Raw genomic sequence first — 57671 nt, 5'->3', positions numbered from 1 at the left:
GATGGTCAGAAGAAGTTGTAACTGAATACTTAGACATAGATACATGCTTACCAGCTGTAGGGCAAGGGGCTTTATCAATTGAGTGTCGCGAAGATGATCATGAGTTAAGGGAGCTCCTTTCTAAATTTAATGATGCAACTACAGATGTTACAGTTAGTGCAGAAAGAGTCTTCCTACATGAACTAGAAGGAGGCTGCCAAGTACCAATTGCCGGATTTGCAGAACTCGCTTCAGATGGACAAATCTCCTTAACTGGTTTAGTTGGTACTCCGGATGGAAAAACCATTTTTAAAGAAACTGTATCGGGATCTGATTATGAAAAGGTTGGGAAAGAAGTAGCTGCCAGGTTAAAAGAAAAGGGAGCAGCCGATGTGATTAGTCAGGTAAAGAAGGAGCTTGAAAAGTAGTGGCTTCCTTGCCTTTACAAAATAAAAAAGTTTTTATAACTCGCGCTGAAAAACAAAGTGAAGATTTTATATTCCAAGTTTTAAAATATGGAGGGGAGCCAGTTGCTCTCCCTTTAATTGCGTTTAAAGCAGCGACTCTTACGGAAGAGCAGCAACAATTACTTCATAAAGCTTCTACATATGATTGGCTTATTTTTACGAGTGCGAACGGAATTGATTTCTTTTTTGAACAGTTAGAATCAAAAAACATTGAGCCGGATTTCTCATCGAACAAAATTGCTGTAGTTGGAGAGAAAACGCATAAAGCGTTATCGAAATATGGACTAACAGCAACCATAATGCCAAGAGAATTTGTAGCAGAGGGGCTCGTTTACACCTTTAAAGAATACGATATGAAAAATCAAAAAGTTCTTTATGTGAAAGGTAATCTTTCTAGAGGTGTGATTCCTGAGCAAGTAAGATTGCTAGGAGCTAACGTGGATGAGCTAACAGCCTACGAAACATACTGTCCTACTTCATCAGAAAGATTAACAGAATTACTTTCAACATCAATTGATGTATTTACATTCACGAGTCCATCTACTGTTCAAAACTTTGTTCGCTTGTTAGACGGTGAAAATTGGAAGAAGTGGATTGATTCAGCGGTTATATGCTGTATTGGCCCGATTACAAAAGCTGCTGCGGAGAACGTTGGGTTAAACCCAAAAATTGTTCCAACTACATATACAATAGAATCCCTAGTACATGAAATCGTTATGTATTATAACCATAAGGAGGAAGTAAAGTGAATATTGATCGTCATAGACGTCTTCGTCGAACATCTGCCCTGCGTGAGATGGTTAGAGAAACCTTTTTACATAAAGAAGATTTTATTTATCCGATTTTTGTTGTTGAGCAAGAGAATTATAAACATGAAGTTCCTTCTATGCCAGGAGTTTATCATTTATCACTAGACTTGTTATTAGAGGAAATTCAAGAGGTTGTATCACTTGGACTTAAATCTGTTATTTTATTTGGAGTTCCAAACGAGAAGGATGATGTTGGGTCTTGTGCATATGACGAGAATGGCATCGTTCAAAAAGCAACACGACTTGTAAAACAACAATACCCTGAGTTGGTAGTAGTAGCTGATACGTGTCTTTGTCAATACACATCCCACGGTCATTGTGGAGTTGTAGAGGACGGTTATGTGCAAAACGATAAATCATTGAAGCTGTTAGCGAAAACAGCTGTAAGCCAAGCGAAAGCGGGTGCTGATATTATTGCACCATCTAATATGATGGATGGCTTCGTTGCAGCTATTCGTCAAGGATTAGATGAAGCTGGTTTTGTTGATGTACCTATTATGTCTTACGCTGTGAAATATGCTTCAGCATTCTACGGTCCATTTAGAGACGCAGCACATAGCACACCACAATTTGGAGATCGTAAGACCTACCAAATGGATCCGGCAAACCGCTTAGAAGCTTTGCGTGAAGCAGAATCAGATTTAAATGAAGGAGCAGACTTCTTAATCGTGAAACCTGCGTTATCGTATTTAGATATCATGCGCGATGTGAAAAATAACTTTAACGCTCCAATCGTTGCTTACAATGTAAGTGGAGAATATTCCATGATCAAAGCCGCAGCTCAAAATGGTTGGATCTCTGAAAAGGAAATTGTATTAGAAAAGCTTATTAGTATAAAACGTGCAGGAGCCGATTTAATCATTACATATTTTGCAAAAGATGCGGCTAGATGGTTGTCCGAGAACGAATAACAGGAGGCACATACAATGAAGCAATATACGAAATCTAAAGAAGCATTTAAGGAAGCGAAAGAGGTTCTTCCAGGGGGTGTAAACAGCCCAGTTCGTGCATTCAAATCAGTAAAGATGGACCCAATTTTCATGGAACGAGGAAAAGGTTCTAAAATCTATGATATTGATGGAAATGAATATATTGATTATGTATTATCCTGGGGCCCGTTAATTCATGGACATTCGGATGATACAGTTGTAGAGGCAATCAAAAAGGTAACAGAGTCAGGTACAAGCTTCGGTGCGCCAACTTTACTCGAGACAGAAGTTGCGAAAATGGTTATTGAACGCGTACCGTCAATCGAGATGGTACGTATGGTGAGTTCAGGTACAGAGGCAACAATGAGTGCACTACGCTTAGCTCGTGGTTTCACTGGCCGTAATAAGATTATGAAGTTTGAAGGCTGTTATCATGGCCATGGAGACTCTCTATTGATCAAAGCAGGTTCTGGTGTTGCGACACTTGGACTTCCAGACAGCCCAGGTGTACCAGAAGGTATTGCTCAAAACACAATCACAGTTCCTTACAATGATATTGAAAGTGTGAAATATGCGTTTGAACAATTTGGAGATGACATTGCCGGAGTGATTATTGAACCGGTTGCTGGAAACATGGGAGTTGTCCCTCCACAACCAGGTTATCTAGAAGGCTTAAGAGAGATTACGACGCAATATGGCGCTCTATTAATCTTTGATGAAGTTATGACAGGATTCCGTGTTGGTTATCATTGTGCACAAGGAGAGTTTGGAATTACACCAGACCTAACCTGTTTAGGGAAAGTAATTGGTGGTGGACTACCTGTTGGCGCTTACGGTGGCAGAAGAGAAGTTATGGAGCAAATCGCACCAAGTGGACCAATCTATCAAGCCGGTACGTTATCAGGAAATCCATTAGCAATGACTGCAGGATATGAAACGCTTAAAAAGCTGACTCCAGATAGTTACGAAGAATTTGATCGTAAAGCAAACAGGCTAATCTCAGGAATGAAACAAGCTGCAGAGAAGTATAACATTCCACACCAATTTACAAGAGCAGGGTCAATGGTTGGTTTCTTCCTAACTAATGAAGAAGTAACAAATTATGAACAAGCAAAGACATGTGATCTAGATATGTTTGCTGAGTATTACCAATACATGCTCGAAGAAGGAGTTTTCTTACCACCTTCACAATTTGAAGGGATGTTCCTATCGACCGCACATACAGACAAAGATATCCAAAAGACAATCCAGGCAGCTGAAATGGCATTTTCCAAGCTTGCTAAATAATTTTAAGGCACCATCTCATTTTTTATGGGATGGTGCTTTTTTGTATGGATATGGATGTTGTGAGGGGATAACCTGATGAGTTGATTCGGATCAAAATGGAGGAATTCTTTAAAGTACTTCAGAAAACGGGAAAACCCCACAATACGTAATGAAAAAAGTAAATATCCCATGCAAGCTCATAAGAAATAAAAGCTCTCTAATTTAAAATTTCCTTCATAAATGGGCAAGTTTTATCATATGTCTTAAATGACATCTTAATAATTTTGATGGGGGTTTGAAAGGAGGAACGGACTTGACTGTTGATAACCAATCGTCGATACGATTTACAGTAGAAGAATCCATTTGGTTTGAAAAAGGACAGGAAGTATCTGAACTGCTATCTATGTCATTAGATCCAGAGATTAGCATTCAAGAGCATGAACAATATATATCTGTTAGAGGAGGATTAGTTCTAACAGGAGAATATCATGCACGTAATACAGAGGATGAGAATAATCGTGAATTTCCTACAGGTGCTAGAGTTGTTCAGGAAGTGACATGTCGAGAAGATGGAGTTTCTTGCTTAACGCATAAATTCCCAGTTGATATTACAATTCCAAAGAACAGAATTCAAAGCTTAAATGATGTTTATGTGTCAATCGAGTCGTTTGACTATGAACTTCCTCAAAGAGGGAATTTACTGTTAGAAGCAGAATTAGCGATTACTGGTATTTATGGTGATCAAGAGGAAGCAACTTCGCCTGTTGAAAGTGAACCGGTTTCTGCAGTAGCAGTTGAAGAAGAGGTAGTGGAAGAAACGAATGAACTACCTAGAGAAGAAGAACTAGTTCAGCCTTTAATGAGAGGCTTTGATGAAGAGCCTGATAGTGAAGAGGCAGAAGAAGATTCAAGTCCTTTCACACCTTTTGTCGTAGAAGCGAAGAGAGACCCTAGCTTAAGCGAAGAAGCTGTGGAGGTATTTAGTGAAGTAGAAGAACTAGAAGAAGAGCAAGAAGTAGAGCAAGAAGTAGTAGAAGAAGAGTTTTTAAATGCAAATGAAGAAGAAGAGGTTGCAGAAGAAGTAGCCGATGAGGAAGCATATGTGTTCACAAGACAGGCGCCTCAATTTGAATTCAAGAGCAGGATTGAAACAGAAAAAGCAGAAGTAGAAAATGATGATTCTGCGGAGCACGGCAAACGTGATGAGAATACATTGTATTTAACAAAGATCTTTGCAAAAGAGGATGAATCTGAAACGACTAGACTTAAAATGTGTATCGTCCAAAAGGATGAATCACTTCAAGCAATTGCAGAAAGATACGAAGTACAACCACAAACACTCATAAGAGTGAACAATTTAGAGAGAGAGGATTTAGCTGTCGGCCAAATCCTTTACATTCCAGTTCCAGCTGTGAGCGGGAAATAAGAAGAGAAAAACGTGAGAGAGTGATGACTCCTCACGTCTTTCTTTAGATAGTTAAAAAATCTGCACAGACAACATAAAGGAAGTGCACATGAAAGATGACTACTAATGTTAATCATAAGTATCAACTTCTTTTAAATGAATATGGAATAGAAGCGGAGTATATTGAGGATTTAGGAAATATCAAAAAAGTACACTCTAATCATGGAGTAGTAGCACTTAAAAAATCCAAAATCCCTTATCCGCATATTAAAGGTTTCTCTGATAATATGAAGTTTTTACACTATAAAGCATATGGATTTGGTGTTCCAATTTACCGTACAAAAACAGGTTCACATATTGTCTATGATGAAGAACATGATGCTTATTATTTAATGCCATGGCTTGAAGATTATGTAGAAGAAGAGAGAAATGATCATGCATTTACGTTATTTAAGCAATTAGGAGAACTTCATGCTAGAACTGTGAAGGAAGAGGAAATTACATCTGAGAATGTAAGCTATTTTATTGAGCAAATGAAAGAGAAATGGAAGAGAAGAAATGAAGAAATGGCTCGGTATGTGGAAAGCTGTGAGGACAAAACTTACATGTCCCCATTTGAGCTATACTTTTGTACGTTTTACCAAGAGATGATTAGAGCGTGTGAATTTGCAATCCGCAAGCTAGATGAGTGGCAAGAGCTAATGGAAGAAAAAGAGACCTACCGGATTGTGTTTACACATGGAAAGCCCTCATTTAAACATTTTTTATATAATGTCGAAGGTCACGGAATGTTTATTAATTTCGAACGAAGCAGCTATTTACCACCAATATATGATCTACTTTATTTCTTCTATCGCTCCTGCAATACGTATCCAATGTCAACAGACGATCGATTTCAATGGTTCCAAACCTACAGAAATCACTTTCCATTAAGAGAAGAAGAATTAACGCTATTTATCACTCAACTGTCCTATCCAGAAAAGATGTACAATGTCGTCACACAGTATCGAACAAACCAAAAAAGTAAAACAGAAATAAAGCATGTTCAAGCTCTGCAACGAGCGTATTGGCAAATGAAAAATATTGAGTATTTCTTAACAAGCGTTGTGATGTATGAAGAACAGAAAAAACAACAAGAAGAATCTCAGCAGGAGTAAGTAGAAGCTAACCTGTATAGTAAAAAAATGATATGAAATAGCAGACCTAAATGATGAAAAATGGTCTGCTATTTTTATTTTATATGTCAGGTGTTTTATTGAATCTTTCTCAATATAGTTCAGTTAACTTAAAATATCTTAAAATAATGCTTATAGGCATATTATCAATAAATGGTAACAAACCGTATGTCCTCCATTATTAAGATTCCATTGGATCAACAGCTAAATGTGAACTAGAGGTTGTTAAACAGTAAGTTAAGTATATTTTTTGTTAAATAGAAAGACGCTTAGGGGAAATTGACCTATACCCTAAGCGTAAGCTTGTTACTGTTAGTAATTTACACGATCACATGTGTTTTCCTAAAGGTTAGATTGGCAATAAAAGCCTTCCATTAAATCCACTCAAGATGAAAACTAACTGCAAGTAAAATAAAGATTGCTAGTACCAATACATCAAAGGTGGTTGGGAGAAATATTGTTCTGATTGCTTGAAAGATGGTTAGGGGAATGATCACTTGTGCAGCTACACCACGACAATAACGTAACCAAGGAGGAAGGGAATAAGGGTTATACCGTCTTCTTTTCATAAACACCCTCCTAATCATTTAATGTTATACATAGGATATGCTCTATAACCTCCAATTGTGACAGATGTCTAGGCAAAATACACAACTTTGTATACAATACAAAAATATTGGAAATACTTATTGACGATTCAGTTTGAATTTCGTAGACTATGTTATATATTAAATTAACAAATAGATGTGAATTGCATCGATAGGGAAGAGTACAGTTTAGCTCCTTCAGAGAGAGAAACCAACTGTGACAAATTTCTTTTGTCCACTGCTGAGAGGTTTCTTAGGTAAGTAACGCTGGAATGTCGCCCTTAAGCAGCTTTTTTGAAATGAAGTAGGAAAAGCCGGCCTCAGCCGTTATCTGATTGAGAGTGCAAGAAAATGTGTATAGAAGCATTTCCTTGCAAAAAAAGGTGGTACCGCGAAAACTTAACTCCTTTCGTCCTTTTATTGGATGAAGGGAGTTTTTTATTTTTATTCAGGCAAGGTGCCAGGCACCACCCGAATTTTGTCGAATTTTTACTAGGAGGGAAAAGAAATGGAAAATCAAGAGCAAACTCTTTCGACGAAGTATGATCCGAAGGCGATTGAAGCCGGTCGATATGAATTTTGGTTAAACGGTAAGTATTTCGAAGCGAAGCCAGACGAAGGGAAGGAACCGTATACAATCGTTATTCCTCCTCCGAACGTTACAGGGAAGCTTCATTTAGGGCATGCATGGGATACAACACTACAGGATATTTTAACGCGTATTAAGCGTATGCAAGGGTATGATGTTTTGTGGTTGCCGGGTATGGACCATGCGGGTATTGCAACACAAGCAAAGGTAGAAGGTAAGCTACGTGAAGAAGGAAAAACACGTTACGACTTAGGACGTGAGAAGTTCCTTGAAGAAACGTGGAAGTGGAAAGAGGAATATGCTGGACATATTCGTCAGCAATGGTCAAAGCTAGGACTTGGTTTAGACTATTCACGTGAACGCTTTACGATGGATGAAGGATTATCAAAAGCAGTTCGTGAAGTATTCGTATCACTTTATAACAAAGGTCTAATTTATCGCGGTGAGCGTATTATTAACTGGGATCCAGCGACGAAGACCGCTCTTTCTGATATTGAAGTAATATACAAAGATGTTCAAGGTGCGTTTTATCATATGCATTATCCACTAGCTGATGGCTCCGGGTCGATTGATGTTGCAACAACAAGACCAGAAACAATGCTAGGTGATACAGCAGTAGCGGTTCATCCAGAAGACGAACGCTATAAGCACTTAATTGGCAAAACAGTGATCCTTCCAATCATTGGGCGTGAAATTCCAATCGTTGGTGATGACTATGTAGATATGGAATTTGGATCAGGAGCAGTAAAAATTACACCTGCACACGATCCAAATGACTTTGAAATTGGTAACCGTCACTCCCTAGAGCGAATTCTTGTTATGAACGAAGACGGTACAATGAATCAAAATGCAGGAAAGTACCAAGGGATGGATCGTTTTGCTTGCCGTAAGCAAATCGTAAAAGATCTTCAAGAACAAGGAACCCTTTTCAAAATTGAAGAACATACTCACTCCGTTGGACATAGTGAAAGAAGTGACGCTGTAGTTGAACCATACCTATCTACACAATGGTTCGTAGATATGCAGCCACTTGCGAAAAAAGCAGTAGAACTTCAACATACGGAAGACAAAGTAAACTTCGTACCAGATCGCTTTGAAAATACGTACCTACGTTGGATGGAAAATATCCGTGACTGGTGTATTTCTCGTCAGCTATGGTGGGGTCACCGAATTCCAGCGTGGTACCACAAGGAAACTGGTGAGGTTTATGTAGGACATGAAGGACCTGCTGATGCAGAAAACTGGGAACAAGACAAAGACGTTCTAGATACTTGGTTCAGTTCGGCATTATGGCCATTTTCAACAATGGGTTGGCCTGATAAAGAAGCAGCGGATTATAAGCGCTATTACCCTGGGAATGTTCTAGTAACTGGATATGATATCATCTTCTTCTGGGTATCTCGTATGATTTTCCAAGCTTTAGAATTTACAGAAAAACGCCCATTTGATGACGTATTAATTCACGGATTAGTTCGTGCAGCAGATGGACGTAAAATGAGTAAATCGCTTGGAAACGGTGTAGACCCGATGGATGTAATTGATGAATTTGGTGCCGATTCATTGCGTTACTTCTTATCAACAGGAAGCTCACCAGGTCAAGATTTACGTTTCAGCGTTGAAAAGGTAGAGTCGACTTGGAACTTTGCGAATAAGATTTGGAACGCTTCTCGTTTCGCATTAATGAACATGGACGGATTAACTTATGAACAGCTTGATTTATCAGGTGAAAAATCAGTAGCTGACAAATGGATTTTAACTCGCTTAAACGAAACAATCCAAGACGTAACGAAGCTGGTTGATAAATATGAATTCGGAGAAGTAGGAAGAATTCTGTACAACTTCATTTGGGATGACTTCTGTGACTGGTACATTGAAATGGCGAAGATCCCATTATACGGTGAAGATGAACAGGCAAAATTAACAACAAGGTCCATTCTTGCTTACGTATTAGATCAAACAATGAGATTATTGCATCCATTTATGCCATTTATTACAGAAGAAATTTGGCAGGCTTTACCTCATCAAGGTGAATCGATTACAGTTGCCAACTGGCCAGAAGTTCGCCCTGAATTATCAGATGAGCAAGCAGCAAGCGATATGAAACTTTTAGTTGATATTATCCGTTCTGTACGTAATATTCGTGCAGAGGTTAATACGCCAATGAGTAAACAAATCAAGTTAGCTATTAAAGCAAAGGATGCTGTAACACTTGAAAAGCTTGAAAGAAATCGCTCGTACATTGAGAGATTCTGTAATCCAAGCGAGCTGACAATGGGTACTGACATCGAAACAACAGAGCAAGCAATGACAGCAATCGTAACTGGAGCTGAACTTTCACTTCCACTACAAGGTCTAATCAATATCGATGAGGAAATTAAGCGATTAGAAAAAGAATTGGATAAGTTAAATGGTGAAGTAGAGCGCGTTCAGAAGAAGTTGAGCAATGAAGGCTTCGTAAAGAAAGCTCCTGAAAAAGTAATAGAAGAAGAACGACAAAAGCAGCAGGATTACACAGAAAAGCGTGACACAGTTCAAAAGCGTATTGATGAACTAAAAGCATTATAATAAATTGTGGAGGCGAATGATCGTCTCCACTTTTTGGGTATGATGGGGGACTTAATGATGAATATGACATACAATGAAGCAATTGATTGGATTCATTCCCGTTTAAGGTTAGGAATTAAGCCAGGACTTAGTAGAATGGAATGGATGATGGAACGGCTTGGTCATCCTGAACGTAATATCCGTGCGATCCATGTTGCAGGAACGAATGGTAAGGGATCAACTGTAAGTTATATCCGTTCTATTTTACAAGAGGCAGGCTACTTAGTAGGTACATTTACATCACCATATATTGAACAATTTAATGAGAGAATAAGTGTAAATGAAGTTCCAATTTCGAATGAAGAAATTGCGATACTTGCATCTAAAATAAAACCACTATCAGACGAGCTCGAAAATACAGAATTAGGTGGACCAACAGAGTTTGAAATTATTACGGCAATGTCGCTTTACTATTTTGGAAAAATGAACCCAATGGATTTTGTTGTATACGAAGTAGGTTTAGGTGGGAGATTTGATTCAACAAATATCATTTATCCATTAGTTACAGTAATCACAACAGTTGGTCTGGATCATACAGCCATACTTGGTGATACAATTGAACAAATTGCATTTGAAAAGGCAGGAATTATCAAATCTGGAGTTCCAGTAGTCACAGGAGTTCATCAAGAGGAAGCACTTCAAGTTATATCGAAAATCGCTAAAGAACACAATGCAGCCGAATACATTTTTGGAAAAGACTTCTTTGTATACAATCAACAATCAACTGAAAAGGGTGAAACCTTTACGTTTCAATCTGAAAGAAGTAATAGTCGTGATCTTCAGATTACAATGAAAGGCTCTCATCAAGTTCTAAATGCATCTCTTGCAATTAAAGCTGTGGAATATTTACAAACGTATTTTTCTGTCCACATCACAGAAGCAGATATAAGAGATGGTTTAGAGAAAATGTTTTGGGTCGGTCGTTTTGAGAAACTATGCGAAAAACCGCTCATTTACGTAGATGGTGCTCACAATCCTGAGGGAGTTAATGAATTAGTAAAGACAGTGAAATCACATTTAAATGGGAAATCAATAACGACTCTGTTCAGTGCGCTACAAGATAAAAAGCTAGATGACATGATAAAGGGAATTGATGAAATTAGTGATAACGTTGTATTTACTTCCTTTGACTTTCCAAGGGCAGCAAGTGCAGAACAGCTACGAACCATGTTCCCGGAAAAAAAATACGAATCTATTCAAAACTATAAACAAGCAATTGATTCGATCCTATTAAAGTTAGATGAAGATCAAGTATTACTAATTACGGGATCACTCTATTTTATTTCAGAAGTAAGAAAGTATATCCTTAAAAAGGGATAGGTAATTAGTAGGGGTATAAATTTCCTAATTTTATTGTGACAGGTATCTGAAAATTTGATAATATAATAGATAGATTTACAAATTTCGTCAAAATTAAGGGGGATATGTATGAACCAATATACTAAGCGGTTGATTTGGATTACATGGTTAGTTGTTTTTCCTTTCTCTACTTGGTTACTATATCTTGCCTATCCCCCATCTATAGTTGGTTATGAACTAGATTTATTATTATTTTTAATTTTAATGTGTATAATGGCCACACTTCCTATTATCGTTAATGATACACCTATATTCTTTACAGACGGTGTATCGCTTGCTGTGTTTTTAGCATTCGGTTTGTTTATCGAAATGGTCTTGATGCAACTAGCAATTTTTGTCCTCATACTTACACTTCGTATAACAAAAGAGAGTTCATTCCGTATCCCAATGAATTCTTTAATGTTTATGGCAATTTCAGTTATCGGTGCTTTAGTCTATTATCTTTTAGGTGGTACTCACGGCTTTATTAATATCCAATCAATGGATACATTTGTACCAGTATTAGGTTATATTGTCTCCACTTTTTTGGCGAATTCAGTACTCTTTTATTTCACTAGAAAAGTCATTTTAAAAAGTGATATTCGATTTTTCTCAAAAGATTTATTATGGGAAGTCATGACATACCTTCTTGTTATGCCAGTTGGTGTCATATTTTACATTCTTTACAGTGAAATAGGAGTTAGAAGTATATTTTATGTAGGCTTACCGATTGTGGCTTTAGCACTTATTCTAAAGCTGTATAGTAAGAGTCAAAACGTTAATAGTTATCTACAAAAAGTTGGAGAGATTGGACATCAATTATCCGAACGAATACAAGTAAATGAAGTGCTAACACAATTTCTAAATAAAATAACAAGTTTATTTCAAGTAGACTATGCCTACATTATTGATGTTAATCATCGTAAAGAGTTTGAAGTAATTCGTTATAATGAAAATGGCGAAGAGAAAGAAGCTGACGCAAAATCATTTCAAATGGCAGAACCATTTTTACAACATGTATATAACGAGAAAAACTCATTATTGTACAAAAGAAGTAAAGAGTGGTTACCTTTTGGGAAAGAGATATTTCCACATGAAGTCGAAAGTGTCATTGCTGCTCCGATCATTCGTCATCAACAAACGGTAGGTATGGTCGTCTTAGCATCCCAGCAAAAGAGAGCATACGAACGGTTTCAATTAATGATCGTGGACATACTAGTGAATTATTTGGCAGTTGCGATTGAAAATGCAAGACATTATGAACAAACTAGAAAAAATAGTGAACATTGTGCACTAACTGGTCTATACAACTACCGTTATTTCGAAACAAGGTTACAAAGTGAGTTTGATAAAGATGTAAACTTGTCTCTGATTTTATTAGACATTGATCATTTTAAAAAAGTAAATGACACATACGGTCACCAAGCGGGGAATCAGATATTGAGTGAGCTAGCTACTCGTCTACTAGACAATGTTGGTGAATTAGGCACTGTTGCACGCTATGGTGGAGAAGAATATGCGATTCTATTGCCAAATATGGACCGAGACCGTGCGTATCAACTAGCTGAATCAATTCGTATATCGTTATATAAAACACCATTTGTTATACAAAATCACTTATCCGAATCTGAACAAGAATTAAACATTCAAATTACTGCTAGTATTGGAGTTGCAGCTGCTCCACAAGATGCTGACGACCCAATTTCATTAATTCGAAATGCCGATCGAGCACTTTACACAGGTGCAAAGCAAAAAGGTAGAAATAAAGTGGCGATATATATGAAATAAACCCTTCGACTTTCGAGGGGTTTATTTAGCTCAATAGTCTTTTAATCTAATCTTATTTCGTATAGAATTAATGTTAGTCGATTTTTGTCAAATATAAACATTTAGAAAAGAGGGAAGGCATGGCATTAATATTTGGAGCAGCAGCATTCATCATTTTTGCTTTTATTTTATTGCTACTCCCCTCTCGCTTATCAATGAAGGGGAAACTTGTATTAATTGTTTTAATTATCATTTTATCCCTTGTTTCATACATGGCGAATACGTTCCTGCCATTATGGCAAACAATTGGAATGATCTTCTTAATGGCATTTTTATTTACCTTTCTTCTTTCAAAAAGGAGTAGCGACTTATATACGGATACAGAGCATGATGAAGTTAATGAAGTGAATAGAGAGACAAAAAAGCCTAAACTACCGATTCGTATTATTGGGAGTACTGTTTTCATTCCTGAAATTGAAAGTGCTACTGCAGAGTATGTGACGGTAACAGAGAAAGAATCAACAACTCAAGAGTTTTTCCATTCAGAGGATGTCAGTGATTTAGAACCTGAAGTTGAAAGAGTTAATCATATTGAGGAAGTTTCTCTGGAAACACCTAAGTTGAAGGATAGAACACAACAAGATCTTGATATGGATTTAGATGTATTATTAAATCGATATACACTTGATGATGAAATGGAACGAATTCAAAATAAAAATGAAGAAATTGATTCGGGAATAGTAAATCGGGATCTCGAATCTTTATTTGAAGAAATTGAAGTTCAAGAGATTAGTGTTGATGATGTTGAACCAACCTATGTTGAATCATTTAAGCACGAAGACGATAATGTCATCGAAGAAATTAAGCTACTGCCTATAAAGAAATCTAAAGAGAATAAAGAAGAACAACCATTTACACCATTCGAATTAATTGAAGAAATAAAGGAATTTAAGAAAGAAAAGTAAAGGAGTGAAGCTTCATATGAGAAAGAGTGAGACCGTTCATGTATTTTTAATCTTATTTGTAGGTGTCATATTTATTCTTGGTTTCTCTCGTATCGGAGCTATCACCTTTGACAAGTACAGTGAAGATATTTTTGAAGTAGGAACAATCATTGGGAATGTGGATGTATCTGGAATAACTCAAGAGAATGCAACTGAAATATTATTGAAAGAATTTAATAGGTGGAAGAGTGAAAGTACCATATCGATTCTTATCATGGAGGAAGAGAAAATAGTTCCTAACGATACGTTTACTCCTAACTTTACGGAAAGTGTGCACCAAGCAGGAGATGGTGAAACTAGTCCACTTGCCATAGATATCAATGACAAATTGTTCGAAAAAGTTATCCAAGCCTTACCTGAGGATATACCGTTATCGGATTATGAAAGGGGAAAATTAAAGCAGGATATACTAGAAATTCCTTCAACTTTGCAATATGGTCAATTTTCATTTGATATTTATGACTATGTTAGTGCCGAAAGTGCTGTTTCAATTATTGCCGAGGAAACTATTAAGATTAATTCTGTTCAAGCTGCGGAATTAACAGGTGAAGTTGGTGAGAATTTTACATTTCGTATAAATGGAGCCAGTCAAATATCTTTGCTAGACGAACTTTCTTCGGTATCGGAAGAACATTTAAATATGATTGGTACTGTGTTATACAAAGCAATCTTATCTACTAATTTTCAAGTGCTTGAAAGACACATTAGTAAACAGGCACCTGAACAATCGATAGTAGGATACGAAACGAAAATGAAACGTGATGAAATGGATTTTATTTTTTACAATCCTAATAAGTCAGAGTATGTAGCTCATTTTACCATTAAAGATTCAGAAGTAACGGTGCAAATAAAAGGTGTTCCATTACTAAATGAATATAGTATAGAACTTACAAAGAAATCATTTAATCCAAAGTCAATTGTTCAAATGGATCCAAAGTTATCAATTGGAAGTGTTAGGATGATTGAAAAAGGTGAAAAAGGATACTTAATAAAGGTTACTCGAAGCAAGAAAAGTAAAAATGGTGAAGTTATCGATAAAGAGCTTATGGCAGAAGACTTCTATCCACCTGTACATCAAGTGATTTTATCTAGTGTGATACCGAAAGATGTACCAGAAGAAGAGATAGAAGAAACAGATGAGGAATCGAATAACCCAGAACTAGAGCAAGTAATTGAAGACAATGAATAAAAAGCACGTACCACTCTGGTACGTGCTTTTTGTGTCAATATTGAATGCCTTCCGAATCAATTAACACATCACCATTGTTCTGATCATCTTCTCCGTCGTTATTACTTGGGGGAATTGGTTTGTTTAATACATAAATCGTGCCAGTTGGTTGATTGTTACAGGATGTTGCATTTTCATCAATAATCGCCCGATCTTGATTACCTGAGAAAGTAGCAGTTCCGTATATACAGACCTTACCTTTTCGATTATCTACTTTTACAGGGTGTTTAAAATATGCATTTCCACCAACCATAATTTTTCCCTCTACTTGAGTCTCGTGATCAACAAATAGGTGGTGTCCAACTGTTAATTGAGATCCACTTTTCACATCTAACTTGTGACCGATCCATAAGCTCCCACCTACATCTAATGAAGAAGGTGAATCGAGTAAAGTTTCTAGATCAACATATAAGTTGTTCCCAACTTTGAATGTGCTACCTTTTTTTACATCCAGTTTATGTAATAACCTGGCATTGCCCCCAACATTGATGGTGGATGGTGAATCTATTAGAGTTTCTCCATTTACCAGAAGAAACTCCGTAACAGTTAGAGAGGAACCTGATTTTACATCTAGTTTACGATCGAACTCTGCAGCACCACCAACAGTAAGTGTAGATGGTGAATCTAAAAGTAGCTCATTATTAACAAATAGGGATTTTCCAATTTCAACATTAGAACGACTTTTAATGTCTGCCTTCCCATCAAACTGAGCATTTCCACCAATTGTCAAGGTAGAAGGAGATTCTAACTCTAAATGACTTTCAACTAAAAACTCATCACGAACATATTGGCTTGCTCCAGATTTCAATTTTAATTGTTTTGTGAATCTAACACTATTTTCATACTTCTTTTCGCTGGTTTGTACTACATGATCATCAAAATTAAGACTTCCTGGAGGCATAGTAACTGGTCTTACTGTAAGGGCAAATAAATGATCAAATTCGTTTTTGGAATTAAATGGTTCTCCGTCGGGGTTTTGAGGCGGTGGTAACTCGCCGTTACCAACACGTACAAGTTTCCCACTTAGTTTCTTTCTATCTGTTATTACCCTTTCAATCCTCTCAGATTCTTTGATAATACCAATACTTTGGTAAGCAATCACAATTTCTTTTAATTGTGAATCATAATATGGACGGGTATCTTCAAGTTTAAGTAAAAATGAATATCCCTCTTCAATTACTATTTCATTATTAACAATTCTGTTAACCATTTCGGTAACATTTGCAACAGATAAAGGTATTCCTTCTTCTTTCATCCTATTTATTTCAGTTTTGATTGCTTCATGAAAATAACTGACTCCCATCTCTGCTAGATGAGTAGCTTGTATATCTTGTTCTGTTTTATTGATTTGAGCAGCACTATTTAAGGTTGTATTAATAAGTACTGAAGAAAAGATAAGGATGACGACTATTGTTAGAAGCGTGATAATTAGAGTGGATCCTTGTTCATTAATTTTCAACGTCGTCACCTCCGGATACCTTGTTGATAATGGTAGAAATTGTAAAGGTTTGCTCTTCATCGTTTGAAACAGAAACAGTCAATTCCACATCAATAAATTGATCTGTTTTCATCCTTCTTACTGAATTCGAGATTCCTTGTCCATTTATGTTAAGCTCGTAGGAAAAGGCATTGTTACTTATGTTCTCGTCATTTAGAAAAATGGCTTTATTTTCGTCTGTAGAAAGAGTATAGGTATCTAATTTACGATGTGCAGCTGTTAACTCTGCCAAAATAACGTTCGCTTCTTGTCTCAAAAGTGCATGACTTTGTGTTTTTTCATAGGAAGTTAAGCTTTGAAAAAAAACGCCATAAACAAGTCCACTCACGATTACGAGTATGGAGAGTGTAACTAACACCTCAATTAATGTAATTCCTTTTTGATTATTCATGGGCAACACCTTTAACGTAACCGAACGTTTCTGTTATTTTTGCATTTTCATCTTCGAATGGAGTCGTGCTAACTTGGACTGAAATAGGTGTAAGAGAATAAGTAGCCTTATCTAAAATGGGCTCAACTTTAACATAATATTTATTATTCTTTTTATCTTCTATATAATAAGGTAAAGATGGATCGTCGTTCTTTATACCTATTTCAGATTTCGTATCATTGTCTAAACGATCGAGGTCTGATACTTTTGCTTCTTGAACAACGACTAAGATCTTTCTAGCAATATTAATGGCTTGTAAATTTTCTTCATTTTTAGAAGAAAACAGCATGGATTGAGAAAAGAAGCCAAAAAATGTTGTAACAATTAATCCTACTATAACGATAGAAGCTAGAACCTCTAGTAACGTTAAGCCAGCTTGAGTATTTGTTTTCATCACAGATCCCTCTTCTTAGAAAGTTCGACAAAAAAGAACGTACTTTTCAATTATTAACTCTACTTTATTATACAATGCGAGGAATAGTAAACATTTAATCATCATTTTTCCAAATAAAGGGGTGAGGGTCATGCCAGCAATGAGAAAGAGATTAGGGGATTTGCTTATAGAGGCAGGTCTGATAACAGAAGCACAGCTTGAAGATGCTTTACATACGAAAAAAGAAAATCAAAAGCTTGGCGATGCTTTGCTTGAAAGAGGAATTATTTCCGAGCAACAGTTAATAGAAGTACTAGAGGTACAGCTTGGTATCTCTCATATAAGCTTATATCGATATCCGATTGATGCTAGTCTAATGAGCCTTGTACAAAAGGATTTTGCAAGACGTAATCTTTTAATTCCTATAAAAAAAGAGGGTAACACGCTAACTGTTGCAATGAATGATCCTATGGACTATTACGCAATCGATGATTTGCGGTTATCAACAGGGTTTCAGATTTCTCAAGTTATTGCTGCACGTGATGAAATACTTGCTGCGATTGGGAAGTACTATAACATCGAGGAATTTCCAGAAGACTTTCAAGTAACAAACGATGTGGAGCAAGATGGTGAAAACGCACCAGCAATCCGATTAGTAAATCAAATATTAACAGCAGGAATTCAGCAAAAAGCGAGTGATATCCATATTGATCCTCATGAAACTAAGTTGCTCGTAAGATACCGGGTTGATGGGTTACTCAGAACAGAAAGAACTTTACCAAAAGCATTACAAAATGTTTTAACAGCGCGTATAAAAATTATGGCTAATTTAAATATTACTGAAACCCGTCTTCCTCAGGACGGTAGAATTAAACTGAATCTAGATTATACGAGTGTTGATTTACGTATTTCCATTTTGCCTACCGTTTTTGGAGAAAAGGTTGTTATTCGTGTATTAGATTTAAGCAATGCCTTAATGAAACTTTCACAAATGAGCTTTAATAAAGTTAACTTGCAACGGTTTATTAACCTTATCGAGAGACCATCGGGAATGGTTTTAGTAACAGGGCCAACTGGATCAGGGAAAACTTCAACCGTATATTCAGCGGTAAATCACATTAACACGGAAGATGTTAATATCATTACGATTGAGGATCCTGTTGAGTACCAGGTGGAGGGAATTAACCAAGTACAAGTAAATCATCAAGTTGGACTAACCTTTGCAAATGGTCTTCGTTCAATCTTACGACAAGATCCGAATGTAGTGATGGTCGGTGAAATACGTGATGCAGAAACAGCAGAAATTGCCATCAGGGCATCACTGACAGGTCACCTAGTATTAAGCACGATGCATACAAATAGTGCCATTGGAACAATACCACGACTATTTGATATGGGAATTGAACCGTTTTTAGTTGTATCATCACTTTCAGGCATAGTGGCACAGCGCCTTGTTCGAAAAATTTGTAACGAATGTTCAGTTGCTCATCCACCTACTGAAATGGAACAAAACGTGTTTCAAAAGCGTGGTTTAAAGGTTGAACAAGTATTCACAGGCCGAGGTTGTAAAGCATGTAATGACACGGGATATAAAGGAAGACTCGCCATACATGAAGTGCTCGTTATTGATGATCAAATGAGAAGTATGATGATGAATAATAACTCTGTTCATTCCTTAAGAGAATATGCACTACGCAACGGGATGATTTTCCTTATTGATGATGGATTATTAAAAGTAAAGCAAGGTTTGACGACTGTTCAAGAAGTTTTACGAGTAGCGTTAAGTGATTAGGAGGACAAGCTATGCAGGAAAGATTAGATCATATATTACGTGCAGCCTTTGAAATCGGTGCCTCCGATATTCATCTTACTATCGGTGTTCCGCCGATTATGAGAATTCACGGTGATTTAAAGCAATATGGAAAGGATGCTCTTACTCCACAGGATACAGAAGAAATGGCAAAAGGAATTGTAACTGGAGACTCTTGGAGAAAGTTTGAGGAAAAAGGGGAATTAGATTTCTCTTACGGGATACCCGGTGTCTCTCGCTTTCGTGTAAATATTTATCGCCAACGCTCGTGTATCAGCTTAGCCATTCGAGTTGTTCCAACGACAATTCCTAGCTTAGAGGATCTTGGAATGCCGATGGTGTTGAAAGAAATCGCAGCTAAACAGCAAGGGCTTGTTTTAGTAACGGGTCCAACAGGAAGCGGGAAATCTACAACGCTTGCGTCTATGATTGATTATATGAATCAAAATATGAGAAGACATATTATTACACTCGAGGATCCGATTGAATATTTACATAAGCATAAACATTGTATTATTGATCAGCGGGAAGTTGGTTTTGATACACAAAACTTCTCAAATGGCCTCAGGGCATGTTTACGACAAGATCCTGATGTCATCCTTGTTGGTGAGATGCGTGATCTTGAAACGATTTCAACTGCGATTACAGCAGCCGAAACAGGGCATTTAGTTCTAGGTACACTTCATACGACGAATGCTCCTTCGACAATTGATCGAATTATTGACGTTTTTCCCCCGAGTCAGCAGGCTCAAGTTAGAATACAGCTGGCAGCTGTTTTAGCAGCTGTTATTTCACAGCGTCTGCTACCAACTGCTGATCGTTCAGGAAGAGTCACCGCTAATGAAATATTAATTAATAATGCCGCTATTAAAAACTTAATTCGAAATGAAAAGATCCATCAAATTCATAGCGTGATGCAAACAAGCAAATCCGGCGGAATGCATACGTTTGAAATGTCAATCAAGGAGCTACTTGAAGAAAAGGTTATTTCAAGAGAAACAGCAGCACCTTTTTTACAGGAGAGTGGCGTCTAGATGCCAATTTTTAAATACGAGGGTAGAGATAAACGTGGCATCAAGGTTTCAGGAAAGATTCAAGGAGAAACAAAACGAGAGGCAACGACAATCTTACGGGAAAAAGGAATTGCTGTCATTCACATTAATGAATTAACTGGAATTCTTTATCGTGAAATAAAGTTTGGGCAAGAAAAAATTAAGCTCCGAGATTTTGTCGTATATGTCCGCCAATTCTCAACGCTGTTAAAAGCAGGGATTCCATTAGTTGAAGCCACGAATATTTTACATGAGCAAACTAGTAATAAAATTTTAAAAAGAGTATTACATCATGTTGAAGAAGGTTTGAGAGCAGGTATCCCTTATACAGATGCAGCAGAGAAATATCGAAAAGTGTTTCCACCATTATTCATTAATATGATGAGAGCTGGTGAGGCGGGAGGGAACCTGGACGAAATTCTTGACCGACTTGCAGACTATTATGAAAAACAAAACCGTACGAGACAAAAGGTAAAATCAGCAATGACATACCCCTTGGTTGTAGGAAGTATTTCCATAGTCATCGTTATTTTTCTTCTGGCAGTTGTTGTTCCAACCTTTGTGAATATGTTTGCATCATTTGGAGCTGAACTTCCAGCAATAACACGATTTGTCCTATGGTTATCCAGCTTTTTTACACATTTTTGGTGGTTGTTACTGTTAGTAGGGATTGCTATTTACGTTGGACTTACAATAGTTCTGAATAATAAAGAACTTCGTTATTATTTTGATTATTTTCTTCTAAAGCTTCCTATATTCGGCAAACTATTGCAAAAGGCGGCTCTTGCAAGACTAACAAGAACTCTTAGTTCACTATTCGCCAGCGCAGTTCCAATTCTTCAGTCCGTTTCGATAGTCGAGAAAATTGTAGGAAATGAAGTGATTTCAAGAGTTATTAGGCAATCCAGACTTTCACTTGAACAAGGTCGCCCATTAGCAGAACCAATGAAGGGTCATTGGGTATTTCCACCAATGGTAAGTCAGATGATTTCAGTAGGAGAAACGACAGGTTCCCTGGATGTTATGCTGGACAAAGTAGCCGATTATTATGAGGCTGAAGTTGAGGCAACAACAGATCAAATAAAATCGCTAATTGAGCCGATGATGATTGTACTTTTAGCTTTTGTTGTTGGGAGTATTGTCGCATCCATTGCCGTACCGATGTTTACAATCTTTGAAAAAATTGGCTAAATAGTAATAATTTTTTTTCCAAAAAAGAAAAAAACACTAATAGTATTCTAATCGAGTTGATAGTATAATAGCATTATGCGAGCGAACATGACAAAATTCGCATGACTTTATAACTATACAAAGACATCAAGTTAAGCAGAGATATAGATATTGAATTATTTAAGGGGGAAACGAATCATGGTTAAAAACTTTATGAAAAAGATGAAAGAACAAAAAGGTTTAACACTTGTTGAACTACTTGCAGTTATTGTGATTTTAGGGATTATTGCGGGGATTGCTGTGCCGAGTATTAGTAATATTATTGAAAAATCGAAAGAAGATGCATATCAAGCAAATATTGATATGATAGAAGCTGCAGGGAAATTAGCAGCAATCGCTGAAGAGGATGAAGGCACAGATGAAGGATATTCTGTAGAAGAGCTCGTTGCTGCAAAGTATTTAGACGCTGCACCTTTAAGTCCTTTTGATGGTGATGTGGAATTTGACGGTACTTATAATGCCGGTAAATACACAGAAGGTACTGAAAAAACTACCAAACCTGATTATGTAACACCAACAGTACCAGCTAGTTAATTACTATTATTTCGTGCCCCCTCACCAGGGGGTTCTTTTATTATTGAGGTGATAATATGGAACTATTCTATTTAACCTATTTATTTATCATTGGTTTAACACTCGGCTCGTTTTATAACGTAGTCGGACTTCGTATTCCGCAAAATGAATCAATTTCGACACCTAGATCTCATTGTACCTCCTGCAATCGAACACTATCCTCATATGAACTCATTCCAGTTTTCTCTTACATATTTTTACGAGGAAAATGTAAAACATGTGGGGCAAAAGTCTCGCCCATTTATCCTATTATGGAACTAATCACAGGTCTCTTATTTCTATATTCAGGTCTAACCCTAGGCTGGTCATTGGAACTGCTTCTAGCTCTATCATTTATTTCAATGCTTGTTATTATATCGGTTTCAGATATTGCGTATATGATTATTCCCGACAAAGTTCTTTTATTTTTCTTGCCTTTTTTCATTATTCTTCGTGTCCTTTTACCAACGGTCCCATGGTGGGATTCAATCCTCGGAGCGTTCGCGGGATTTGGATTGTTGTTACTCATTGCAATCGTTACGAAAGGTAACGGAATGGGTTTTGGAGATGTGAAGCTTTCTTTTCTAATTGGATTGGTGTTAGGGTTTCAAAGTGTTATACTTTCTTTCTTTTTAGCTGCACTTTTAGGTTCTGTAATAGGGGGTGTTGCCCTATTAACGGGTATTGTATCTCGTAAGCAACCTATTCCCTTTGGGCCTTTTATCGCAGTTAGTGCAATTATTTGTTATTTTTTTGGTGAGAATATTGTAGAATGGTATATAAATTGGATTAAATTGTCGTAGTGGAACGGTAGGTGAATATCGTGATTAGTCAAAAGCAAGTTAGCTTAATGATTGAAGATCATGCAATACGATATGTAGTCTCTTCTAATAGTTCTAAAAGTCTAGTCTATCATGCGTATGGAGAGCGTTCCCTGCCAGCAGGACTTGTCACCGAAGGGAAGATTGTTGAACGAGAAACGCTGTCGATGATTTTAGAAGAGTGTATGAGTGATTGGAAACTCAGAGGGAAGCGTGCACTATTTATTGTACCCGATCCGTTTGTTGTTGTACGAAGAGTAGAAGTAGATGATCATGTACCAGACGATGAAGTGAGGGGTCACTTATATTTGGAGTTAGGTGAAACGTTACATCTTCCTTTTGATGAGCCAATATTTGATACGTCCGTTATTGGTCAAACAGATGGGAAAAAAGATGTATTACTAGTGGGGGCACCTGAAAATATTGTTATCGAGTATAAAGAATTGCTTCAAGAGGTGAAATTAAAACCAATAGCAGCTGATCTGACTGCACTATCCTTTTACCGTTTCCTATACCATGCTGACCTTATTCATCCTGACGACCACTTACTGACTCTCAAACTAACCGTTGATTCAATGAATATCACGATCTTTCATAAGCATGTCCCAATTTTCACTAGACATGTAAGACTAAATCTTGATGGTGGTACATGGGATATCAAACGAGATATAGAACTTGGTGATCAACTATATTGGAATGGAGAAGAAGAAAGTTTACAAACTCAATTAGCTGACGCGTTATCAGAGCTGGAACGAGTGATGAGCTTTTATCGTTTCTCATTAACAAAAGGGAAAGACCAGGTCTCGAAATTATCTATTACAGGAGATCATCCTAATCTCGATCGCTTCATCCAATCTTGTAAAAATACTTTTAACCTGGGAATTCATAATCTTCATAATGTCGAACTTATAGCAAAGAATGGACAAGCTATTCCAACGAGATATCATGAATTAATTGGACTTTCCTTAAAATAGGGGTGTAGCATGTTAGTCGATATAAATCTATTACCCGAAAAACAAAAGAAAAAATATACATTTCCCATTATAGTTGCTGGGTTAATTTTACTTACGGCTATTGTTTCTATTTTTTTATATCTTGAATATGACCGTCTTCAAAACGAAACAACATACGCTCAAAAGAAGTTACAAGATACGAAATTGTTACGTACCAAGCAGGAGCAAAAGTTAAAAGACTATGCTTCTTCATCGGCCATAACAGAATTAACGAGCGCAATAGAGTGGGCTGAAGAACAGTCAGTGCCTACTGTACCGTTAATTCGTCATTTGTCGAGCCTGCTTCCAGAACGAGGCTATGTGTTGAACTTTGACTATACAGCAGAGACACAAGTGAACTTTACTGTTCAATTTGATACAAGTCGAGAGGCAGCTTATTATTATAAAAGTTTGAAGGATTCCCCGATGATAAATGATGTGGCCTTATCGAGCATCATTACAAGCGTCTCAGATGACGAACCTGATGTTAAACAATATACTGCCTTTCTACTGCCAAGATATATTGCTCAATATCAGTTAAAGTTAAATAATCGCGCAATCAAAGACTCCGAAAAGGAGGAGGTTGCAGAATGAGGTTACATTTATCGAAGAAAGAAACCATTATACTTTCTCTTGTCTTGATACTTTCCTTTGCTATGATATCCTTTATCTACTTCATGCTTATCAAGCCAAAACAAGAAACTCTTCATGATGTTGAAAAGAAACTTATAAGTGAAGAAGCTTTACTCGCTGGCGCTGAGGCGCGAATTGAAAATAAGCAGAAGGTAGACAGTGAGGGAACATTACAACTCCAAAAGAAACTGCCAGTTGATCCACTCGTTGAACAGTTTCTACTAGATCTTGAAAAGGCAGAGACCATTTCTGAAAGCTTTATCACATCAATGGATTTTGGTGTAGAAACGGTTGAAACAGCTTCAACGGTTGTGGAGGAATACATTGAAGAAGCTCAAGGGAATGAGAATACTGAAGAAGTGGAGTCTAATGATGAGGCTAGGACTGGCGTTATTCCAGATGGAATTGAAAGTGTCTCTGTTTTACTAACAGTTGAAGCACCAACTTATTTTGAACTTGAAGCCTTTTTAAGTGCAATAGAACAATCGAGTCGAATAACAAAGGTAGATGAATTAAACTTTTCAGGTAATAAAGAAGTTATTACAACAGATGACGTACCAGATAAATTAACGTATACAGTAAGGGTAACAACATTTTATTATCCGAAGTTAGAGGAGTTAAAAGAACAACTTCCATCTCTAGACGTTCCAGATCCAAGTGCGAAAATGAATCCGCTAGTACCTGTTGTACCGAAGACTTCTTTCAATTCAAGCAGGGATACAACCTCAACAGAAGATGCAGTGAATCATATCGAAAGAGTTTCTGATTCTTTTAAGGAACACACTGTACAATCTGGTGAAACACTTTACTCGATTTCGCAGAAATATTATGAAGACCGAAGTGGAGAAGAGCTAATAAAGGAAGCAAATGAACTGATTACTGATACATTATACGCTGGACAAATTTTAAAGATTCCCGATCGCGAAGAGAAATAGCGAATAATGACGAAAACCTTTCTTAACAAGACGACAAATGTCTTGTTATTTTTTTTTTTGTATATGTTACAGTGATGAAAAGTATTCTTGAGAAATTACGACAAAGTAGGAGGTGTGAGGATGGACAAGCCTAAAGTGACCATAAAAATCAATGGAAAAGAGCGGTCGTTTTTTGAAGCGACATCGGAAACAGAAAAGGTAGAAAAGAAGAGTGTTCGAGAGAAGCCAATAGAAACTGATTATGAAGAAGAGCTAACGATTGTCGATATTGATGAAGTACTCGCAAAGGAAGAAATTGCAGCTGCAAACCAAGAAGAAGATGAATTTGACTGGGTCTTACCAAAGCAGCCTGTTCGAGATCACACGTTTAATAGGGAAAGCATTGTGGATATTGATGACTTAAGAAAGAAGAAAACACCCACGATCACGTCCTTTACAGTAGGAAGTTCATTCAAGAAGAAAAAAAATAAAGAAGCTTATCCTCTGAAAACTCTTCTGTTATCGATCGTTTCTGCCCTTGTTGTAGGTACGTGTTTTGGAATGGTTGTGCTTAGAATGTTTACGGGTGAGACAATTCCCGTAGCAACCAATCAGACGGAACAGGTGGAAAAGGCTACACCGGGCAAAGGTTCCGAAAACGATGGTAAAGGGGCAGGAGAGGTCAACAAAGAATCTTTTACTGCACCTAGTTTAGATGTCTTTTTAGTACAAGGAGGCGCGTTTTCGTCTGAAACTCAAGCTACTCCGATTATGGAAGAATTAAAGAATAAGGGTTTTGCTAGCACATCTATGAGCATAGATGGAAATCATTTTTTATTTATTGGAATTGGATTTACTAAGGAGATAGGGACAGCAATTAGTAAACCATATAACGAACAAGGTCAGGATACATATGTGAAGTCCATTTCCACTCCTGAGAAAAATGTGACAGCAGATCCGGAAGTACTAAAGGCAAGACAGCTTTTTGATCAATTGCTTTCCTATACAACGAATAAGTATTCTTCTACTACTCAAGCGATTGAATGGGCAGAAATCACAAAAGCAGCCGAAACATTAAAGAAATCAGATGAACAGTCAAGTTCTGCCTCTTATATTTCCGCAGTAAAAGATGCATATGAAAAAGCTGCCAGCTACGAATCTAGTGGAGATACGAAAGATTTTTGGAGCACACAACAAACATTATTAACGTGTTACCAAATCTATCAAAAATGGATTTTAGAGCAAAAATAATGCTGTCGAATGATGGACAAAAAGTCGTGGGAAGAAGCGAAGTATATATCGCTTCTTCCCATTTCTATTTGTTCTATAAATAACGAAAATGCTTAAAAAATGGAAAATAGGGCTATAATAATTCTGTTTTTTAAAATTTGTAGAATTTGGTAGAGGGTGGTATGATTGTGTTGTATTGTATCTTCCTCAAAAACCAAATGAAGTTAGGTGATGATATGCAACACCTCATTTTAGCCTCTTCGTCTCCTAGACGAAAAGAACTACTCACTAACCTCGGAATTACATTTGACGTTTCGGCTAGCACCATCGAAGAGATTATTAATCCTTCCCATACACCAGAAGAAGTAGTCGTTTCGCTCGCCTCCCAAAAGGCACGTGACGTTGCGAAACAATATCCGAATTCTATCGTGGTGGGAGCAGATACGATTGTCGTAAAAAATACAAACATATTAGGTAAACCAAAGGACGAAGAAGAAGCCTTTAAAATGCTCTCTATGTTATCTGGTACTACTCATCATGTTTTAACAGGTGTAGCACTTGTTAAAGCGGGTAGTGTACATTCCTTTTATGTTGACACAGAAGTTACGTTTTGGCCATTATCCAAGGAAGACATCAAGCAGTATATTCAGAGTAAAGAACCTTTTGATAAGGCTGGTTCCTATGGCATACAAGGATTAGGAGCTGCATTTGTTAAGGAAATAAAAGGTGATTATTTTTCCGTCGTTGGTTTACCAGTTTCAACTTTAATTAGGGAGTTAAAGAAACTTGGTTTTAAGCCATAAGGGGGAAAAGAGTTTTTGGTACAAAGTGCTTCATTAATGATTAGAGACTTTCCACAGGATGAAAGACCGAGAGAACGGTTACTCGTTGACGGACCGAAAAGTTTATCAAACCATGAACTGCTAGCTATCTTACTACGAACCGGATCTAAGGAAGAATCCGTCTTGCAGCTTGCGAACCGGTTATTAAATCATTTTGAAGGATTACGAATGCTAAAGGATGCGACAATTGAAGAGCTTACGATGATGAAGGGGATAGGAAAAACAAAAGCCATTCAAATTATGGCAGCTATTGAGTTAGGAAGAAGAATTGGAAACCTGCGCTATGATGAACGATTTGTCATTCGTTCCCCAGAGGATGGAGCAAGATATGTCATGGAAGATATGCGATTCTTAACACAAGAGCATTTTGTTTGCCTCTATTTAAATACGAAAAACCAAGTTCTTCATAAACAAACGATATTTATCGGGAGTTTAAACGCCTCCATTGTTCACCCACGCGAAGTGTTTAAGGAAGCCTTTAGACGTTCTGCAGCCTCTATAATATGCATTCATAATCATCCGTCTGGAGACCCAGCTCCAAGTAAAGAAGATATTGAAGTGACAAAACGATTATCAGAATGTGGAAAAATTATCGGAATCGATTTATTAGATCATCTCATTATTGGAGATGGGAAATTTGTTAGTCTGAAAGAAAAAGGATATGTGTAGTACTATCCTTTTCGAGTCACATCATTTATAATACTCTTTGTGAGTTTTTTAACTAGTTAAAACTAGTATGATACGAAAACAGCAAACATATTGTTATGAATAGAGCTAGTTCAAAAAGAGAAACTGGCCTTTTTGAACAACATATAGAAGAGCATGTCAAATGCCCTGACATCATAAAAAGGTTAGAAAGGAAGATACATACATGCTTGGTACAAGAGACCTTGGAATAGATTTAGGAACGGCGAATACGTTAGTATATGTAAAAGGTAAAGGGATTGTTGTACGCGAACCGTCGGTGGTAGCGGTACAAACGAACTCCAAGCATATTGTTGCCGTTGGTAATGATGCGAAAAACATGATCGGTCGTACTCCTGGTAATGTCATTGCAACTAGACCAATGAAAGACGGAGTTATTGCTGATTATGAAACGACAACAACGATGATGAAATATTACATAAAACAAGCTTTAAAAAATAAAAGCTTTTTCTCTGGAAAACCATATGTCATGATTTGTGTTCCTTCTGGAATTACAGAGGTTGAGGAACGTGCTGTTATTGAAGCTGCAAAGCAAGCAGGAGCAAGAGAGGCTTTCACTATTGAAGAGCCATTTGCTGCTGCAATTGGAGCAAACCTTCCAGTTTGGGAACCAACAGGTAGTATGGTTGTTGATATCGGTGGAGGAACAACTGAAGTTGCCATCATTTCATTAGGTGGAATTGTAACGAGTGAATCCATTCGTATTGCCGGAGATGAAATGGACGATGCAATCATTCAATATATAAAGAAGAACTATAATTTAATGATCGGCGAACGTACAGCAGAGATGTTGAAAGTAGAAGCCGGGTCTGCTGGTTCACCAGAAGGTATCGAAAACATTGATATTCGTGGGCGTGACCTGCTAACTGGGTTACCAAAAACAATTTCAATTTCTGCAAAAGAAGTAGCAGATGCATTGAAGGATACTGTTACTGCGATTGTAGAAGCAGTTAAAGTAACATTAGAGAAAACTCCACCAGAACTAGCGGCTGATATAATGGACCGTGGTATCGTGTTAACAGGTGGTGGAGCTTTACTTCGAAACTTAGATAAAGTGATTAGCGAAGAAACAAGTATGCCTGTACTTGTCGCAGAAAATCCGCTAGACTGTGTCGCAATCGGCACTGGGAAATCATTAGATAACATCGATCTATTTAAGAATAAAGCAAAGTATTCAAACCGTAGATACTAACCGATGGACCTAAGAAGATTTCTTAGGTCTTTCTTCGGTGAAAGAATCAACATTCCCAAGAGAATACATATTTTAACTAAAATAGAGCCTACTAAATAGAGAACTAACGATATAAAGAGGGTGAGGATCATGCCACAGTTCTTTTTAAACAAGCGGCTTATCATTTTATTAGTCAGTATCATTATTTTAGTGGCATTGATTGGCTTTTCGATAAATGATAGAGAAAAATTGACTTGGCCGGAGCAGTTTATTAAAGATACGATGGGATGGGTTGGAGGAGTATTCCATTATCCAGCGCTAGAAGTGAAAGAGTTTGTTGGTGGTCTGCAAAATCTCAAAAACACATATAAAGAAAATCAAGAATTAAAAGCTAAATTAGAAGAATATGTGGAATTATCGGTTAAGGCGAGATCACTTGAAGATGAAAATGAAAAGTTAAGAGCATTATTAGATAAACCAGAAAGTATCAGGGAGTTTAAAGAAATTCATGCAACTGTTATTGCGAGAAACCCAGACCGTTGGCATGAAATGTTAACGTTAAATAGAGGAAGTAACCATGGCGTTGCAGAAAATATGGCAGTCATTACATCAGAAGGATTCATTGGTAAAGTGAAATTCGTATCACCATTCACATCCACCATTCAACTGTTAAGTGCACCTGACCGTACAAATCGAATTTCAGCAATTATTCAGGGGAAGACGAATACATTCGGTTTAATTGAAGGCTTTGATGAAGCGAGAGAATCTTTAATTTTTAAACGAATCCCATATGATGCGGAAGTGAAAGAAGGAGAGATTGTCATTTCCTCTGGAAAAGGCGGTGTTTTCCCAGAAGGTTTAATTATAGGCACAATCACAGAAGTATTTCCATCAGAAGACGGGCTTACGAAGTCAGCTTATGTGAAGCCTGCTGCTAATCTATATGACATTGATCATGTCATTGTCGTTGATCGTACGATGATGGGGGCAGAAGATATTAATGAAAGTGAAAAAGAGGGGGAAGAGAATTGAGGAAATGGTTTCTTCCTACTCTCGCGTTCTTATGCTTTATATTAGAAAGTGTGTTTGTTTCTGTATTACCTTCTGAACTTTTTGGTATGGAACGAATTCTTGTCCCACGATTTGTATTAATTATCGTTGTTTTTGTCACGATGTTTACAAATGTTCGAACAGGAATGATTTATGGATTCGTATTAGGAATTTTATATGATTTGTTATATACAAACTTGATAGGTGTTTATATGTTTGCATTCACATTTTTAGCATACATTGTTGCTTGGATTATTAAGTTATTCCAGATTAATACCTTTACCGTCACCTTCATTAGTTTGATCATGATTACTTTATTAGATTTTTATGTATATGGCATACAATATTTATTAGCTAATACGTCAATGATTGCCTCTGAATTTCTGTCAATTCGTTTACTTCCAACGCTTATTTTAAATCTAGCGTTCGTGATTGTATTATTTGTACCATTAAAACGACAATTTTTTAAAATTATTGATACAAATAACGATCAGTGATGTACAATTAAACTTGGCTAGCACCTATCAAAGGACTCGGTGCTAGCCAAGTTTTTCTAATTTTTCTATTTTTCATGACAAGTCAATTTGTTACGTAAAACTAGCAAAAAAATGATATAGTTATAGTAGCAGAAAGTCTCTAAAATGCTACGTTTGGAAAAAGATTTTCGAGTAGGAAAAGAAGGAAAATACTAAGCTCCTGTCGAATTTCTACTATATGAGGTGAGCGTAAGTGAAAGGCAGTAAGCAACAATTTGTAACAATAAAAGGAACGAAGGATGGCTTAACGTTACATCTCGATGATCGTTGTTCTTTTCAAGAACTCATTACGGAGATTGAGGAAAAGCTATCAGGAAATCAACATATACAGCAAGAAAGTCCTCTTATCACAGTTCATGTAAAAGTAGGAATGCGGTACATAACAAAGAAAGAAGAGGAGCTTCTAAGAACATTAATTCGTAAGAAGAAAAACTTAGTAGTCGGCTCTATTGAAAGTGAAGTCATTTCAAAGGCTGAAGCACAGGAGCTAAAGAAGCAATCCGAAATTACTTCTGTTTGTAGAATGGTTCGGTCTGGACAAGTGCTAGAAGTGCCTGGGGATTTATTACTTATAGGAGATGTAAATCCTGGTGGAACGGTAATGGCTGGCGGGAATATATTTGTCATGGGTTCGCTTCGCGGACATGCTTATGCTGGTATTCATGGTGACACTGAGGCGGTAATCGTTGCATCTGTAATGAAGCCGACGGGTTTGAAAATCAGTGATATTTTAAATAGAGCACTTGAATTCTCCAATGAAGAGACAAACGACATGGAATGTGCTTATATAAATAAAGAAGACAGAATCATCATTGATCGTTTACAGGTTTTATCTCATCTAAGACCAAATTTAACAAGATTAGAGAGGGGAATTTAGCGTGGGAGAGGCAATTGTTATAACATCTGGAAAAGGCGGCGTAGGGAAAACTACAACTTCTGCAAATATTGGTACTGCGCTTGCTCTTTCAGGAAAGCGTGTTTGTTTAGTTGATACAGATATCGGCTTACGTAATTTAGATGTGGTAATGGGACTTGAAAACCGAATTATTTATGATTTAGTTGACGTTATTAATGGACGCTGTAAAACACACCAAGCGTTGATTAAAGATAAAAGATTTGAGTGTTTATATTTATTACCTGCGGCTCAAACTGTCGATAAAACAGCGGTTCAACCCGAGCAAATGAAGAAGCTCATTAATGAACTTAAACAAGACTATGATTATATTATTATCGATTGTCCAGCAGGTATTGAACAAGGCTTTAAAAACGCAGTGGCTGGTGCAGACAAGGCAATTGTTGTTACAACACCAGAAATTTCTTCTGTTCGTGATGCAGACCGTATTATTGGGTTACTAGAAAAAGAAGCAATTGAACCACCGAAGCTAGTAGTCAACCGTATTCGTAATCACATGATGAAAACAGGTGAAATGCTAGATGTGGATGAAATCATTTCAGTTCTTGCCATTGATCTGTTAGGCATTGTAGCTGATGACGATAGTGTTATTCGTGCATCTAATAGCGGAGAGCCAATTGCACTTGATCCCTCAAGTAAAGCATCACTTGCATACCGAAATATTGCTAGAAGAATTTTAGGAGAATCTGTTCCTCTTCAAGTATTAGATGAAGAAAAGGGAGTCTTTACAAAGGTAAAGAAATTCTTTGGTATTAGATAATATTGTTAAAAAGCTATCCACAGAGTTGGATAGTTTTTTTGATTTGATGCAAATGACTTCCCAAATCCAAAGTTTTCAGTATGACATACAGCATTAATTGCAACAATCATGTTTGGTTACCTCGAGGAGTCGAGAATCTTCCACTCCAGTCCCTATAATTAACACAACCTTATAATAAAAATAAACCATCATTCCGCTAGTTTCTAGCATATATACCCCGGACAAGTCATAAGATGTACAAACTCTACTTTAAGGGATGATGAAAATGAGTAAACGTGCGGAAGATATTCGGAAGCGTATTGCAATGCGGAAAAAGGAACGCGGGCAGCTTTCCTCACATAAGAGGCCAAGACCAGTCTCAACTTATATTGCAAGTGATGAGGAAAAGTACGGAGTGTCTCCTTTCGATTCATATGAAGGAGGAGGCGAAACCACACATCCTTTGTTTAATAAAGAATGGTTTATGTTTAAGGTGTTAGCCTCCGCCTGTGTATTACTAGTTGTCGCAATCATGTATAAAGATGGTTCTGCCCGATTCGAACCAGCACGTGATTTTGTTTCAAAAACGATGGAAAGCGAATTTCAGTTTGCTGCTGTGACATCTTGGTATGAGGATCAATTTGGAAAGCCTCTTTCCTTATTACCAACAAAGTCACAGGATACAAAAAAAGAAGAAGTTCCTGTTGGAAATTATGCAGTTCCGGCATCTGGTAGAATACTAGAGGGATTTGAGAAAAACGGACAAGGAATCATGGTTGAGACGGGGACAAATTCTACTGTGACGGCAATAAATGAGGGAATGATCACGTTTATTGGACAAAAAGATGAAATTGAAGGTATTACGGTTGTGGTTCAGCATAGCGATAAATCAGAATCATGGTATGGAAACCTCGAAACGTCAGATGTGAAATTATATGACTTTGTCGAACAAAAAACAAAAATAGGTACAGCAACAACCAATGATAATGGAGTAAATGGAACGTTCTATTTTGCCATTAAAAAGGGGGATAGCTTTATCGATCCAATCCAGGTGATTGACTTTGAGTAATGCGCTAATGGGATTAATACAAAAGTTTTCTATCCATCCATTATTTTGGGTCATAATCGGAATTAGTATCATAACTGCCCATTTCAAAGAACTACTCATTGTATTTTTTATTGTGTTATGTCATGAATTGGGTCATGCAAGTATGGCCCTTTTTTTTCGGTTTAGGATAAAGAAAATTCAATTGCTTCCTTTTGGGGGAGTAGTGGAGTTAGATGAGCATGGGAATCGGCCGTTAAAAGAAGAGTTACTTGTCATATTAGCTGGTCCTCTGCAACATATTTGGATGCTTGGACTTGGTTTTTTCTTGCATGAAATGAATTTTATATCTACGACGTATTATGAGCTGTTTGTTTATCATAATCTTGTCATTTTACTGTTTAATCTCCTGCCGATCTGGCCTTTAGACGGAGGCAAGCTATTGTTTTTACTTTTTTCTTATTACATGTCGTTTTCAAAAGCTCATCGCTTATCGATCTTCACATCTGCTGTCTTACTTAGCTTATTTGCTGTTGTCACATTTACCATGGAACCCTTACAGCTGAATCTTTGGGTAATATTCATCTTCTTAGTCATTTCCCTATATCACGAGTGGAAGCAAAGTAACTTTGTGTATGTCCGATTTTTATTAGAACGTTATTACGGAAATAATCGAAACATTACAAAGTTGAAGCCGATTTTTGTGAGAGAGGCTGATGAAATTATGGAAGTATTAAGTAAATTTTATCGTGGGTATAAACATCCAATTGTTATTGTTGAAAATAATAAGAAACGGTTTGAGCTTGATGAAAATGAATTATTACACGCGTACTTTGCCGAGAAGCTTACTTCTTCAAGGATGAAGGACTTAATACATGAATATTGACTTAGGCGTCATGAAACCAGTAAAGTGATACTAATGACTGTAGAAATAAGTGGTGATTGACGTTGAATAGAAGAGTAATCATGAATTTACTAACAACCGAAAAAAGAATCGCCGTCTTAGAAGATGCTAAGGCGGCTGAATTTTATTTTAGCCATCCTGCCTCAGAGGATTTAACCGGCAATATTTATATAGGAAGAGTGACGAAAGTACTGCCAGGCATGCAGGCAGCATTTGTTGATATTGGACTTGAGAAGAATGGGTTTCTTCACCGGGACCAACTCATCACGTATCATACAAACACTCTGGAAACAAAAAGAGAGAAAAATATAAGTGAGTTTGTACGTGAAGGTGAGTCACTTCTCGTTCAGGTTGAGAAAAATAGTGTTGGAACAAAGGGACCAAAGCTAACCAACGTAATTGAAGTAGGTGGCCACTCGATCATTTATGTGCCAAACGGTAACTATGTAGCGATTTCTAAGAAAATGAAAAATGAAGAAACAAGGAGCTTTTGGAGAAATCTTTTTAATGATATGTTAAGAAGTCCTGAAGGGGTTGTCGCCAGAACGTCAACTGAAAATTGTTCAGTTGAAGAGATACAGAAAGAATTGGACAAGCTACGAAATGTATACAACGAAATACAGGAAAAACAAAAGCATACAAAAGCACCTGCCCTTTTACATGCTTCTGATCATCTATCTGAAAGATATCTAAAGTCTATAGGCACTGAAACGATCCACGAAGTAATCGTTGACACGAGTCACGATTTTCAACGAATAAAGCATGCGTATCCGAATTTGAGTGTTCAATACTACGATGGCAAGGAGAATATATTTACTCACTATTCATTAGAAACAGAAGTCGACCGGTTATCCAAAAAAATTGTATGGCTTTCTAATGGCTCCTATTTAATTATTGAACATACAGAAGCGATGACTGTTATTGACGTGAATACAGGTAAGTTTACAGGAAAGACCAACTTAAAGGACACTGTTTTCAAAACAAATGAACAGGCTGTAGTTGAAATCGCCAGACAGCTTCGTCTTCGTGACATTGGCGGTATGATTTTAATTGATTTAATTGATATGAAGTCAGCCGAAGATAAAGCAAAGCTAATACGAGTCTTTTCAGAGCACTTAAAGAAAGATCGTACACGTACGGTCGTCTATGGTTTTACACAATTAGGAATACTAGAAATGACAAGAAAACGAGTTCGAGAAAATATAGTGCATCAACAAACAGAGCAATGTATAACATGTGGAAATGGATATGTTCAATCAAAAAACTCACTTATGTACAAGCTCGAACGTGAACTGATGGAACTAAGAGGTAATGATGCAGAAGTAATTTGGATTGAGGCTACATTTCATTTAGTGGAACTTATGAATGAAACACAAATGTTTGACTTACTCGAAAATGCCCTTCGTGTAAAGCTGTATGTTTCTGAAATGAAAGATGTTAAACCTAATTACTATATTCGACATATCGGTTCACTAAAAGAAATAGAAGAACGAATGAATTCTGGTTGACTATCATAATATGATATGTTAACATTTTTATGTTGGACTTGTAGCGCACCATTGCTACAACCGCACAGATCAGGTATTCGTAATTATGCTAGTTAGATGGTTTACCCAAATAACCTACATAAACCTGTGATGGCGAGTCTTAACTTATATGAGGAGGTGCAAAATATGTACGCAATTATCGAAACTGGTGGTAAGCAAATTAAAGTTGAAGCAGGTCAAGCGGTTTACATTGAAAAGGTAAACGCTACTGAAGGCGAAACTGTAACTTTTGACAAAGTTCTTTTCGTAGGTGGAGACAACGTTAAGGTTGGTAGCCCATTAGTTGCAGGAGCTACTGTAACTGGTAAGGTTGAAAAGCAAGGTCGTGGAAAGAAGCTAATTGTCTTCAAATACAAGGCTAAGAAAAACAACCGTAAAAAGCAAGGTCACCGTCAACCTTACACTAAAGTTGTAATCGAAGCTATCAACGCATAAGATTATGATTTACATTGACATCACCCGAACTGATAAAGGCTTGATTGAAAACATTACGATGTCAGGTCATGCTGAATATGATGTACCGGGAAAAGATATTGTTTGTGCAGGTGTATCAGCGGTTGCAATTGGATCTATTAATGCTATTGAAGTATTATGTGGTGTAGAATTGCCTGTTGTTCAGGATAGTGGTTTTCTAGATATTAGTATTCCATCCTCACTGGATGAGTCAATATTGAGTAAAGTCCAATTATTACTGGAAAGTATGCTTGTATCATTTCGAACAATTGAAACAGACTATTCGGAATATGTAGATATTCTTGAAAAAGAAATAGAGTATTAATTCCTACTATATAGGAGGTGGAATGAATGTTAAGATTAGACCTTCAGTTATTCGCATCTAAAAAGGGAGTAGGTTCTACTAAGAACGGACGTGACTCTCGTTCAAAGCGTCTTGGTGCTAAGCGTGCTGACGGACAACATGTATCAGGTGGTTCAATTCTTTACCGTCAACGTGGAACTAAGATTTATCCAGGTGTAAACGTTGGTATTGGTGGAGACGATACACTTTTTGCAAAAGTTGATGGAGTGGTTAAGTTCGAACGTCTTGGCCGTGACCGTAAGCAAGTAAGTGTTTATCCTACTGCACAAGAAGCATAAGGTGAAACGATAAAGCTCTAGCCTGTTTAGGCTAGAGCTTTATTTTATTGTTAGACATAGATACAGACGGTGTGATGGAGTAGGTTGACTCAAAACCAGCATCCACTGTTGTATCGTCCTTTCCGAGATTTGGAAAAAACTGTTTACTCATCAAAGTGACAGTATGGTATAGTAGACTAATGATGTTATAATGATCACATTACATAATCGGAATTTGAAAAATGTGGCAATGCCTAAGTTAGGAGTGTGACCATGAAAGAATGGAATGTAGTTGATGTTTTGCGTCACTCTCGCCATGATTGGTTAAATAAACTTCAATTAATAAAAGCAAACATTGATTTAAATCGAATTGATCGTGTAAAGGATATTATAGAGGAAATTGTCATGGAAACTCAAAATGAAGCAAAATTAACGAACCTACAACTGGACAAGCTTGCAGGTTTTTTAATGACTTACAATTGGGAATGTCATAATTTCTCTCTAGAATTTGAAGTGTTAGGAAACACAGTGAATCTTTCAAGCTATGATGATGAAATGGTTACATGGTGTGATACTTTCTTTACACTATTAAATGAATCGGTATTGAATGCGGGCGAAAATCATTTAAGCTTATCCATTCATACAGAGGACTCAGATGTTCGTTTCTTTTTTGATTTTAGTGGCACAATAACGGATAGTCAGAGATTGCATGACTGGTTACAGTCTCAAGTCTCCAATAATATACCTGTCTCTTCTGAGTTTTCAGTAAGTGAAAAAGAATTATCATTTGAATTATTGATACAAAGCGAGAAATAATAAGCAATAAAATTGTATAAAGTGTGGTGTTTGTATGTTTGTCGATCAGGTCAAGATTTATGTTAAAGGCGGCGACGGTGGCAATGGAATTGTAGCATACCGTCGAGAGAAATATATTCCTATGGGTGGTCCTGCAGGCGGTGACGGAGGTAAAGGTGCTGACGTTATCTTCCAAGTAGAAGAAGGACTTCGTACTCTAATGGATTTTCGCTTTAAAAAGCACTTTAAAGCAAACCGCGGAGAACACGGTATGTCTAAAAATCAGCATGGTAAAAATGCTGAACCTATGGTTGTAAAAGTTCCTCCTGGTACAGTTGTTATTGATGAGGCAACTAATAATGTCATTGCAGACCTAGTACAACATGGTCAACGAGCAGTCATTGCAAAAGGCGGTCGTGGTGGTAGAGGGAATTCCCGTTTTGCTTCACCAACCAACCCTGCTCCTGAAATTGCAGAAAATGGCGAGCCAGGTCAAGAGCGAAATGTAATCTTAGAATTAAAAGTATTAGCTGATGTTGGTCTTGTTGGATTCCCAAGTGTCGGAAAATCAACGCTACTATCAGTAGTATCAGCAGCAAAACCTAAAATTGCGGAATATCATTTCACAACAATTGTTCCAAATCTTGGTGTGGTTGCTGTAGATGAATCACGAAGCTTCGTTATGGCTGATTTACCTGGTCTTATTGAAGGAGCACATCAAGGTGTTGGATTAGGACATCAGTTCCTTCGTCATATTGAGCGTACTCGAGTTATTGTTCATGTCATAGATATGGCCGGTACAGAAGGACGCGATCCTTATGAGGATTATGTAACGATTAACGAAGAGTTAAAAGAATATAATCTGCGACTAACGGAACGTCCGCAAATCATTGCTGCCAATAAAATGGACATGCCAGAAGCAGAAGAAAATTTAAAAGCATTTAAAGAAAAGCTTCCAGAGGATGTTCAAATATTCCCGATTTCCTCTGTAACGAATAAAGGAATTAAAGAACTATTATTTGCTGTAGCAGACCTTCTAGAACATACTGAGGAGTTCCCACTATTATCAGAGGAAACTGAAATCGCAGATAATCGAGTGATGTATAAGCACGAAGCAGATCCTCGTAAATTCTTCATCTCTCGAGATGATGATGGTGCGTATGTACTTTCTGGTGAGGAGATTGAAAAGCTCTTTAAGATGACTGACTTTTCTAGGGATGAATCCATTAAGCGTTTTGCAAGACAATTACGTACAATGGGTGTTGATGATGAGTTACGTGAACGTGGAGCAAAAGATGGAGATACGATCAGGCTATTAGAATTTGAATTTGAATTTGTTGATTAATAAAGGCTCTTTTCGGAAACATCTTGACTTCAATGTTTGTGTACTCTTTATTCACTTTTCATTCACTTTGAAGAAAAGATGACCTGAAACATTACTAAATACGTTTTCTAGATTGTTCGAAAAAACAATCGATGTGAAACCATCTTAATAAAAGAGGCTGTCATGATGACAGCCTTTTGTTGAATTTGATAACTTTATTACTATAAAGTGTTAAAGGTAGGGGAGAAACTTGAATACTGTCGGTTATTTAGGTCCAAAATCTTCTTTTACAGAGCAAGCGGTAAAAAGGGTATTTATACATAATAAAAGAATTGCATTTGAATCGATCTTTGATTGTCTTGATGCAGTCAAAAATGAAGAAGTCGATTTTGGAGTAGTGCCATTAGAAAATACAATTGAGGGCTCAGTAACCATTACACTTGATTATTTAATCCACGAACAATCCCTGCCGATTGTAGCAGAGATCATTGTTCCCATACAGCAGCATTTAATGATTCATCCAAACAATGAAAGCAATGAAATTAAGTCTATATATTCTCACCCACATGCTCTTGCGCAGTGTCGGAAGTTTTTGTATAACCATTATCCTTCAGTAGATCAAATACAATCTCTATCTACAAGTGGCGCAGCTCAATTTGTAGCAAACAATCCCGAGATACCAATTGCAGCCATCGCAAATGAATTGGCAGCAGAGGAATACCATTTAACGGTGGTTGATCAAAACATCCATGATTATGAAATTAATCATACGAGGTTTATCGTAGTCTGTAAAAAGGGAAGAGAGCAAGAGCTAAGTATTTCAAAGGAGGTAAGTACAAAAACAACACTCATTGTAACTTTACCTTCAGATCAAGCAGGTGCCCTCCATCAAGTATTATCTGCCTTTGCTTGGAGAAAAATTAACTTATCTAAAATAGAATCTCGTCCCATGAAAACGGGACTAGGACGATACTTGTTTATTATTGATTTAGAAGGAACGATAGAATCCATCTTAATTACGAGTGCAATTCATGAGCTAGAGGCTCTAGGATGTGGCGTAGTTTGCTTAGGAAGTTATCCGATCATTCAAAAATAATGGCATTTTTCGAAAAGTTGACTCGGAATCATATAAATTAATGTGTTCTAGACTTGTTCAAAAAACAACAATCAATCCGTAAACATCCAAAATAAAAAATCGAGGTGTGTATTTGATAGTACAAGTACACACCTCGATTTTTTTATGCCTTTACGAGTATTCCGATTTGTTCTAACATATGACACGCACCTTCAATTTTATCTAATGAATCTGCCTGTAATGTATGTAAGTGAATACCTTCTGTTAATTGTGATAGAAGTGGGGCATTCGTATCGGCTACTTTATTTAAAAAATACTCTACTTCATTTCTGTTACTAACCATTACTGATGCAGACAGGTCACCGTATATGGGATGTTCAATTTTTACATCCTTAACTGTAACTCCGTGGTCTACAATGGCAAAAAGTTCAAGCTTTGTTTGTTCAGGAGTGTGGCTGCAAACAATGACCTTTTCAAATAGCGTATCATTTTTCGTCGAGTGAAGAAATATATACCCTTCTGACGTAGCAATAACCGGTTCATTTTTTGCTTTTAATAGAGAAATGTCCTGTACTATGACTTGCCTACTTACACCAGCCCTTTCAGCAAGTTCACTTCCCGTCATAGGAGCCGTTGCAGTCTTTAACCATGACACTAAATGATTCCTTCTTTCATCACCAGATATTCTTTTCACCTATATTTTCCTTCCTTCTTACTTTGATGTAATCTCATCTAATACTTCTAATACCTTTGCAATATCTGTTTCTGTTGTATGCCTACCTATTGAAAGGCGAATAAATTGTTTCGCTGTTTGTGGATCCTTCCCGGTAGCAATCATCGTTTTAGAAGGCGCTTGCTTTCCTACAGAACATGCACTTCCAGTTGAAATTGCGATATTTCTTCGATTACACTCTAACATCGTTAATTGACCCTCAATCCCTTTAACAATAGCCCCTATAATATTAGACAATACATTAGTAGGATGACCTTCAATATGTATCGGTAATGCTTTTTCTTCGATTCCATTTAGAAGTGTAGTGCGTAGTTGCGATAATCTTTTATCATTCACATCCATTTCTTGATGAATTAGCTGCGCAGCATATAAGAAGCTGACAATGCCTGGTACATTTACAGTTCCTGGTCGAAATCCCTTTTCATGAGAAGTATAGTCAAAATATGGAGTCCATTTTATTGTAGGATTTATATAGCATGCTCCCACACCTTTAGGTCCATAGATTTTATGACTTGAAATCGAGAGACTATCAATGTGGCTATCGAGTACATGTACTGGAATTTTTCCAAAGGTTTGAACCGTATCGGTGTGAAAAAGTACATTGTGTTCTTTTAAAATTGATCCAACCTCTTCAATAGGTTGAATCGTACCTATTTCAGAATTTGCGTGATGAATTGAAGCTAACACTGTCTCTACAGTAATTGATTCCTTAAGCTCTTGTAAGTCAATTTGTCCGTAAGAATCTACACCTAAATAAGTAACGGTATATCCTTCATCTTCAAGCTGTTTAAATAAATTCAACACTGACGAATGTTCAATTTGTGTGGTAATTAAATGTTTTCCCTGTTTGTTTGTTCCTTTTAATAAAGATCGAATGGCTAATATATTTGATTCAGATCCTCCACTTGTAAAAAAGATCCCTTCCTCTTGTCCACCAATAAGTTTAGCAAGCTCAATTCTACATGTTTCAAGTAACGTAGAAGCTTTTGAACCAATATCATGTAAGCTACTAGGATTTCCATAATAGTTCTTCGAGGCATCTATAAAAGCGTTAAGCGCTTCTTCACGAATTGGAGTGGTCGCTGCATAGTCCATATAAATCATGTTCATTCATTCCCTTTTTCTTTAGACTGTTTTCACATAGATTGTTATTATCCGAACAATCCATTAACACGTAATCAGTATGGTTTCTGGGCATCTTCTCTTCAAAGTAATAACTATCGCAAACGATTGGTTACTAATATGTAATTTTAATTAGGCAAATAGCGAGAACGTTTACGGATAGTGCCTTTCTTTAACTGTATCATAAAAAACTCTTGTCATCAGTTTAAATATATGTAAATATAAGTGTCAAGACAGTAGTAAATACTTTTGCGGAAATGGGAGGCATTATATATGCCCAAGTCAGATGTTGTTATTATCGGAAGTGGTTTAGCAGCGTTAGTAGCAGCAAGTCGATTATGCATGGATAAGAATGTGATTATTTTCACAAAGTCAAATAAACGTCATAGTAATTCAATGCTTGCTCAAGGTGGGGTTGCTTCATCGGTTGATCAAGAAGATAGCTGGTTTTCACATTATCAAGATACGTTGGTAGCAGGGTGTAACCATAATGAAGAAGATGCAGTTAGGCAGTTAGTTCGAAATGGACCTCTCTATATAAACGAAATGATTAAATGCGGAATGAAATTTGATAGAGACAATACAGGCAATCTTTTATTAGGGCATGAAGGGGCACACTCATACAGAAGAATATTGCATGCTGGTGGAGATGCAACTGGAGAAGCACTAATTTCCTTTTTGCTTGGGCGATTAAAAGAGAATTGCAGTATTATTGAACATCACATGGCGATAGATTTAATAATGGATGACGGACTTTGTCGTGGAGTGAATGCATTAGATGAAGATAACAATCTTGTAACATACAACGCAGATTACGTGATCCTTGCGACAGGAGGATGTGGTGCCATTTATGAATATACGTCCAATGATTCTAGTGTCATTGGTGACGGATATGCAATGGCATTCCGTGCTGGGGCTGAGTTACTAGATATGGAGTTTGTTCAATTCCATCCGACCCTGCTTAAATCTAATGGCCTGGCAGTAGGTTTAGTATCTGAAGCGGTTCGAGGGGAAGGAGCCGTTTTACGCTTGGGAAATGGTTTACCCATTATGGAAGGAATACATCCACTTTTGGATTTAGCTCCGAGAGATATAGTGTCGAGAGCAATTTATAATGAGTTAAAGAATGGTAAAGATGTATTTCTCGATATTTCAATGATTCAAAACTTTAAAGAACGTTTTCCAACGATATCAAAACTATGTTCGGAAAATGGTATTTCTATAGAAGAAGGAAAACTTCCAGTTGTTCCGGGTGCCCATTTTATGATGGGTGGAATTAAAGTGAATGAAATGAGCGAAACGAACATTCCAGGCTTGTATGCTGTTGGAGAAGTAGCATGTACAAGAGTTCACGGCGCTAATCGTCTAGCAAGTAATTCTCTACTTGAGGGTATCGTATTTGCAAATCGATTAGCCGATTCCATTTTGGATGGAAATAAACCGAGGATAAATAAAAACCATGACAAATTGAACGTAGAACAAGCTCCTAACTATGTTGAGTTTTTTAGTAAACAGGATATACAAAAGCTGATGATGAAACATGTTGGGATTGTTAGGAATCGAGAGGGTTTAGAAGAATTAATCAGGCAATTTGAGCCACATGTTCATTATAAGATCAATTCAAGTTGGTCAAAGGAATCGATTAGTAGGATGAATATGATTACAACTGGATGGTTAATTGCTAGCTCTGCATTAAGAAGAGAAGAAAGTCGCGGAGGGCATTATCGAGAGGATATTCCAATCCAAAAGAAAGAATGGATTAAAAAAGTAATTGTTCGCAATAGATATGAAGTCGTACTTTCATAGGGGGAAACAATGAATAAAATTAAACTTCGAGAGAATTTACAACAATTTTTATTAGAGGATATAGGAGAAAGAGATGTTACCTCAACAGCCATATTTCCAGAAACAGAAAATGGTGAAGGAAGTATCATTGCAAAGGAAAGCGGTGTACTTGCAGGGGTGGAGGTTATTAAAGAGTGCTTACATCTTTTTGATTCCAACATTGAAGTGACACTACACAAGCGTGATGGTGAAGTTTTACATCCTGGTGATGTAATTGCAACCGTACAAGGTCCTATTGTTTACTTATTAATGGCAGAAAGAATCATCCTAAATCTTCTTCAACGTATGAGTGGAATTGCTACTTTAACGTATAGCGCTGTTATGGCTTTAGATAGTAATCACACAAAGATTTGTGATACGAGGAAAACAACTCCAGGATTAAGAATGTTTGAAAAATATGCGGTTACGTGTGGAGGAGGAAGTAATCATCGCTATGGTCTTTATGACGGTGTAATGATTAAAGATAACCATATTTCATTTAGCGGTGGAATTACAAATGCAGTAAAGGCTGTTAAAGAGAAGGTTGGACATATGGTTAAAATTGAAGTCGAGACAGAAACAAAGGAAGAGGTTCTCGAAGCAATAGAAGTGGGTGCTGATGTCATAATGTTTGATAATCGTACACCTAGTGAAGTAAGTGAGTTTGTTAAACTTGTGCCTAAGCATATTGTAACGGAAGCATCTGGCGGAATTACGATTGAACAGTTACGTGAATATGGGAAAACTGGTGTGGATTTTATTTCACTTGGTATGCTTACACACTCATATAAAGCTTTAGATATTAGCTTTGTTACAGGCTGGAAAAGAACGGAGGAAACAGAATGAATATATTAGAGGCATTGAAGACACCGGCTTTTCAATTACCTGATTCATATAAAAACATGACCGATTCAGAAATGGAACAGAGAGTTCGTGAAATAAAAGAAAAGTTTGGAGATAGATTGTATATTCCTGGCCATCATTATCAAAAGGATGAAGTCATCCAATTTGCTGATACGACAGGTGACTCTCTCCAATTAGCACAGCAGTCCGCTGCTAATACGAAGGCAGAGTTTATCGTATTTTGTGGCGTCCATTTCATGGCGGAAACTGCTGATATTTTAACGCAGGATCATCAAAAAGTTATTTTGCCAGATATGAGAGCGGGATGTTCGATGGCGGATATGGCAGACATTCATCAGACTGAAAGAGCTTGGTCAAAGTTGCAATTGTTGTTTGGTGATACTATTTTGCCATTAACATATGTTAATTCAACTGCAGCAATTAAAGCTTTTTGTGGTAAGAACGGTGGAGCAACTGTTACGTCCTCAAATGCGATGGGTATGGTTGAATGGGCATTTACACAAAAAGAAAGAATATTATTTTTACCAGACCAACACCTTGGTAGAAATACAGCTTTTGATTTAGGAATTTCTTTATCAGATATGGCAGTATGGAATCCTATCACTGATGAGCTTGAGTATGAAGGAGATATTTCCAATATTAAGGTTATTTTGTGGAAAGGACATTGCTCTGTTCATGAAAACTTTACAATTCATAATATTGAACAAGTAAGGGTAGAGTATCCTGACATGAATATTATTGTTCATCCGGAGTGCAGCAGAGAAGTGGTCGCTTTATCTGATTATGCAGGTTCAACAAAATATATTATTGATACAATTAGTAAAGCCGAAACAGGGACGAAGTGGGCAATTGGTACAGAAATGAATCTTGTAAAACGGATCATTGCTCAGCATCCGGATAAAGAAATTATTTCATTAAATCCGCATATGTGTCCGTGTTTAACGATGAATCGTATTGATTTACCACATCTTCTCTATTCATTAGAAACATTGGAAAAAGGGGAAACAATCAACGTCATTTCAGTAGAAAAAGATATTGCAGAAAATGCAATATTAGCTTTAAATCGAATGCTTGAACGTGCAAATTGAGCCAAGGTTATCCTTGGCTTTTTCTAATGGCCAAAATTAGTCTTGGCATCCTTGTCTCATGGAATAAATCTAAGCCAAAGCGCATAAGTTGTGGTGAAGAAGAGTGGCAATTAGCCTAGTGGTTGCATAGACTGTAAAGAATTTTGCCATGGGAGGGATATATTCGTGAAGATCCATATTGTTCAAAAAGGTGATACACTCTGGAAAATCGCCCAAAAATACGGAGTGGATTTTGAAGAACTTAAACAGCTTAATTCACAATTAAGCAATCCAGATATGATTATGCCAGGCATGAAAGTGAAAGTACCTTCAACAGGCGTACAAGTAAAAGCAAAAGAAGCACCTTTCTCACCAAGTCAATTAGTGAAAGAAAAACCAGTTAAAGAAAAGGTATCTCCAGTAAAAGAGGCACCAGTACAGCCAATAAAGGAAGCACCGGTAGCTCCAATTCAGCCAGTAAAAGAAGCTCCGGTAGCTCCAATTCAGCCAGTTAAAGAAGCTCCAGTAGCACCAATTCAAGAAGTAGAAGAACCTTTCGTAGATTTATCTCCAGAACCACTACCAGTTGTAGAGGGAGTCCAGGATGTGCCAAAGGCACCAATAGCTCCAAAATTACCTTATGCTCCAAAATTACCGCAATTACCTCAGTTTGAAATGGATATTAATAATTATTACTTAAATGTTGATGCTAACTTTTTAAAAGGTGCACCTGCAAAGCAACCAACAGCCGTTTCTCCAGCGGTGGACGTTCCAAAAGCACCTAAAGTACCAAAGGTACCACAAGTATCTCCACAATCTACACAAGCACCAGTAGCACCAATATCACCTATTGCAGGTGATGAGTGTATGCCTGTTACAGGTATTAACCCTGGATATGGGTTTAACTTTAATCCATTCGGACCTGCACCAATGCAGCCGCAACCAGGATTCATGCAACCACAACAAGGATTCATGCCGCAACCTGGCTATCCAACAATGGTAAGCCCATTAGGAGACGATGAACTAGATGATATGCCAGAAATGCCACCCTACCCTGGAGCTAGTCCACTACCACAACAACTGCCAATGGGAGGTATGAGTCCACTACCACAACAACTGCCAATGGGAGGTATGAGTCCACTACCACAACAACTGCCAATGGGAGGTATGAGTTCATTACCACAACAAATGCCAATGGGTGGAATGAATCCATTCCAACAACAACTGCCTATGGCTGGTGGAAATGATTGTGGTTGTGGGGGAACTCCAATGCCTTACGGTGCACCTTTTGATCCACAACCAGGCTTTGGGATAGGGCAACCTGGTTATGCACCTGCACCACAATATCCTTTGTATGGTGGAGCACCTGGTTACGGTATGCCAGCTATGCCACAAATGCCAGCAGTTCCAGATTTAGATGATGATCTAGGAATGCCAAACTTTGGTGGACCTGGAATGCCACAGCAATACATGCCTCCAGGATATCCACAAGCAGGGATGCAACCAGGATTTATGCCACAAGGCTACCCTCAGGCTGGAATGCCATATATGGGTGTGCCACAAGGATTCGCACCTGCACAAGGAGTTCAACCATGGGGAGGACCAGGTTTTCAAGGGCAACCTTTACCTAGCCAACAGCCATTACAACCAGGCTTTGCGCCAGGATATCCAGGAGGAGCCACACAACCAGGGCTTGGAATGCAAGGTTATCCGATGCAAGGACCATTAGGTATGCCAGACTTTGATGACGACGACGATTTCAATTTATAATGTAACAAAATGATGAGATACCACAATCTTTAGTATTGTGGTATTTTTCATATTCATGCTATTTATATACGTATTGTTTAGATGACCACAACTTAACTAACACTGCATATATATAACAGTGTAAAAGAGCCCCTTTATTGCCATGATAGTAAAGAGTGTTTATCACTCAAGATCATCATGAAATCAGGGGGGTATTTACATTGAATAAAAAAGTATTGTACACTCTTTCAACTGCCTTTTTACTAAGTGGTTTAACTGCATGTAATAATGGTACAGATGAAGGAGCAATGGGGAACCGTAATAATGACACTGTTCGTCCAATCGGATACTACTCAGATGAAAATGTAAATCGCTCATATGGCAGATCATATGGTAATGACAATGGTAATGCCATACTGCCTGAAAGAGATAATGATGGTCCAATTACAGAAATGTTAGACCGTAACAACGGAAATAACAATGGCACATTTGGTCGTGGTGTAGGAAATAACACAGGAAATCGCGATAACGGTACTAATGGTAACAACGGTAATAACCGAAACAATGGTATATTTGGTCGTGATGTTCGAAATAACATCGGAACTCGTGATGACGGTGTAATTGACAACAGTGCCAATGGAAACAACCGCGGTACTGGTACAAATTATGGTACGACTGGTAGAAATGTAAACACAAGAGATAACACAACACTACCGAATAACCACCATTTCTCACGAGGGGATTATAATTATCACGGACAAATGGCTGGACGAGATAATAATGCTCGTTCTTCATATACAAATAATTATAACGGCGGATTAGCAGAGCAAATTTCGAATCGCGTGGAAAAGGTTAATAATGTGGACGATGTTCGAACAATTGTCAATGGTGATGAGATTCTTGTAGCTGTTGATACAAACGATCGCAACAATCGTCAAGTTGAAACACAAGTAAAAAATGCAGTTCGTGAATTAACAAAAGGTAAAGACGTCCGTGTTGTCACTGACGAAAACATCTTTACACGTGCACGTAACATTGATAATGAATTGCGTGATGGTGGCCCAACAGATAACCTTGATGCCGATGTGCGTGATATGTTCCGTGAACTTAGAAATGATGTAAATGATGCCATTCGTTAAAACAGTGAGGTAGGCGCAGGTAGCCTACCTTATTTTTGTGTAAAATTATACTGGATAAAACTTCTAATGATGGGTAGACTAATTTATTGTTAAAGAAAGTAAATGGAAGTAAGAATAATTTACTTCAAAAAGAGGTGTTGTTTCATGAAGATTACTTACTCTATTTTAAAAGTTTTAGTTGTAGTAAGTGCATGTATGTACCTATCTGGTTTTGATGCTACTCAAGCTGATGAAGATATTGTATTGTCGTCATTGAAAAGTAATGCCCAAGATCATACTGATGCATATGAAGTGACGAGTCCTTTAAATGTGACACTTATACTAGAACGAATATACTTAGACGGTGAAGTGAGTGAGGAAATTAAGGAAGTATCCATACAATCGATGGAGGATTTTTGGGCAGAATATTCCTCATGGCAATTAATAGATCAAGATGAAGAACAAATGGTATTTCAAAAAAACATAGATGATATTTCTCCATTGTTAAAAGCAAATGGATATTTTGGGATTACAGAAAATGGTGTATTAACTATTTTTAATGGTAAACCAGCAACAGACAAAGTTATCCAATCCTTTTTTCAAATCGATGTAAAAAAACTTGAAAGTCATCAGCATGAGGAACTGAGAAAAGGTATTCCGATTCAATCTAAAGATAAATACGTTGAGGTGCTCGAAGTATTCAAACCTTTCTCTGTAACCTCTCAAAAAAACTAAGGAAAACGAGCCTGTGGGTTCGTTTTTTTATTTTTGAAAGTGGAGCGTAGGTCGCCGAAATAAGGTTAAGTTGTTGGAAATAAAATGAATAGCGTCGTTATACAGATAAAATCGCCGAAAAGATTCGGATTTTCGCCGAATAATAAGAGGATATCGCCGAAAAAGTATTAATTTTCGCCGAATTAGTCTAACATCATTTGAAAAAATTACTTATCGCCGATAAAATGACCGGTTGAGATTCAATAATGAGTTATAATAACTCTGAATTAAAGCTAGCACTAAGTAAAATTAAACAAGAATCGTCTAATCATCATGAAATAAGTAAAAAATAGGTTGATTTCAGAACTGAATGGTTTATTACATATGTGTTCGGTTAGGAAGCTTCTATCAAAAAGCTCAACACCTCTAGTACAAGTACGGGAATCAAGTTTAGGAGAATGAGTTTTTTTATATTAAATTAATCTTTTTAACGGTATGTAAATGATCGTGTTAAGCACTGCTAACGAGTTTGTTTTTTTTATGCTAAAATGGATTACAGCATGATAAGGGAGAGAGTACAAAGTGATTGAATTTGTAAGAGGAACTGTCGCAGACGTTAACCCAGAATATATTGTTATTGATCATCATGGTTTAGGTTATTTAATTCATACCCCGAATCCTTACATATATAATGTAAGTCAAGAAAACGAAGTAACGGTTTATACATACCAGCACGTTCGTGAAGATGTTTTAGCGCTTTATGGTTTTGCATCTAGAAAGGAACGTAGTTTGTTCATGAAGCTTCTCAATGTAACCGGAATTGGACCAAAGGGAGCTATGGCGATCTTAGCATTTGGACGCCCTGAGCAGGTTGTAGGTGCCATTGAGGATGAAAATGAATCCTTTTTAGTGAAGTTTCCTGGTGTAGGGAAGAAAACAGCAAGACAAATTATCCTTGATTTAAAAGGGAAATTAGCAGACTTAGTTGATACTGGATTAGTTCAAGGTAATGTCATTAATCCAGACCATGAACTAGTTACTTCTACTATGAAAGAACTTGAAGAAGCAATTGAAGCTTTAAAGGTATTAGGATATGCAGAGCGTGAAATTAAGAAAATTACTCCTATACTAGAAAAAGAAAATATGTCTACAGATCAATACATAAAGCTTGCCTTGCAACAGCTTGTACAAGGTAGATAGTAAGGAGGAAAAACGTTGGATGATCGTATTGTTTCTGGTGAAGCAAGCTTTGAAGAGGATTTTCTTGAGCAATCCCTTCGTCCACAGCTGCTTCATCAATACATTGGCCAAACAAAAGTAAAAGAAAATCTACTTGTCTTCATTGAAGCAGCAAAAATGAGAAATGAAACATTAGACCATGTTTTATTATATGGACCACCGGGTCTAGGGAAAACAACACTAGCTACCATTATCGCAAACGAAATGGGAGTCAATATCCGAACAACCTCTGGTCCTGCTATTGAACGTCCTGGTGATTTAGCAGCCATTTTGACGGCGCTCGAACCTGGAGATGTTTTATTTATTGATGAAATTCATCGACTTCAGCGTACGGTTGAAGAAGTGTTGTATCCAGCGATGGAAGATTTTTGTTTGGATATTGTCATCGGAAAAGGACCAAGTGCGAGGTCAGTAAGAATTGATTTACCTCCTTTTACATTGGTGGGGGCGACAACAAGGGCGGGTTCCTTATCGGCACCGCTTCGTGATCGATTTGGAGTATTAAGTCGTTTAGAGTATTATAATGTTGAACAGCTATCGACAATAGTAGAAAGAGCCGCTTCTATTCTGCAAGTTGGAATTGTTAAAGAAGCAACAATTGAGATCGCAAGAAGATCAAGAGGAACCCCTAGAATTGCAAATCGACTATTGCGAAGAGTACGAGATTTTGCACAAGTAAGAGGAAATGGTAATATTGATGAGCAAATTACAAAAGAAGCGCTAGAAATGCTTCAAGTCGATAGTTTAGGACTTGATCATATCGACCATAAATTAATTAAAGGTATTATTGAAAAGTTTAAAGGTGGTCCAGTAGGAATCGATACGATTGCTGCTACAATTGGGGAAGAATCACACACAATCGAAGATGTGTATGAACCCTATTTATTGCAGCTTGGTTTTATGCAACGAACACCGAGAGGACGTATTGTGACTGATTTAGCTTATCGTCATTTTCAATTGGAGGTACCAAAGTAATGGAGATTTCTAAGCTCTTAATGACACTTGGAGGTATACTTTTACTAATTGGCGTCATTTGGCAGTTTGTTGGTAGACTACCTGGAGATTTCGTATTTAAAAAAGGGAATGTCACGTTTTATTTTCCAATCGTGACTTCAATCATAGTTAGTATTTTACTTTCTGTTATTTTTTATTTTATTGGACGTTTTAAATAAGGGATTTTTTCGCATAGAATGTTTTTTCCTGAATCGGTCTAAAAACACGTAGTTATTATGGGTTCGGGGAATACTTTAGTTAAAATAAATGAATGTTCGTCTGTATGGATTGATTAAAGATGTCCACAATTTGATTAATAGCGATGCTATATAAGAAAAGAGTCTAAATAAACAAGCTAGAAACAGGTGAAAAACGTGAAAGTTGATTTATTTGATTTTAATTTACCAGAAGAACTTATTGCCCAGACACCTTTAAAAGACCGTGAAGCTTCAAGGCTAATGGTTTTAAATAAGGCAACGGGTGAATTGAAGCATGAGACTTCATTTCGTTCTATTTTATCGTATGTAAAAGAAGGAGATTGCCTTGTATTAAATGATACGAGAGTATTACCTGCTCGTCTTTTTGGTATTAAGGAAGAAACCGGAGCGAAAGTAGAAGTACTATTATTGAAGCAACTTGAAGGTGACAGGTGGGAAACGCTCGTAAAGCCTGCTAAGCGTATTACTGAAGGAACAGTTGTCTCATTTGGAAACGGCAAGTTAAAAGCTACTTGTGTTGGTGTTAGTGAATTTGGTGGAAGAATATTTGAATTTTCTTATGATGGAATTTTCCTAGAAGTATTAGAGGAGTTAGGACAAATGCCTCTGCCACCTTATATACAAGAGCAACTTGAAGATAAAGATCGCTATCAGACAGTTTTTGCAAGAGAAGCGGGTTCTGCTGCAGCTCCTACAGCAGGATTACACTTTACGGATGCACTGCTAGAGGATCTAAAGAAAAAAGGTGTACATATTGCATTTATTACTCTCCATGTTGGTTTAGGTACGTTTAGACCAGTAAATGCCGATACGATTGAAGAACATGACATGCATGCGGAATTTTATCAAATGACAGAGGGAACAGCACGCTTATTGAATGAAGTACATCAAAATGGTGGAAGAATTATTACTGTAGGGACAACCTCTACACGCACACTTGAAACAATTGCTAGTAACAATGACGGGATGTTTGTTGAATCATCAGGCTGGACAAGTATCTTTATATATCCAGGCTATGAATTCAAAGGAATCGACGCAATGATTACAAACTTCCATTTACCAAAATCAACATTAATTATGCTTATTAGCGCATTAGCTGGAAGAGAAAATGTCCTTCAAGCCTATGAAGAAGCGGTAAAAGAAAACTATCGATTCTTTAGCTTTGGAGATGCAATGTTGATCATTTAAGGAACAGAAAGTAGCAACGAAGGGAGCCTTGTAATGGCAGCGATCACATATGAATTAATTAAAACATGTAAACAAACAGGAGCAAGACTTGGAAGAGTACATACTCCACATGGTTCGTTTGAAACTCCTGTATTTATGCCAGTAGGAACATTAGCAACCGTAAAAACGATGTCACCTGAAGAACTCGTTCAAATGGGAGCTGGAATCATTTTGAGTAATACGTATCATTTATGGCTAAGGCCAGGACATGAAATTATCCGTGAAGCAGGTGGTCTTCACAAATTTATGAACTGGGACCGTGCCATTTTAACAGACTCTGGTGGATTCCAAGTATTCAGCTTAAGCGATCTTCGGAAAATTGAAGAAGAAGGAGTACATTTTAGAAACCATCTTAACGGAGAAAAACTATTTTTATCTCCTGAAGGTGCAATGGATATTCAAAATGCACTAGGTTCAGACATTATGATGGCATTTGATGAATGTCCACCATATCCAGCTGGATTTGACTACATGAAAAAGTCTGTAGAGCGTACAAGCAGATGGGCAGAACGTTGTTTAGCCGCTCATAAAAGGCCGGAGGATCAAGGGTTATTTGGAATTGTTCAGGGCGGGGAGTACGAAGAGCTTCGTAAACTGAGTGCAAATGATTTAGTTTCTCTTGATTTCCCAGGCTATGCAATTGGAGGACTTTCTGTTGGAGAACCGAAGGATGTAATGAATCGTGTGTTAGATTATACTACACCGTTATTACCGTCTAACAAGCCCCGTTATTTAATGGGTGTTGGATCACCTGATTCACTAATTGATGGAGCGATACGTGGTGTTGATATGTTTGACTGTGTACTTCCAACGAGAATTGCTCGAAATGGAACACTCATGACAAGTGAAGGGCGATTAGTCGTTCGAAATGCAAAATATGAAAAAGACTTCGGTCCACTAGACCCTAATTGTGACTGCTATACGTGTAAAAATTACTCAAGAGCATACATTCGTCACTTAATTAAATGTAATGAAACATTTGGCTTGAGACTTACTACTTATCATAACCTGCATTTTCTGTTAAAATTAATGGAACAGGTTAGACAAGCAATACGTGAAGATCGCCTTGGTGACTTCAGAGAGGAATTCTTTGAAGCATATGGATTCAATAAACCGAATGCTAAAAATTTCTAGTCTAAGCTTGGCCTACAAATCGTAAATATTAGAAAGGGGTGAAATAGATGGATATCTTATCTTCAGTTGGACCGTTAATCTTAATGTTTGCAATTTTTTATTTCTTGCTGATTAGACCTCAACAAAAGAGACAAAAGTCAGTTCAAAAAATGCAATCTGAATTGAAAAAGGGTGACAAGGTTGTAACAATCGGTGGCATGCATGGTATTGTAGATGCAATCGATGAGAATACAATCATCATTAAGTCAGGTGAATCTCGCCTTACGTTTGATCGCGCGGCAATCCGTGAAGCATCAGCAAATTAATTTGTACATAAAAAGAGCGGAAATTATCCGCTCTTTTTTTCTTTATACGTTAGTTGATGAACTAGATAAATTAACCCCGATAATTCCACCAAAAACAGCTGTAGCTAAATAGCCTAAATGATAAAATGTTTGCTCCATAGAAAAACCTGTTTCCTGACCTAGGAATTGATACAGAATTACAATACCAGTAAATAATAGTGCTGTCGTTCCACCCATAAGCCACCCTTTTTCTTTTCCTCGACCTCCTGAGATAAAACCACCAGCAAACAAAGCAAAGAATGATAAGGCCATAATGAGCCACTGTAAGGAAGATTCTTGCATGTTCGTAAATCGTAAGAGAAGTGAAAAAATAAGGCTACACGTAAGTATAATCACTAGAATTGTCAAAAGACCAAAAGCTACTGCCGAAAACATCTTTCTAGTTTCCATTCTGTTCTCTCCCTTCTTATTTATAGCTAATGTAAAATTAGCCAAGCTTCTTTAGAACAAGCATATTCACCTAAGACAGACTTTAGAATGAAAACTATATGCAAAGGTTGAAAAATTTATTATTTCAAAATCTTCGTTTAAAATAGTCAAATTCTTTAATTTTGTAAGAGTTAAGCTATGAAAGAAAATGGAAAATCCTTCAACTTATCATTTTAGATGAAATGTAAAAACTAAAATGTAGCTATTATGGAGTGGATGAACAAAAAAGGAGGATGCATAATGGAGTATGTAGCAATCATCCTTCGTACTCTCGTTGTTTATGTCTTAATTATCATTATCTTCCGTTTAATGGGGAAAAGGGAAATTGGGGAACTGAGCATATTAGATTTAGTCGTGTTTATTATGATTGCTGAATCTGCTGTGATGGGAATTGAGGATATTGAAAAACCCTTAATGGAAACTATTTTACCGATGGGTCTGTTAATGGCAATACAAATTACTCTCGCCAGCTTATCATTGAAGAGTAAAACCCTTCGTGAGATTATTGATGGTAAGCCATCCGTTCTAATAGAGAATGGGAAAATTAAAGAAAACGAAATGAGGAGACAACGATATAATTTTGACGATCTTCTCATACAGTTACGTGAAAAAAATATAAAAAACTTAGCAGATGTAGAATTTGCTATCTTAGAACCATCCGGTAAGCTTTCAGTATTTGAAAAAGATCACAAAGAAAAAAGTACGTTACATCTACCATTAATTATTGATGGAACAATACAAGAACGACATTTGAAAATATTAAATAAAACGAATCTTTGGCTCAGGCAGCAGTTAAAAAAGTTAGGTTATACGAAAATAAAAGAAATTTCATTTTGCAGCTATGATAATGGAATATTTTATATTGATTTAATAGATAAGAAATAACCAATGGCGATCTTCTAAGGAGATTGCCATTTGGTTTATTTTTTGTGTTTAACAATAATGATGATTTCCCTTACAGGTAATCGCTTTATACTGATCCAATGCTTCTGTAGGATGTGCTGACCTCTACGTTTGTCCCATGAAGTGGAAGACTATTACTTGCACCTACCTAATACAGTCAACATTGATCGTTAACAGGGCACATAGCCTATTTTTATTGATCATCACTTGCACTATATGGGATGTTTAATTGATTCTCAACTGTACGTAGTCTTTGGTTAAAACGGTTATGCTGTCTGGTATGTCGTTCATCGTTTCTGTTTAAGCGAATAATTTCATTATTAATTCTACTTATTTCCCTATTCATTCGTGTAAATTCTACATTTTGTCTGTTGTTTTCCTTGTTTAAGCGATCGACTTCTTTTTCGAGTTTATCGAATTTCTTTTCTAGAGCTGTTAATCGTAAATCAAGTGATTTCGGTGAGGGTATTTGTCGTTCTCCATAAGCATACATCTGTTGGTATGGATCGGAAGAATACATATATGGGCTTATTTGGTAATCGTAATATCCATAGTAATGGTTCATTCTAACGTCTCCTTTTCAAAATAAGAATAGGTGCATATAAGTCTTTTATAAAATATGTATGGTTTTGGGCAACGGCACGGCGATTGCCTATTTAGAAATGAAGAAACTTTTATGGAAAATTGATACCTATCAAGAAAGCTTTATGGTAAATTAAGAATGTATGTTCTTAAAAGGAGGTTTAATTACTTGATGGTAAGGGATATATCACAAATTATCATTCTGATCGAACAAGATGAGTGGATGATGGAAATATTAAAAACTGCTCAATCATTACAATTACCTGATTGGTGGATTTGTGCTGGGTTTGTTCGAACTAAAATATGGGATACACTTTCTGAAAACAGTGATAGAACGCCACTTGATGATATAGATGTTGTTTATTTTGATCCTACTGATTTAAAAGAAGAAACGGAAAAAGAATTTGAAAAAGTGCTTCAACTATTGCTTCCTCATGTTCCATGGTCAGTCAAAAATGAGGCAAGAATGCATACAGTTAACGGTGCTTCTCCTTATACTTCAACGGAAGATGCGATTTCTAAATTCCCTGAAACAGCAACAGCTTTAGGTGTAACGATAACCGATCAAGGTAAAGTACTGTTAACAGCGCCGTGGGGTGTGGGGGATGTGATGTCGTTTAAGGTGAAGCCAACACCTTACTTTCGAGAGAATAAAAAAATTGCATCCATTTATGAAGAACGTATAAGAAAGAAAAGCTGGAAAACGAATTGGCCAAAAGTTACATTCGAACATATTGAGGTAGACTAGTGACAGAAAGTAATAAACTGATAGTCGTCGTTAAGGGAATGATTACTCGAAACAAAAAGGTATTAATTATTAAAAGGTCTAGCAACGATGATATTGGTACTGGAACGTGGGAATTTGCAAGGTGGAAAGATCGATTTCGGTGAGAATTTAGAAGACGCCTTGAAGAGAGAGGTTGAAGAAGAGACTGGTTTAATCGTTGAAATAGGGCAATTGCTATTTGCCACCACTTTTAAGACGAGTTCAACAAGACAAGTCGTCCTA

The 57671-nt window shown here is 37.1% G+C and carries 59 protein-coding genes and 2 other annotated features (2 of these 61 cut by a window edge); of the genes, 51 read left to right on the top strand and 8 right to left on the bottom strand.

Going from position 1 to position 57671, the window contains the following annotated elements:
• From hemC to ysxE, 6 genes are all read left to right on the top strand, one after another.
• On the top strand, positions 1–407 hold the end of the coding sequence (gene hemC, locus JR050_RS19090) for a hydroxymethylbilane synthase (RefSeq protein ID WP_204205252.1). Its footprint begins 526 nt before the window's first position; only the last 407 of its 933 coding nucleotides appear in the window; its start codon lies beyond the left edge, outside the window; the stop codon is at positions 405–407.
• A complete protein-coding gene (locus tag JR050_RS19085) occupies positions 407–1195 on the top strand; it encodes a uroporphyrinogen-III synthase (RefSeq protein ID WP_204205251.1) in 789 nt (262 codons plus the stop codon). Before hemC ends, JR050_RS19085 begins: the two co-directional genes overlap by 1 nt.
• Positions 1192–2166: a porphobilinogen synthase gene (hemB, locus tag JR050_RS19080; protein ID WP_204205250.1), complete on the top strand. Its 975-nt coding sequence runs from the start codon at positions 1192–1194 to the stop codon at positions 2164–2166. Before JR050_RS19085 ends, hemB begins: the two co-directional genes overlap by 4 nt.
• Before the next feature lie 15 nt (positions 2167–2181).
• Positions 2182–3471 carry a glutamate-1-semialdehyde 2,1-aminomutase gene (gene hemL, locus JR050_RS19075; RefSeq protein ID WP_204205249.1) on the top strand — a complete coding sequence of 430 codons (1290 nt, stop codon included), beginning with the start codon at positions 2182–2184 and terminating at the stop codon, positions 3469–3471.
• 292 nt (positions 3472–3763) lie between these two features.
• Positions 3764–4876, top strand: coding sequence for a stage VI sporulation protein D (gene spoVID, locus JR050_RS19070; RefSeq protein ID WP_204205248.1), 1113 nt, complete (start codon positions 3764–3766; stop codon positions 4874–4876).
• Positions 4877–4971: 95 nt separating this feature from the next.
• A complete protein-coding gene (ysxE, locus tag JR050_RS19065; RefSeq protein WP_204205247.1) occupies positions 4972–6012 on the top strand; it encodes a spore coat protein YsxE in 1041 nt (346 codons plus the stop codon).
• 392 nt (positions 6013–6404) lie between these two features.
• Here ysxE and JR050_RS19060 read toward each other — a convergent pair whose 3' ends face one another.
• Entirely contained in the window at positions 6405–6599 is a 195-nt protein-coding gene (locus JR050_RS19060) for a hypothetical protein (RefSeq protein ID WP_204205246.1), read from the bottom strand.
• A 178-nt stretch (positions 6600–6777) separates the two neighbouring features.
• Positions 6778–7037: a binding site (T-box leader), on the top strand.
• 88 nt (positions 7038–7125) lie between these two features.
• On the opposite strand from JR050_RS19060, the gene JR050_RS19055 reads away from it, so the two are divergent.
• The 5 genes from JR050_RS19055 to JR050_RS19035 all read left to right on the top strand — a co-directional run bounded on the left by JR050_RS19055 (position 7126) and on the right by JR050_RS19035 (position 15108).
• Positions 7126–9771, top strand: coding sequence for a valine--tRNA ligase (locus JR050_RS19055; RefSeq protein ID WP_204205245.1), 2646 nt, complete (start codon positions 7126–7128; stop codon positions 9769–9771).
• 57 nt (positions 9772–9828) lie between these two features.
• Positions 9829–11130, top strand: a complete 1302-nt coding sequence (locus JR050_RS19050; RefSeq protein WP_204205284.1) for a bifunctional folylpolyglutamate synthase/dihydrofolate synthase — start codon at positions 9829–9831, stop codon at positions 11128–11130.
• Between the two features lie 108 nt (positions 11131–11238).
• Positions 11239–12936 carry a sensor domain-containing diguanylate cyclase gene (locus JR050_RS19045; RefSeq protein ID WP_204205244.1) on the top strand — a complete coding sequence of 566 codons (1698 nt, stop codon included), beginning with the start codon at positions 11239–11241 and terminating at the stop codon, positions 12934–12936.
• A 119-nt stretch (positions 12937–13055) separates the two neighbouring features.
• Positions 13056–13880 carry a hypothetical protein gene (locus tag JR050_RS19040; RefSeq protein ID WP_204205243.1) on the top strand — a complete coding sequence of 275 codons (825 nt, stop codon included), beginning with the start codon at positions 13056–13058 and terminating at the stop codon, positions 13878–13880.
• Positions 13881–13896: 16 nt separating this feature from the next.
• Positions 13897–15108, top strand: a complete 1212-nt coding sequence (locus JR050_RS19035; protein ID WP_204205242.1) for a G5 domain-containing protein — start codon at positions 13897–13899, stop codon at positions 15106–15108.
• Between the two features lie 34 nt (positions 15109–15142).
• Here the strand turns inward: JR050_RS19035 and JR050_RS19030 are convergent, their stop codons facing one another.
• Genes JR050_RS19030 through JR050_RS19020 form a run of 3 tightly spaced genes read right to left on the bottom strand, consistent with a single transcriptional unit; the run spans position 15143 to position 17469 of the window.
• Positions 15143–16606, bottom strand: a complete 1464-nt coding sequence (locus tag JR050_RS19030; protein ID WP_204205241.1) for a hypothetical protein — start codon at positions 16604–16606, stop codon at positions 15143–15145.
• The gene (locus JR050_RS19025) at positions 16596–17036 is read right to left on the bottom strand and encodes a PulJ/GspJ family protein (protein WP_204205240.1); all 441 of its coding nucleotides are present in this window, start codon (positions 17034–17036) and stop codon (positions 16596–16598) included. Before JR050_RS19025 ends, JR050_RS19030 begins: the two co-directional genes overlap by 11 nt.
• Entirely contained in the window at positions 17029–17469 is a 441-nt protein-coding gene (locus JR050_RS19020; RefSeq protein WP_204205239.1) for a type IV pilus modification PilV family protein, read from the bottom strand. The genes JR050_RS19025 and JR050_RS19020 overlap by 8 nt, the downstream gene beginning before the upstream one ends.
• Positions 17470–17599: 130 nt before the next feature.
• Between JR050_RS19020 and JR050_RS19015 the strand changes: the two genes are divergently transcribed.
• The 25 genes from JR050_RS19015 to pheA all read left to right on the top strand — a co-directional run bounded on the left by JR050_RS19015 (position 17600) and on the right by pheA (position 40423).
• On the top strand, positions 17600–19240 hold the full coding sequence (locus JR050_RS19015; RefSeq protein ID WP_204205238.1) for a GspE/PulE family protein: 1641 nt from the start codon (positions 17600–17602) through the stop codon (positions 19238–19240).
• Positions 19241–19251: 11 nt separating this feature from the next.
• Positions 19252–20292: a type IV pilus twitching motility protein PilT gene (locus JR050_RS19010; RefSeq protein ID WP_204205237.1), complete on the top strand. Its 1041-nt coding sequence runs from the start codon at positions 19252–19254 to the stop codon at positions 20290–20292.
• A complete protein-coding gene (locus JR050_RS19005) occupies positions 20293–21501 on the top strand; it encodes a type II secretion system F family protein (protein ID WP_204205236.1) in 1209 nt (402 codons plus the stop codon).
• Between the two features lie 177 nt (positions 21502–21678).
• A complete protein-coding gene (locus JR050_RS19000) occupies positions 21679–22074 on the top strand; it encodes a competence type IV pilus major pilin ComGC (protein ID WP_204205235.1) in 396 nt (131 codons plus the stop codon).
• Between the two features lie 56 nt (positions 22075–22130).
• Positions 22131–22895 carry a prepilin peptidase gene (locus tag JR050_RS18995; RefSeq protein ID WP_204205234.1) on the top strand — a complete coding sequence of 255 codons (765 nt, stop codon included), beginning with the start codon at positions 22131–22133 and terminating at the stop codon, positions 22893–22895.
• Positions 22896–22915: 20 nt separating this feature from the next.
• On the top strand, positions 22916–23887 hold the full coding sequence (gene pilM / locus JR050_RS18990; RefSeq protein WP_204205233.1) for a pilus assembly protein PilM: 972 nt from the start codon (positions 22916–22918) through the stop codon (positions 23885–23887).
• A 9-nt stretch (positions 23888–23896) separates the two neighbouring features.
• Positions 23897–24499: a PilN domain-containing protein gene (locus JR050_RS18985; protein WP_204205232.1), complete on the top strand. Its 603-nt coding sequence runs from the start codon at positions 23897–23899 to the stop codon at positions 24497–24499.
• Complete coding sequence (locus JR050_RS18980) at positions 24496–25473, top strand: LysM peptidoglycan-binding domain-containing protein (protein ID WP_204205231.1); 978 nt, start codon at positions 24496–24498, stop codon at positions 25471–25473. The genes JR050_RS18985 and JR050_RS18980 overlap by 4 nt, the downstream gene beginning before the upstream one ends.
• A gap of 120 nt (positions 25474–25593) precedes the next feature.
• On the top strand, positions 25594–26703 hold the full coding sequence (locus tag JR050_RS18975) for a hypothetical protein (protein ID WP_204205230.1): 1110 nt from the start codon (positions 25594–25596) through the stop codon (positions 26701–26703).
• Positions 26704–26918: 215 nt separating this feature from the next.
• Positions 26919–27485, top strand: a complete 567-nt coding sequence (locus JR050_RS18970; RefSeq protein WP_204205283.1) for a Maf family protein — start codon at positions 26919–26921, stop codon at positions 27483–27485.
• A 36-nt stretch (positions 27486–27521) separates the two neighbouring features.
• Positions 27522–28193: a RadC family protein gene (gene radC / locus JR050_RS18965; protein ID WP_204205282.1), complete on the top strand. Its 672-nt coding sequence runs from the start codon at positions 27522–27524 to the stop codon at positions 28191–28193.
• 202 nt (positions 28194–28395) lie between these two features.
• Entirely contained in the window at positions 28396–29421 is a 1026-nt protein-coding gene (locus JR050_RS18960) for a rod shape-determining protein (protein ID WP_204205229.1), read from the top strand.
• 129 nt (positions 29422–29550) lie between these two features.
• Complete coding sequence (gene mreC / locus JR050_RS18955; RefSeq protein WP_204205228.1) at positions 29551–30432, top strand: rod shape-determining protein MreC; 882 nt, start codon at positions 29551–29553, stop codon at positions 30430–30432.
• Positions 30429–30947, top strand: coding sequence for a rod shape-determining protein MreD (mreD, locus tag JR050_RS18950; protein ID WP_204205227.1), 519 nt, complete (start codon positions 30429–30431; stop codon positions 30945–30947). The genes mreC and mreD overlap by 4 nt, the downstream gene beginning before the upstream one ends.
• 232 nt (positions 30948–31179) lie before the next feature.
• Positions 31180–31863, top strand: coding sequence for a septum site-determining protein MinC (gene minC, locus JR050_RS18945; RefSeq protein ID WP_204205226.1), 684 nt, complete (start codon positions 31180–31182; stop codon positions 31861–31863).
• Between the two features lies 1 nt (position 31864).
• Entirely contained in the window at positions 31865–32659 is a 795-nt protein-coding gene (gene minD / locus JR050_RS18940) for a septum site-determining protein MinD (protein ID WP_204205225.1), read from the top strand.
• Positions 32660–32924: 265 nt separating this feature from the next.
• Complete coding sequence (locus JR050_RS18935; protein WP_283244096.1) at positions 32925–33707, top strand: M23 family metallopeptidase; 783 nt, start codon at positions 32925–32927, stop codon at positions 33705–33707.
• A 7-nt stretch (positions 33708–33714) separates the two neighbouring features.
• Positions 33715–34569 (top strand): M50 family metallopeptidase, encoded by an 855-nt coding sequence (locus tag JR050_RS18930; RefSeq protein ID WP_204205281.1) that lies wholly within the window; start codon positions 33715–33717, stop codon positions 34567–34569.
• 80 nt (positions 34570–34649) lie between these two features.
• Positions 34650–36095 carry an Rne/Rng family ribonuclease gene (locus JR050_RS18925; RefSeq protein ID WP_204205223.1) on the top strand — a complete coding sequence of 482 codons (1446 nt, stop codon included), beginning with the start codon at positions 34650–34652 and terminating at the stop codon, positions 36093–36095.
• A gap of 48 nt (positions 36096–36143) precedes the next feature.
• Positions 36144–36245, top strand: a sequence feature (ribosomal protein L21 leader region).
• 15 nt (positions 36246–36260) lie between these two features.
• Positions 36261–36569 (top strand): 50S ribosomal protein L21, encoded by a 309-nt coding sequence (gene rplU, locus JR050_RS18920; RefSeq protein ID WP_204205222.1) that lies wholly within the window; start codon positions 36261–36263, stop codon positions 36567–36569.
• A gap of 4 nt (positions 36570–36573) precedes the next feature.
• Positions 36574–36912 (top strand): ribosomal-processing cysteine protease Prp, encoded by a 339-nt coding sequence (locus JR050_RS18915; RefSeq protein WP_204205221.1) that lies wholly within the window; start codon positions 36574–36576, stop codon positions 36910–36912.
• Positions 36913–36938: 26 nt separating this feature from the next.
• Positions 36939–37229, top strand: coding sequence for a 50S ribosomal protein L27 (gene rpmA, locus JR050_RS18910; RefSeq protein WP_204205220.1), 291 nt, complete (start codon positions 36939–36941; stop codon positions 37227–37229).
• 252 nt (positions 37230–37481) lie between these two features.
• The gene (locus JR050_RS18905) at positions 37482–38024 is read left to right on the top strand and encodes a sporulation initiation phosphotransferase B (RefSeq protein ID WP_204205219.1); all 543 of its coding nucleotides are present in this window, start codon (positions 37482–37484) and stop codon (positions 38022–38024) included.
• Between the two features lie 34 nt (positions 38025–38058).
• Positions 38059–39348: a GTPase ObgE gene (obgE, locus tag JR050_RS18900; RefSeq protein WP_204205218.1), complete on the top strand. Its 1290-nt coding sequence runs from the start codon at positions 38059–38061 to the stop codon at positions 39346–39348.
• 229 nt (positions 39349–39577) lie between these two features.
• Positions 39578–40423 carry a prephenate dehydratase gene (pheA, locus tag JR050_RS18895; protein ID WP_204205217.1) on the top strand — a complete coding sequence of 282 codons (846 nt, stop codon included), beginning with the start codon at positions 39578–39580 and terminating at the stop codon, positions 40421–40423.
• A 142-nt stretch (positions 40424–40565) separates the two neighbouring features.
• Here the strand turns inward: pheA and JR050_RS18890 are convergent, their stop codons facing one another.
• Together JR050_RS18890 and JR050_RS18885 are read right to left on the bottom strand one after the other, a co-directional pair.
• Positions 40566–41096: a transcription repressor NadR gene (locus tag JR050_RS18890; protein WP_346726781.1), complete on the bottom strand. Its 531-nt coding sequence runs from the start codon at positions 41094–41096 to the stop codon at positions 40566–40568.
• Between the two features lie 18 nt (positions 41097–41114).
• Positions 41115–42239, bottom strand: a complete 1125-nt coding sequence (locus tag JR050_RS18885) for an IscS subfamily cysteine desulfurase (RefSeq protein ID WP_204205279.1) — start codon at positions 42237–42239, stop codon at positions 41115–41117.
• A 291-nt stretch (positions 42240–42530) separates the two neighbouring features.
• Here JR050_RS18885 and nadB point away from each other — a divergent pair, with 291 nt between their 5' ends.
• The 12 genes from nadB to yajC all read left to right on the top strand — a co-directional run bounded on the left by nadB (position 42531) and on the right by yajC (position 54709).
• Complete coding sequence (nadB, locus tag JR050_RS18880) at positions 42531–44063, top strand: L-aspartate oxidase (protein WP_204205216.1); 1533 nt, start codon at positions 42531–42533, stop codon at positions 44061–44063.
• A gap of 9 nt (positions 44064–44072) precedes the next feature.
• Positions 44073–44927, top strand: a complete 855-nt coding sequence (nadC, locus tag JR050_RS18875) for a carboxylating nicotinate-nucleotide diphosphorylase (RefSeq protein ID WP_204205215.1) — start codon at positions 44073–44075, stop codon at positions 44925–44927.
• Positions 44924–46033 carry a quinolinate synthase NadA gene (nadA, locus tag JR050_RS18870; RefSeq protein WP_204205214.1) on the top strand — a complete coding sequence of 370 codons (1110 nt, stop codon included), beginning with the start codon at positions 44924–44926 and terminating at the stop codon, positions 46031–46033. Before nadC ends, nadA begins: the two co-directional genes overlap by 4 nt.
• Positions 46034–46198: 165 nt before the next feature.
• Positions 46199–47782, top strand: a complete 1584-nt coding sequence (gene safA, locus JR050_RS18865; RefSeq protein WP_204205213.1) for a SafA/ExsA family spore coat assembly protein — start codon at positions 46199–46201, stop codon at positions 47780–47782.
• Positions 47783–47982: 200 nt separating this feature from the next.
• Positions 47983–48900: a YhcN/YlaJ family sporulation lipoprotein gene (locus JR050_RS18860; protein WP_204205212.1), complete on the top strand. Its 918-nt coding sequence runs from the start codon at positions 47983–47985 to the stop codon at positions 48898–48900.
• A 144-nt stretch (positions 48901–49044) separates the two neighbouring features.
• Complete coding sequence (locus tag JR050_RS18855; RefSeq protein ID WP_239454481.1) at positions 49045–49614, top strand: intercompartmental signaling factor BofC; 570 nt, start codon at positions 49045–49047, stop codon at positions 49612–49614.
• 561 nt (positions 49615–50175) lie between these two features.
• Positions 50176–50793 carry a Holliday junction branch migration protein RuvA gene (ruvA, locus tag JR050_RS18850; protein ID WP_204205211.1) on the top strand — a complete coding sequence of 206 codons (618 nt, stop codon included), beginning with the start codon at positions 50176–50178 and terminating at the stop codon, positions 50791–50793.
• Positions 50794–50808: 15 nt separating this feature from the next.
• Positions 50809–51807 (top strand): Holliday junction branch migration DNA helicase RuvB, encoded by a 999-nt coding sequence (gene ruvB, locus JR050_RS18845; RefSeq protein ID WP_204205210.1) that lies wholly within the window; start codon positions 50809–50811, stop codon positions 51805–51807.
• Positions 51807–52004, top strand: a complete 198-nt coding sequence (locus JR050_RS18840; protein ID WP_204205209.1) for a DUF2905 domain-containing protein — start codon at positions 51807–51809, stop codon at positions 52002–52004. The genes ruvB and JR050_RS18840 overlap by 1 nt, the downstream gene beginning before the upstream one ends.
• A 195-nt stretch (positions 52005–52199) precedes the next feature.
• Positions 52200–53231, top strand: a complete 1032-nt coding sequence (queA, locus tag JR050_RS18835; protein ID WP_204205208.1) for a tRNA preQ1(34) S-adenosylmethionine ribosyltransferase-isomerase QueA — start codon at positions 52200–52202, stop codon at positions 53229–53231.
• A 33-nt stretch (positions 53232–53264) separates the two neighbouring features.
• On the top strand, positions 53265–54404 hold the full coding sequence (gene tgt / locus JR050_RS18830) for a tRNA guanosine(34) transglycosylase Tgt (RefSeq protein ID WP_204205207.1): 1140 nt from the start codon (positions 53265–53267) through the stop codon (positions 54402–54404).
• Between the two features lie 47 nt (positions 54405–54451).
• Positions 54452–54709, top strand: a complete 258-nt coding sequence (yajC, locus tag JR050_RS18825; RefSeq protein ID WP_204205206.1) for a preprotein translocase subunit YajC — start codon at positions 54452–54454, stop codon at positions 54707–54709.
• A gap of 42 nt (positions 54710–54751) precedes the next feature.
• Here yajC and JR050_RS18820 read toward each other — a convergent pair whose 3' ends face one another.
• Positions 54752–55138, bottom strand: a complete 387-nt coding sequence (locus tag JR050_RS18820) for a TIGR04086 family membrane protein (RefSeq protein WP_204205205.1) — start codon at positions 55136–55138, stop codon at positions 54752–54754.
• Positions 55139–55417: 279 nt separating this feature from the next.
• Here JR050_RS18820 and JR050_RS18815 point away from each other — a divergent pair, with 279 nt between their 5' ends.
• On the top strand, positions 55418–56062 hold the full coding sequence (locus tag JR050_RS18815) for a DUF421 domain-containing protein (RefSeq protein ID WP_204205204.1): 645 nt from the start codon (positions 55418–55420) through the stop codon (positions 56060–56062).
• A 211-nt stretch (positions 56063–56273) separates the two neighbouring features.
• Here JR050_RS18815 and JR050_RS18810 read toward each other — a convergent pair whose 3' ends face one another.
• Positions 56274–56645, bottom strand: a complete 372-nt coding sequence (locus tag JR050_RS18810; RefSeq protein WP_204205203.1) for a coiled-coil domain-containing protein — start codon at positions 56643–56645, stop codon at positions 56274–56276.
• A gap of 186 nt (positions 56646–56831) precedes the next feature.
• On the opposite strand from JR050_RS18810, the gene JR050_RS18805 reads away from it, so the two are divergent.
• Positions 56832–57410, top strand: coding sequence for a nucleotidyltransferase family protein (locus JR050_RS18805; protein ID WP_430392902.1), 579 nt, complete (start codon positions 56832–56834; stop codon positions 57408–57410).
• Positions 57411–57497: 87 nt separating this feature from the next.
• Positions 57498–57671, top strand: the 5' portion of a protein-coding gene (locus JR050_RS18800) for an NUDIX domain-containing protein (protein WP_239454480.1). It continues 156 nt past the right edge of the window; 174 of the gene's 330 nt are visible here — the first part of the coding sequence; its start codon is at positions 57498–57500; its stop codon lies beyond the right edge, outside the window.

Origin of the sequence: Bacillus suaedaesalsae, from assembly GCF_016890225.1 — a bacterium.
Lineage (GTDB): Bacteria > Bacillota > Bacilli > Bacillales > SA4 > Bacillus_BS > Bacillus_BS suaedaesalsae.
This window is presented reverse-complemented; position numbering and strand designations above follow the sequence as displayed.

Excerpts from the sequence above, each read along its gene's own strand:
- JR050_RS19035 (WP_204205242.1), top strand. The coding sequence starts at position 13,897 with ATGAGAAAGAGTGAGACCGTTCATGTATTTTTAATCTTATTTGTAGGT.
- tgt (WP_204205207.1), top strand. The coding sequence starts at position 53,265 with ATGGCAGCGATCACATATGAATTAATTAAAACATGTAAACAAACAGGA.
- JR050_RS18960 (WP_204205229.1), top strand. The coding sequence starts at position 28,396 with ATGCTTGGTACAAGAGACCTTGGAATAGATTTAGGAACGGCGAATACG.
- JR050_RS19015 (WP_204205238.1), top strand. The coding sequence starts at position 17,600 with ATGCCAGCAATGAGAAAGAGATTAGGGGATTTGCTTATAGAGGCAGGT.
- JR050_RS18975 (WP_204205230.1), top strand. The coding sequence starts at position 25,594 with ATGGACAAGCCTAAAGTGACCATAAAAATCAATGGAAAAGAGCGGTCG.
- JR050_RS19040 (WP_204205243.1), top strand. The coding sequence starts at position 13,056 with ATGGCATTAATATTTGGAGCAGCAGCATTCATCATTTTTGCTTTTATT.
- JR050_RS19060 (WP_204205246.1), bottom strand. The coding sequence starts at position 6,599 with ATGAAAAGAAGACGGTATAACCCTTATTCCCTTCCTCCTTGGTTACGT.
- JR050_RS19005 (WP_204205236.1), top strand. The coding sequence starts at position 20,293 with ATGCCAATTTTTAAATACGAGGGTAGAGATAAACGTGGCATCAAGGTT.
- JR050_RS18840 (WP_204205209.1), top strand. The coding sequence starts at position 51,807 with ATGGAGATTTCTAAGCTCTTAATGACACTTGGAGGTATACTTTTACTA.
- ysxE (WP_204205247.1), top strand. The coding sequence starts at position 4,972 with ATGACTACTAATGTTAATCATAAGTATCAACTTCTTTTAAATGAATAT.
- radC (WP_204205282.1), top strand. The coding sequence starts at position 27,522 with ATGATTAGAGACTTTCCACAGGATGAAAGACCGAGAGAACGGTTACTC.
- JR050_RS19050 (WP_204205284.1), top strand. The coding sequence starts at position 9,829 with ATGAATATGACATACAATGAAGCAATTGATTGGATTCATTCCCGTTTA.
- obgE (WP_204205218.1), top strand. The coding sequence starts at position 38,059 with ATGTTTGTCGATCAGGTCAAGATTTATGTTAAAGGCGGCGACGGTGGC.
- JR050_RS18885 (WP_204205279.1), bottom strand. The coding sequence starts at position 42,239 with ATGATTTATATGGACTATGCAGCGACCACTCCAATTCGTGAAGAAGCG.
- JR050_RS19025 (WP_204205240.1), bottom strand. The coding sequence starts at position 17,036 with ATGAATAATCAAAAAGGAATTACATTAATTGAGGTGTTAGTTACACTC.
- JR050_RS19055 (WP_204205245.1), top strand. The coding sequence starts at position 7,126 with ATGGAAAATCAAGAGCAAACTCTTTCGACGAAGTATGATCCGAAGGCG.
- JR050_RS18820 (WP_204205205.1), bottom strand. The coding sequence starts at position 55,138 with ATGGAAACTAGAAAGATGTTTTCGGCAGTAGCTTTTGGTCTTTTGACA.
- rpmA (WP_204205220.1), top strand. The coding sequence starts at position 36,939 with ATGTTAAGATTAGACCTTCAGTTATTCGCATCTAAAAAGGGAGTAGGT.
- JR050_RS18985 (WP_204205232.1), top strand. The coding sequence starts at position 23,897 with ATGTTAGTCGATATAAATCTATTACCCGAAAAACAAAAGAAAAAATAT.
- hemL (WP_204205249.1), top strand. The coding sequence starts at position 2,182 with ATGAAGCAATATACGAAATCTAAAGAAGCATTTAAGGAAGCGAAAGAG.
- JR050_RS18815 (WP_204205204.1), top strand. The coding sequence starts at position 55,418 with ATGGAGTATGTAGCAATCATCCTTCGTACTCTCGTTGTTTATGTCTTA.
- JR050_RS18980 (WP_204205231.1), top strand. The coding sequence starts at position 24,496 with ATGAGGTTACATTTATCGAAGAAAGAAACCATTATACTTTCTCTTGTC.
- JR050_RS19000 (WP_204205235.1), top strand. The coding sequence starts at position 21,679 with ATGGTTAAAAACTTTATGAAAAAGATGAAAGAACAAAAAGGTTTAACA.
- JR050_RS18810 (WP_204205203.1), bottom strand. The coding sequence starts at position 56,645 with ATGAACCATTACTATGGATATTACGATTACCAAATAAGCCCATATATG.
- JR050_RS18995 (WP_204205234.1), top strand. The coding sequence starts at position 22,131 with ATGGAACTATTCTATTTAACCTATTTATTTATCATTGGTTTAACACTC.
- yajC (WP_204205206.1), top strand. The coding sequence starts at position 54,452 with ATGGATATCTTATCTTCAGTTGGACCGTTAATCTTAATGTTTGCAATT.
- JR050_RS19010 (WP_204205237.1), top strand. The coding sequence starts at position 19,252 with ATGCAGGAAAGATTAGATCATATATTACGTGCAGCCTTTGAAATCGGT.
- JR050_RS19045 (WP_204205244.1), top strand. The coding sequence starts at position 11,239 with ATGAACCAATATACTAAGCGGTTGATTTGGATTACATGGTTAGTTGTT.
- rplU (WP_204205222.1), top strand. The coding sequence starts at position 36,261 with ATGTACGCAATTATCGAAACTGGTGGTAAGCAAATTAAAGTTGAAGCA.
- nadA (WP_204205214.1), top strand. The coding sequence starts at position 44,924 with ATGAATATATTAGAGGCATTGAAGACACCGGCTTTTCAATTACCTGAT.
- JR050_RS18925 (WP_204205223.1), top strand. The coding sequence starts at position 34,650 with ATGAATTTACTAACAACCGAAAAAAGAATCGCCGTCTTAGAAGATGCT.
- JR050_RS18905 (WP_204205219.1), top strand. The coding sequence starts at position 37,482 with ATGAAAGAATGGAATGTAGTTGATGTTTTGCGTCACTCTCGCCATGAT.
- JR050_RS18970 (WP_204205283.1), top strand. The coding sequence starts at position 26,919 with ATGCAACACCTCATTTTAGCCTCTTCGTCTCCTAGACGAAAAGAACTA.
- JR050_RS19020 (WP_204205239.1), bottom strand. The coding sequence starts at position 17,469 with ATGAAAACAAATACTCAAGCTGGCTTAACGTTACTAGAGGTTCTAGCT.
- JR050_RS18930 (WP_204205281.1), top strand. The coding sequence starts at position 33,715 with ATGGGATTAATACAAAAGTTTTCTATCCATCCATTATTTTGGGTCATA.
- mreC (WP_204205228.1), top strand. The coding sequence starts at position 29,551 with ATGCCACAGTTCTTTTTAAACAAGCGGCTTATCATTTTATTAGTCAGT.
- nadB (WP_204205216.1), top strand. The coding sequence starts at position 42,531 with ATGCCCAAGTCAGATGTTGTTATTATCGGAAGTGGTTTAGCAGCGTTA.
- JR050_RS18935 (WP_283244096.1), top strand. The coding sequence starts at position 32,925 with ATGAGTAAACGTGCGGAAGATATTCGGAAGCGTATTGCAATGCGGAAA.
- JR050_RS18915 (WP_204205221.1), top strand. The coding sequence starts at position 36,574 with ATGATTTACATTGACATCACCCGAACTGATAAAGGCTTGATTGAAAAC.
- nadC (WP_204205215.1), top strand. The coding sequence starts at position 44,073 with ATGAATAAAATTAAACTTCGAGAGAATTTACAACAATTTTTATTAGAG.
- JR050_RS18855 (WP_239454481.1), top strand. The coding sequence starts at position 49,045 with ATGAAGATTACTTACTCTATTTTAAAAGTTTTAGTTGTAGTAAGTGCA.